The sequence below is a fragment of the Pseudomonas sp. L-22-4S-12 genome, from assembly GCF_009799935.1.
Taxonomy (GTDB): Bacteria; Pseudomonadota; Gammaproteobacteria; order Pseudomonadales; family Pseudomonadaceae; genus Aquipseudomonas.
The window spans coordinates 55,993-112,763 of record NZ_WELL01000001.1 but is presented as its reverse complement, the minus strand read 5'-3'; the positions used below and the strand labels follow the sequence as shown (position 1 = coordinate 112,763).

The 56,771-nt window shown below is 67.2% G+C and carries 48 protein-coding genes (2 of these 48 only partly in view); 29 read left to right on the top strand and 19 right to left on the bottom strand.

The annotated features are described in order from the left end of the window. From ubiH to F3I16_RS00455, 10 genes are all read left to right on the top strand, one after another. Positions 1-1,143, top strand: partial view of a 2-octaprenyl-6-methoxyphenyl hydroxylase gene (gene ubiH, locus F3I16_RS00500; RefSeq protein WP_160491844.1) — the 3' portion only. The gene continues 42 nt to the left of window position 1, outside the view; only the last 1,143 of its 1,185 coding nucleotides appear in the window; its start codon lies off the left edge, out of view; it ends in the stop codon at positions 1,141-1,143. A gap of 7 nt (positions 1,144-1,150) precedes the next feature. After that, positions 1,151-1,633, top strand: coding sequence for a DUF4442 domain-containing protein (locus F3I16_RS00495; RefSeq protein WP_160491843.1), 483 nt, complete (start codon positions 1,151-1,153; stop codon positions 1,631-1,633). A 121-nt stretch (positions 1,634-1,754) separates the two neighbouring features. Beyond that, positions 1,755-2,972: a 2-octaprenyl-3-methyl-6-methoxy-1,4-benzoquinol hydroxylase gene (locus tag F3I16_RS00490; RefSeq protein WP_160491842.1), complete on the top strand. Its 1,218-nt coding sequence runs from the start codon at positions 1,755-1,757 to the stop codon at positions 2,970-2,972. A 115-nt stretch (positions 2,973-3,087) separates the two neighbouring features. Continuing rightward, entirely contained in the window at positions 3,088-4,089 is a 1,002-nt protein-coding gene (locus F3I16_RS00485) for an extracellular solute-binding protein (protein WP_160491841.1), read from the top strand. Positions 4,090-4,214: 125 nt separating this feature from the next. After that, positions 4,215-5,834, top strand: coding sequence for an iron ABC transporter permease (locus F3I16_RS00480; protein WP_160491840.1), 1,620 nt, complete (start codon positions 4,215-4,217; stop codon positions 5,832-5,834). A 183-nt stretch (positions 5,835-6,017) separates the two neighbouring features. Then, positions 6,018-7,100 carry a glycine cleavage system aminomethyltransferase GcvT gene (gcvT, locus tag F3I16_RS00475; RefSeq protein ID WP_160491839.1) on the top strand — a complete coding sequence of 361 codons (1,083 nt, stop codon included), beginning with the start codon at positions 6,018-6,020 and terminating at the stop codon, positions 7,098-7,100. Between the two features lie 52 nt (positions 7,101-7,152). After that, positions 7,153-7,542 carry a glycine cleavage system protein GcvH gene (gene gcvH / locus F3I16_RS00470; RefSeq protein ID WP_160491838.1) on the top strand — a complete coding sequence of 130 codons (390 nt, stop codon included), beginning with the start codon at positions 7,153-7,155 and terminating at the stop codon, positions 7,540-7,542. A 249-nt stretch (positions 7,543-7,791) separates the two neighbouring features. Then, positions 7,792-10,668 (top strand): aminomethyl-transferring glycine dehydrogenase, encoded by a 2,877-nt coding sequence (gene gcvP, locus F3I16_RS00465; RefSeq protein ID WP_160491837.1) that lies wholly within the window; start codon positions 7,792-7,794, stop codon positions 10,666-10,668. Between the two features lie 369 nt (positions 10,669-11,037). After that, on the top strand, positions 11,038-12,378 hold the full coding sequence (potE, locus tag F3I16_RS00460; protein ID WP_160491836.1) for a putrescine-ornithine antiporter: 1,341 nt from the start codon (positions 11,038-11,040) through the stop codon (positions 12,376-12,378). A gap of 35 nt (positions 12,379-12,413) precedes the next feature. Beyond that, positions 12,414-13,319 (top strand): amino acid ABC transporter substrate-binding protein, encoded by a 906-nt coding sequence (locus F3I16_RS00455; RefSeq protein ID WP_160491835.1) that lies wholly within the window; start codon positions 12,414-12,416, stop codon positions 13,317-13,319. A 47-nt stretch (positions 13,320-13,366) separates the two neighbouring features. On the opposite strand, the gene F3I16_RS00450 is transcribed toward F3I16_RS00455, so the two are convergent. The 4 genes from F3I16_RS00450 to F3I16_RS00435 all read right to left on the bottom strand — a co-directional run bounded on the left by F3I16_RS00450 (position 13,367) and on the right by F3I16_RS00435 (position 17,621). Beyond that, a complete protein-coding gene (locus tag F3I16_RS00450; protein ID WP_160491834.1) occupies positions 13,367-14,641 on the bottom strand; it encodes an alpha/beta fold hydrolase in 1,275 nt (424 codons plus the stop codon). Positions 14,642-14,653: 12 nt separating this feature from the next. Continuing rightward, complete coding sequence (locus F3I16_RS00445; protein WP_160491833.1) at positions 14,654-15,109, bottom strand: NfeD family protein; 456 nt, start codon at positions 15,107-15,109, stop codon at positions 14,654-14,656. Next, positions 15,106-16,041, bottom strand: coding sequence for an SPFH domain-containing protein (locus F3I16_RS00440; protein WP_160491832.1), 936 nt, complete (start codon positions 16,039-16,041; stop codon positions 15,106-15,108). The genes F3I16_RS00445 and F3I16_RS00440 overlap by 4 nt, the downstream gene beginning before the upstream one ends. A gap of 65 nt (positions 16,042-16,106) precedes the next feature. Beyond that, positions 16,107-17,621 (bottom strand): murein L,D-transpeptidase, encoded by a 1,515-nt coding sequence (locus tag F3I16_RS00435; RefSeq protein WP_256670048.1) that lies wholly within the window; start codon positions 17,619-17,621, stop codon positions 16,107-16,109. Between the two features lie 167 nt (positions 17,622-17,788). Between F3I16_RS00435 and F3I16_RS00430 the strand changes: the two genes are divergently transcribed. After that, entirely contained in the window at positions 17,789-18,505 is a 717-nt protein-coding gene (locus tag F3I16_RS00430) for a murein L,D-transpeptidase catalytic domain family protein (protein WP_160491831.1), read from the top strand. Positions 18,506-18,639: 134 nt separating this feature from the next. Continuing rightward, positions 18,640-20,040 carry a diguanylate cyclase gene (locus tag F3I16_RS00425; protein WP_160492876.1) on the top strand — a complete coding sequence of 467 codons (1,401 nt, stop codon included), beginning with the start codon at positions 18,640-18,642 and terminating at the stop codon, positions 20,038-20,040. Here the strand turns inward: F3I16_RS00425 and F3I16_RS00420 are convergent. Beyond that, positions 20,015-21,799 carry a GspE/PulE family protein gene (locus F3I16_RS00420; RefSeq protein ID WP_160491830.1) on the bottom strand — a complete coding sequence of 595 codons (1,785 nt, stop codon included), beginning with the start codon at positions 21,797-21,799 and terminating at the stop codon, positions 20,015-20,017. The two genes, F3I16_RS00425 and F3I16_RS00420, sit on opposite strands and share 26 nt — an antisense overlap. Before the next feature lie 36 nt (positions 21,800-21,835). Beyond that, positions 21,836-23,200, bottom strand: coding sequence for an inorganic triphosphatase (locus F3I16_RS00415; protein ID WP_160491829.1), 1,365 nt, complete (start codon positions 23,198-23,200; stop codon positions 21,836-21,838). A gap of 115 nt (positions 23,201-23,315) precedes the next feature. On the opposite strand from F3I16_RS00415, the gene F3I16_RS00410 reads away from it, so the two are divergent. The 4 genes from F3I16_RS00410 to argA all read left to right on the top strand — a co-directional run bounded on the left by F3I16_RS00410 (position 23,316) and on the right by argA (position 27,915). Beyond that, positions 23,316-23,993, top strand: a complete 678-nt coding sequence (locus F3I16_RS00410; RefSeq protein WP_160491828.1) for a TIGR00153 family protein — start codon at positions 23,316-23,318, stop codon at positions 23,991-23,993. A gap of 37 nt (positions 23,994-24,030) precedes the next feature. Next, positions 24,031-25,296, top strand: coding sequence for an inorganic phosphate transporter (locus tag F3I16_RS00405; RefSeq protein WP_160491827.1), 1,266 nt, complete (start codon positions 24,031-24,033; stop codon positions 25,294-25,296). Between the two features lie 63 nt (positions 25,297-25,359). After that, a complete protein-coding gene (argE, locus tag F3I16_RS00400; protein ID WP_160491826.1) occupies positions 25,360-26,508 on the top strand; it encodes an acetylornithine deacetylase in 1,149 nt (382 codons plus the stop codon). A 108-nt stretch (positions 26,509-26,616) separates the two neighbouring features. After that, positions 26,617-27,915, top strand: coding sequence for an amino-acid N-acetyltransferase (gene argA, locus F3I16_RS00395; RefSeq protein ID WP_160491825.1), 1,299 nt, complete (start codon positions 26,617-26,619; stop codon positions 27,913-27,915). Between the two features lie 69 nt (positions 27,916-27,984). On the opposite strand, the gene rmf is transcribed toward argA, so the two are convergent. The 4 genes from rmf to F3I16_RS00375 all read right to left on the bottom strand — a co-directional run bounded on the left by rmf (position 27,985) and on the right by F3I16_RS00375 (position 32,819). Then, positions 27,985-28,194, bottom strand: a complete 210-nt coding sequence (gene rmf, locus F3I16_RS00390; protein ID WP_160491824.1) for a ribosome modulation factor — start codon at positions 28,192-28,194, stop codon at positions 27,985-27,987. Positions 28,195-28,339: 145 nt separating this feature from the next. After that, entirely contained in the window at positions 28,340-29,926 is a 1,587-nt protein-coding gene (gshA, locus tag F3I16_RS00385) for a glutamate--cysteine ligase (RefSeq protein WP_160491823.1), read from the bottom strand. A gap of 169 nt (positions 29,927-30,095) precedes the next feature. After that, positions 30,096-30,482 carry a PaaI family thioesterase gene (locus F3I16_RS00380; protein WP_160491822.1) on the bottom strand — a complete coding sequence of 129 codons (387 nt, stop codon included), beginning with the start codon at positions 30,480-30,482 and terminating at the stop codon, positions 30,096-30,098. Between the two features lie 3 nt (positions 30,483-30,485). Then, positions 30,486-32,819 (bottom strand): Tex family protein, encoded by a 2,334-nt coding sequence (locus F3I16_RS00375; protein WP_160491821.1) that lies wholly within the window; start codon positions 32,817-32,819, stop codon positions 30,486-30,488. A gap of 182 nt (positions 32,820-33,001) precedes the next feature. On the opposite strand from F3I16_RS00375, the gene ompR reads away from it, so the two are divergent. From ompR to F3I16_RS00360, 3 genes are read left to right on the top strand one after another with little or no spacing between them, the layout of a single operon-like run. Further along, a complete protein-coding gene (ompR, locus tag F3I16_RS00370) occupies positions 33,002-33,733 on the top strand; it encodes a two-component system response regulator OmpR (RefSeq protein WP_160491820.1) in 732 nt (243 codons plus the stop codon). Beyond that, entirely contained in the window at positions 33,730-34,161 is a 432-nt protein-coding gene (locus F3I16_RS00365) for a hypothetical protein (protein WP_160491819.1), read from the top strand. The genes ompR and F3I16_RS00365 overlap by 4 nt, the downstream gene beginning before the upstream one ends. A gap of 3 nt (positions 34,162-34,164) precedes the next feature. Then, on the top strand, positions 34,165-35,478 hold the full coding sequence (locus F3I16_RS00360) for an ATP-binding protein (RefSeq protein WP_160491818.1): 1,314 nt from the start codon (positions 34,165-34,167) through the stop codon (positions 35,476-35,478). Between the two features lie 167 nt (positions 35,479-35,645). Here F3I16_RS00360 and metK read toward each other — a convergent pair whose 3' ends face one another. Further along, the gene (metK, locus tag F3I16_RS00355) at positions 35,646-36,836 is read right to left on the bottom strand and encodes a methionine adenosyltransferase (RefSeq protein ID WP_160491817.1); all 1,191 of its coding nucleotides are present in this window, start codon (positions 36,834-36,836) and stop codon (positions 35,646-35,648) included. Positions 36,837-36,845: 9 nt separating this feature from the next. Beyond that, the gene (locus F3I16_RS00350; RefSeq protein WP_160491816.1) at positions 36,846-37,853 is read right to left on the bottom strand and encodes a metalloregulator ArsR/SmtB family transcription factor; all 1,008 of its coding nucleotides are present in this window, start codon (positions 37,851-37,853) and stop codon (positions 36,846-36,848) included. A 189-nt stretch (positions 37,854-38,042) separates the two neighbouring features. Between F3I16_RS00350 and tkt the strand changes: the two genes are divergently transcribed. The 5 genes from tkt (at position 38,043) to F3I16_RS00325 (ending at position 44,047) form a co-directional block, all read left to right on the top strand. Beyond that, positions 38,043-40,043, top strand: a complete 2,001-nt coding sequence (gene tkt, locus F3I16_RS00345) for a transketolase (protein ID WP_160491815.1) — start codon at positions 38,043-38,045, stop codon at positions 40,041-40,043. A 119-nt stretch (positions 40,044-40,162) separates the two neighbouring features. Beyond that, complete coding sequence (gene epd / locus F3I16_RS00340) at positions 40,163-41,248, top strand: erythrose-4-phosphate dehydrogenase (RefSeq protein WP_160491814.1); 1,086 nt, start codon at positions 40,163-40,165, stop codon at positions 41,246-41,248. 2 nt (positions 41,249-41,250) lie between these two features. Next, complete coding sequence (locus F3I16_RS00335) at positions 41,251-42,414, top strand: phosphoglycerate kinase (protein WP_160491813.1); 1,164 nt, start codon at positions 41,251-41,253, stop codon at positions 42,412-42,414. A gap of 80 nt (positions 42,415-42,494) precedes the next feature. Then, the gene (gene fba, locus F3I16_RS00330) at positions 42,495-43,559 is read left to right on the top strand and encodes a class II fructose-bisphosphate aldolase (protein ID WP_160078062.1); all 1,065 of its coding nucleotides are present in this window, start codon (positions 42,495-42,497) and stop codon (positions 43,557-43,559) included. 164 nt (positions 43,560-43,723) lie between these two features. Then, positions 43,724-44,047: a hypothetical protein gene (locus tag F3I16_RS00325; protein ID WP_256670047.1), complete on the top strand. Its 324-nt coding sequence runs from the start codon at positions 43,724-43,726 to the stop codon at positions 44,045-44,047. A 13-nt stretch (positions 44,048-44,060) separates the two neighbouring features. On the opposite strand, the gene F3I16_RS00320 is transcribed toward F3I16_RS00325, so the two are convergent. After that, the gene (locus tag F3I16_RS00320) at positions 44,061-44,552 is read right to left on the bottom strand and encodes a hypothetical protein (RefSeq protein WP_160491811.1); all 492 of its coding nucleotides are present in this window, start codon (positions 44,550-44,552) and stop codon (positions 44,061-44,063) included. Between the two features lie 7 nt (positions 44,553-44,559). Continuing rightward, complete coding sequence (locus tag F3I16_RS00315) at positions 44,560-45,783, bottom strand: PAAR domain-containing protein (protein ID WP_160491810.1); 1,224 nt, start codon at positions 45,781-45,783, stop codon at positions 44,560-44,562. A 216-nt stretch (positions 45,784-45,999) separates the two neighbouring features. Between F3I16_RS00315 and F3I16_RS00310 the strand changes: the two genes are divergently transcribed. After that, entirely contained in the window at positions 46,000-46,509 is a 510-nt protein-coding gene (locus F3I16_RS00310; protein ID WP_160491809.1) for a YgjP-like metallopeptidase domain-containing protein, read from the top strand. Positions 46,510-46,754: 245 nt separating this feature from the next. Next, positions 46,755-47,795 carry a cyclic nucleotide-binding domain-containing protein gene (locus F3I16_RS00305; RefSeq protein WP_160491808.1) on the top strand — a complete coding sequence of 347 codons (1,041 nt, stop codon included), beginning with the start codon at positions 46,755-46,757 and terminating at the stop codon, positions 47,793-47,795. Between the two features lie 10 nt (positions 47,796-47,805). Here the strand turns inward: F3I16_RS00305 and F3I16_RS00300 are convergent, their stop codons facing one another. After that, on the bottom strand, positions 47,806-48,276 hold the full coding sequence (locus F3I16_RS00300) for a GreA/GreB family elongation factor (RefSeq protein WP_160491807.1): 471 nt from the start codon (positions 48,274-48,276) through the stop codon (positions 47,806-47,808). A gap of 107 nt (positions 48,277-48,383) precedes the next feature. Between F3I16_RS00300 and F3I16_RS00295 the strand changes: the two genes are divergently transcribed. Then, a complete protein-coding gene (locus F3I16_RS00295) occupies positions 48,384-49,136 on the top strand; it encodes an ABC transporter substrate-binding protein (RefSeq protein WP_160491806.1) in 753 nt (250 codons plus the stop codon). Between the two features lie 181 nt (positions 49,137-49,317). Here the strand turns inward: F3I16_RS00295 and F3I16_RS00290 are convergent, their stop codons facing one another. Beyond that, complete coding sequence (locus F3I16_RS00290) at positions 49,318-49,770, bottom strand: GNAT family N-acetyltransferase (protein ID WP_160491805.1); 453 nt, start codon at positions 49,768-49,770, stop codon at positions 49,318-49,320. Between the two features lie 260 nt (positions 49,771-50,030). On the opposite strand from F3I16_RS00290, the gene F3I16_RS00285 reads away from it, so the two are divergent. Continuing rightward, the gene (locus F3I16_RS00285; protein WP_256670046.1) at positions 50,031-50,888 is read left to right on the top strand and encodes an HDOD domain-containing protein; all 858 of its coding nucleotides are present in this window, start codon (positions 50,031-50,033) and stop codon (positions 50,886-50,888) included. A 54-nt stretch (positions 50,889-50,942) separates the two neighbouring features. Here F3I16_RS00285 and F3I16_RS00280 read toward each other — a convergent pair whose 3' ends face one another. Next, complete coding sequence (locus F3I16_RS00280; RefSeq protein WP_160491804.1) at positions 50,943-52,739, bottom strand: 7TM diverse intracellular signaling domain-containing protein; 1,797 nt, start codon at positions 52,737-52,739, stop codon at positions 50,943-50,945. A 354-nt stretch (positions 52,740-53,093) separates the two neighbouring features. On the opposite strand from F3I16_RS00280, the gene F3I16_RS00275 reads away from it, so the two are divergent. Continuing rightward, on the top strand, positions 53,094-53,897 hold the full coding sequence (locus tag F3I16_RS00275) for an ABC transporter substrate-binding protein (RefSeq protein WP_160491803.1): 804 nt from the start codon (positions 53,094-53,096) through the stop codon (positions 53,895-53,897). A gap of 102 nt (positions 53,898-53,999) precedes the next feature. On the opposite strand, the gene F3I16_RS00270 is transcribed toward F3I16_RS00275, so the two are convergent. Together F3I16_RS00270 and yccS are read right to left on the bottom strand one after the other, a co-directional pair. Continuing rightward, complete coding sequence (locus F3I16_RS00270) at positions 54,000-55,184, bottom strand: NAD(P)/FAD-dependent oxidoreductase (protein WP_160491802.1); 1,185 nt, start codon at positions 55,182-55,184, stop codon at positions 54,000-54,002. Positions 55,185-55,316: 132 nt separating this feature from the next. Next, positions 55,317-56,771: the 3' portion of a YccS family putative transporter gene (gene yccS, locus F3I16_RS00265; protein WP_160491801.1), read on the bottom strand. It continues 738 nt past the right edge of the window; only the last 1,455 of its 2,193 coding nucleotides appear in the window; its start codon lies beyond the right edge, outside the window; its stop codon occupies positions 55,317-55,319.

Genomic DNA, 56,771 nt, shown 5'->3' with positions numbered 1-56,771 from the left:
GGCGCCAGCCTGGCCCTGGCCCTGCAGGCCGGGGCCAAGGCGCGTGGCTGGCAGATCGTGCTGGTCGAGCCGTTCGCCCCCGGCGACAGTTACCAGCCCAGCTACGACGCGCGCTCCACCGCGCTGTCCTTCGGCACCCGGCAGATCTACGAGCGCCTCGGCCTGTGGCCGGCGATCAGTCCGCGGGTCGAGGCGATCAGCCAGATCCATGTCTCCGATCGCGGTCGTTTTGGCGCCGCGCGCCTGAGTGCCGAGGACGAAGGCGTGCCGGCCCTCGGCTATGTGGTGGAGAACGCCTGGCTCGGCCACTGCCTGTGGCAGGCTCTGGACCGCGACGTGGTGAGCTGGCGCTGCCCGGCCGAAGTCACCCGCCTGCAGGCGCTCGATGATGGCTACCGGCTGACCCTCAACGACGAGGACGTCCTCGACTGCGACCTAGCCGTGCTGGCCGATGGCGGCCGCTCCGGGTTGCGCGAGCAGCTGGGCATCGCTGTCAAGCACACGCCCTACGGGCAGAGCGCGCTGATCGCCAATGTCAGCCCCACCGAGCAGCACGCCGGCCAGGCCTTCGAGCGTTTCACCGAGCAAGGGCCGATGGCCATGCTGCCGCTGGCGGACAACCGCTGCGCGCTGGTCTGGACCCGTCCCGGCAACGATGCCGCGCGCCTGCAGGCGCTGGCCGAGCGGGCCTTCCTCGACGAATTGCAGCAGGCCTTCGGCTACCGCCTGGGCGCCCTGCGCCAGGTCGGTGCCCGGCATGTCTATCCGCTGGCGCTGGTCGAGGCCCAGGAGCAGGTGCGCCCGCACCTGGTGGTGCTCGGCAATGCCGCGCACAGCCTGCATCCGGTGGCGGGGCAGGGCTACAACCTGTCGCTGCGCGACACCCTGGCCCTGGCCGACTGCCTGCTGGCCAGCGCGGCGCCGCTCGGCGACTTCGCCACCCTGCAGCGTTACCGCAGTCGCCAGCAGCAGGACCAGGCCATGACCGTCGGCTTCTCCGACCAGGTCACCCGCCTGTTCGGCCGCAACGAGCCGCTGCTGGTGGCCGGGCGCACCCTCGGCCTGCTCGGCCTCGATCTGTTGCCGCCGGCCAAGCACTGGTTCGCCCGCCAGGCCATGGGCCTGGGCACCCGCACCCTCTAGGAACCTTATGAGTAACCGCCGACTGGCCCGCAAGGCGCGTTTGCTGCGCTGGGCGATGAACCTCTACCCGCCCTACCTGGGCGCCGGCATCCGCGTGCTGAAGATGGCCCCGGATATGCGCGCGATCCGCATCCGCATGGGCCTGGGCTGGTACAACCGCAACTATGTCGGCACCCAGTTCGGCGGCTCGCTGTACTCCATGACCGACCCGTTCTTCATGCTGATGATCATGGAAAACCTCGGCCGCGATTACATCGTCTGGGACAAGGCCGCGCACATCGATTTCGTCGCGCCGGGCAAGGGCCCGGTGTATGCCGACTTCCATATCGACGAGACGCTGCTGAGCGATATCCGCAGCCATACCGCCCGGGGCGACAAGTACCTGCCCGAGCTCAAGGTGGAAGTCCGCGACGGCGCCGGCAGCCTGGTCGCCACCGTGCACAAGACCCTCTACGTGCGCCTCAAGCCCCGTGCGCGGCAGGCCGCGTGAGGCTGCTGAAAATGCCTTCGGCATGCCCGCGCCCTGCCTGTAGACTGCGCGTTCTCAGCCATTTCGAGCTTGTCCGGCCATCGCTCGCCGACTGCGGCAACAGCTTCTAGAAGGAAGGAAGATGCAAGCGGATCTGATCATCGTGGGAGCCGGCATGGTCGGCAGCGCCCTGGCCCTGGCCCTGGAACACAGCGGCCTGGATATCCTGGTCGTCGACGGCGGCCCGCTGAGCATCAAGCCTTTCGCCGCCGACGCGGCCTTCGAGCCACGGGTCAGTGCCCTGTCGGCCGCCAGCCAGCGCATTCTCGAACGCCTCGACGTATGGCCGGGGATTGCCGCGCGGCGCGCCTCGGCCTACTGCGACATGCAGGTGTGGGACGGCACCGGCACCGGCAGCGTGCATTTCTCCGCCGCCAGCGTGCATGCCGAAACCCTTGGCCACATCGTCGAGAACCGGGTGATTCAGGATGCCCTGCTCGAACGCCTGCACGACAGCAACCTAGGCCTGCTCGGCAATGCCCGCGTCGAACAGCTGCGCCGCTCCGGCGACGGCTGGCTGCTCAAGCTGGCCGACGGCCGCGAGCTGCGTTCGGCGCTGCTGGTGGCCGCCGACGGCGCCAACTCGGCGGTGCGCCGCCTGGCCGGTTGCGCCACCCGCGAGTGGGACTACCTGCACCACGCCATCGTCACCAGCGTGCGCTGCGCCCGCCCGCACCAGGCCACAGCCTGGCAGCGCTTCACCGACGACGGCCCGCTGGCCTTCCTGCCGCTGCGGCGCGGCGACGATGAGCACTGGTGCTCGATCGTCTGGTCGACCGTGCCGGCCGAGGCCGCACGCCTGATGGCGCTGGACGAGGCGGCCTTCCGCCACGAACTGGGCAAGGCCTTCGAATGGCGCCTGGGCGAAATCACCCAGGTCGACCCGCGCCTGTGCATCCCGCTGCGCCAGCGCCACGCCAAGCGCTACGTGGAAAGCGGCCTGGCGCTGGTCGGCGATGCCGCCCACAGCATCCATCCGCTGGCCGGGCAGGGGGTCAACCTGGGCTTCCTCGATGTCGCGGTGCTGGCCGATGTGCTGCTGCATGCCCTCTCGCGTGGCGAACAGCCGAATGATGTGCGCGTGCTCAGCCGCTACGAGCGCCGGCGCATGCCGCACAACCTGGCGATGATGGCGGCGATGGAGGGCTTCGAGCGCCTGTTCCAGGCCGACCCGCTGCCGCTGCGCTGGCTGCGCAACAGCGGGCTGAACTGGGTCGACGAGCTGCCTGATGCCAAGGCCCTGTTCGTTCGCCAGGCCCTCGGCCTGTCCGGCGACCTGCCACCGCTGGCGCGCAGCTGAGCCGTCCGCCGGGCACGCGGCAATATCCGTCAACAGCCTGCCGGCGACTTTAGTTGAGAAGCTAAATAGTATTCACTACTATTCGACTCCTATTTCTCGACATGAGGCAGCACCCATGCAGGCTCGTACCGGTCTACTCGCTTCTCTGGTCCTCTCCACGCTGGCCGTCGGCGCCCAGGCCGCCGATGAGGTGGTGGTCTACTCCGCGCGCATCGACGAGCTGATCAAGCCGGTGTTCGACGCCTACACCGCCAAGACCGGCGTGCCGGTGAAGTTCATCACCGACAAGGAGGCGCCGCTGCTGGCCCGTCTCAAGGCCGAAGGGGCGAACACCCCGGCCGACCTGCTGATCACCGTGGATGCCGGCAACCTCTGGCAGGCCGAGCAGGAGGGTGTGCTCAAACCGCTCAAGTCGGCCGTGATCGAGGCCAACATCCCGGCCCAGTACCGCGCCAGCTCCGGCGCCTGGACCGGCCTGTCGCTGCGCGCGCGGACCATTTTCTACTCCACCGAGCGGGTCAAGCCGGAAGAACTGTCGACCTACGAGGCCCTGGCCGACAAGAACTGGGAAGGCCGCCTGTGCCTGCGCACCAGCAAGAAGGTTTACAACCAGTCGCTGACCGCCACCCTGATCGAGACCCATGGCGCGGCCAAGACCGAGGAAATCGTCAGGGGCTGGATCGGCAACCTGGCCACCGACGTGTTCGCCGACGATACCGCCCTGCTTCAGGCCATCGACGCCGGCCAGTGCGATGTGGGCATGGCCAACACCTACTACTACGGCCGCCTGCACAAGCAGCAGCCGGGTCTGAAGGTCAAGCCGTTCTGGCCGAACCAGGCCGACCGCGGCGTGCACGTCAACCTGTCCGGCGCCGGCGTGACCGCCCACGCCCCGCACGCCGCCGAGGCGCAGAAGCTGCTGGAGTGGATGACCAGCGCCGAGGCGCAGAGCCTGTTTGCCGACGTCAACCAGGAATACCCGGCCAACCCGGCGGTCAAACCGTCCGCCGAAGTGGCCGCCTGGGGCAGCTTCAAGGCCGACAGCATCCCGATGGAAGTGGCCGGCAAGCGCCAGGCCGAGGCGACCATGCTGATGGATCGCGCCGGCTGGAACTGAGCCTGGCCGCCTAGGCGCTGCCCTGCGGCCGAGCGCCGCGCAGCGCCAACAAAGGCGGGTTCAGCCGTTATACTCGACGCCCCGGCCAGTCCGGGGCGTTCTGTTTTTCTCGCCGAGGAACTCGCGTGGCCCATCCCGCCCAGCGCCGCTGGTATCCCATCGCCTTTGCCATCGCCAGTCTGGTGCTGCTGCCGTTATCGGTCCTGCTGCTGTCCTGGCATGAGGTGGATGGCGAGATCTGGGCGCACCTGTGGGCCACCCAGCTGCCGCGTCTGCTCGGCAATACCCTGCTGCTGGTGCTTGGCGTCGGCGCAGGCGTGGTCCTGCTGGGGGTCAGCCTGGCCTGGCTGACCAGCCTCTGCGAGTTCCCTGGGCGGCGCTGGCTGGACTGGGCGCTGATGCTGCCGTTCGCCATTCCCGCCTATGTGCTGGCCTTCGTCTTCGTCGGCCTGCTGGATTTCGCCGGGCCGCTGCAGAGCCTGGCCCGCGACTGGTTCGGCAGCGGCCTGCGCCTGCCGCGGGTGCGCTCCAGCGGCGGGGTGATCATCGTCCTGGTGCTGGTGTTCTACCCCTACGTCTACCTGCTCGCCCGTGGCGCCTTCCTGGCCCAGGGCAAGGGCCTGATGGAGGCGGCGCGGGTACTCGGCCAGTCGCCCTGGCAGGCGTTCTGGCGGGTGGCCCTGCCGATGGCGCGCCCGGCCATCGGTGCCGGCCTGGCCCTGGCGATCATGGAGACCCTGGCCGACTTCGGCGCGGTCTCGGTGTTCAACTTCGACACCTTCACCACCGCCATCTACAAGACCTGGTACAGCTTCTACAGCCTGTCCAGCGCCACCCAGCTGGCCAGCCTGCTGCTGCTGGCGGTGATGCTGGTGCTGTATGGCGAGCGCCGCGCCCGCGGTGCCAGCCGCCCGGCCAGCGAAAGGCCGCGGGGCAAGCCGTTGTACCAGCTGCACGGCTGGAAGGCGGCGCTGGCCAGCGCCTGGTGCGGCCTGGTGTTCACCTGTGCCTTCGTCGTGCCGATGGCGCAGCTGCTGCTGTGGTTTTTCCAGCGCGGCCGTTTCGACCTGGATGAGCGCTATGTCGGGTTGATCCTGCACACCCTCTACCTGGGCGGGCTGGCGGCCCTGGTCACCGTGGCCGTGGCCCTGCTGCTGGCCTTCGCCCGGCGCCAGGCGCCGACCCGGCTGATGCGCTCGACGGTGGGCCTGGCCAATCTCGGCTACGCCCTGCCGGGCTCGGTGCTGGCGGTGGCGATCATGCTGGCCTTCAGTTACCTGGACAATCATCTGGTCATCCCTGCCTCCGCCTGGCTGGGCGGCGCCGGCAAACCGCTGCTGCTCGGCAGCCTGGGCGCCTTGCTGCTGGCCTATCTGGTGCGCTTCATGGCGGTCGCCCATGGCCCGCTGGAGCACAGCCTGGCGCGCATCCGTCCGTCGCTGCCGCAGGCCTCGCGCAGCCTCGGCGTGGGCGGGCCGCAGCTGTTCCTGCGGGTCTACCTGCCGCTGCTGGTGCCGGGTGCGCTGAGCGCCGGCCTGCTGGTGTTCGTCGATGTGCTCAAGGAAATGCCGGCCACCCTGCTGATGCGCCCCTTCGGCTGGGACACCCTGTCGGTACGGGTGTTCGAGATGACCAGCGAGGGCGAGTGGGCGCGCGCCGCGCTGCCGGCGCTGACCCTGGTGCTGGTCGGCCTGCTGCCGGTGATCGGCCTGATTCGCCGCTCGGCCCATCAACCGGGACACTAGCGGCGATCCTGCTGCCTTGCCCTTGCCGGGGCTTCCGGTCGTGACCCTGCGGTCATTTTGCGAGATGACCAGACGCCTTTGCGGGGCTACAATGCGCGCCTGCTGACGCAGCCCGACCATGAACCCCGCATCCGCTGCAGGCCCCGGCCGGCGCGGGCGGGCGTCTAGCGCAAGGAGTTACCCATGGGACAGCGTACCCCTCTGTACGAACAGCATCTGGCGCTGGGCGCCAAGATGGTCGATTTCGGTGGCTGGGACATGCCACTGCACTACGGCTCGCAGGTCGAGGAGCACCACCAGGTGCGTCGCGACTGCGGTGTGTTCGACGTTTCCCACATGACCGTGGTCGATGTCACCGGGCCCCAGGCCCAGGCCTGGCTGCAGTACCTGCTGGCCAACGACGTGGCGCGCCTGCAGACGCCGGGCAAGGCCCTCTACAGCGGCATGCTCAACGAGCGTGGCGGGGTGGTCGACGACCTGATCGTCTACCTCACCGACTGGGGCTACCGCGTGGTGGTCAACGCCGCCACCCGCGACAAGGACCTGGCCTGGATGCAGGCGCACACCGCCGGCTTCGACGTCACCCTGGCCGAGCGCGCCGAACTGGCCATGCTCGCCATCCAGGGGCCCAACGCCCGCGCCAAGACCGCCGAGCTGGTCAGCGCCGCGCGCGCCGCGCTGATCAACGAACTCAAGGTGTTCCAGGGCCTGCCGGAAGGCGACTGGTTCATCGCCCGCACCGGCTACACCGGTGAAGACGGCCTGGAAATCATGCTGCCGGCCGAGCAGGCCGCGGCCTTCCTCAGCGAGCTGGTCGGCGCCGGCATCGCCCCGATCGGCCTCGGCGCGCGCGACACCCTGCGCCTGGAAGCCGGGATGAACCTGTACGGCCAGGACATGACCGACGACGTTTCGCCGCTGGCCGCCAACATGGCCTGGACCATCGCCTGGGAACCGGCCGAGCGCGACTTCGTCGGCCGCAGCGCCCTGGAAAGCCAGCGCGCCGCCGGCGACCAGGCCAAGCTGGTCGGCCTGGTTCTGGAAGAGCGCGGCGTGCTGCGCGCCCACCAGGTGGTACGCATCGACGGCGTCGGCGAAGGCGAGATCACCAGCGGCAGCTTCTCGCCGACCCTCGGCAAGTCCATCGCCCTGGCCCGCGTGCCGGCAGCCACCGGCGAGCGCGCCGAAGTGGAGATCCGCGGCAAGTGGTACCCGGTGCGCGTGGTCAAAGCGAATTTCGTGCGTAACGGCAAAGCCGTCATCTAACTGCTAACTTTTCCGGGCGGGCTACCCGCCACCTGATCCTGAGGACATCCCGATGAGCACTATCCCCGCCGATCTGCGTTACGCCGCCAGCCACGAGTGGGCCCGCCTCGAAGCGGACGGCACCGTCACCGTGGGCATCTCCGACCATGCCCAGGAAGCTCTGGGCGACGTGGTCTACGTCGAGCTGCCGGAAGTCGGCAAGCAGCTGGCCGCCGGTCAGGAAGCCGGTGTGGTGGAGTCGGTGAAGGCCGCCTCCGACATCTACGCGCCGATCGCCGGTGAAGTCATCGCGGTCAACGAAGCCCTCAGCGACAGCCCCGAGCAGGTCAACGGCGAACCTTACGCCGCCTGGTTCTTCAAGCTGCAGCCGAGCAATGCCGCCGACCTCGACGGCCTGCTGGATGCCGCCGGCTATAAAGCCGCCTGCGACGCCGACGCTTAAGAACCCACTTACGATCTCCTGGCCGTCGGCCATACGGCGTTAAAAACAGCCTCGGAATGCTCATTTACAGCTCGTAAACTCCGCTTCCTCGGCTGTTTTTGCCTTGTCTGGCTCTAGTCCAGAAGATCGTAAACAGGTTCTACGACGGCTTAGTTCCGGCCTGATCTGCTTCTACGATCACCGCCACAGGCCACATTCGTTGTCGAGCCTCGATTCGTCGAGGCTCTGTCATTTCCCGAGAGCCACGCCATGTCCCAGACGCCCCGTCTCGCCCAGTTGCACCAGCCCGATGCCTTCCTCCGTCGTCACCTCGGCCCCGATGCCGGCGAGCAGCAGGCCATGCTGTCCGCCCTCGGCGTGACCAACCGCGACGAACTGATCGTGCAGACCGTGCCACCGGCCATCCGCCTGAACGGCCCGCTGGCCCTGCCGGCGGCACTGGACGAGCAGGGCGCCCTGGCCAAGCTCAAGGGGTATGCTCAGCAGAACCAGCAGTGGACCAGCCTGATCGGCATGGGCTACCACGGCACCCTGACCCCGACCGTGATTCTGCGCAACGTGCTGGAAAACCCGGGCTGGTACACCGCCTACACCCCCTACCAGCCGGAAATCGCCCAGGGTCGCCTGGAGGCGCTGCTGAACTTCCAGCAGCTGACCATCGACCTCACCGGTTTGGACCTGGCCAGCGCCTCGCTGCTCGACGAAGCCACCGCCGCCGGCGAAGCCATGGCCCTGGCCAAGCGCGTGGCCAAGAGCAAGAGCAACCTGTTCTTCGTCGACGAGAATTGCCACCCGCAGACCATCTCCGTGGTGCAGACCCGTGCCGAAGGTTTCGGCCTGGAAGTGCTGGTCGGCAATCTCGACCAGTTGAGCCAGCACCAGGTATTCGGCGCCCTGCTGCAGTACCCGGACACCCACGGCGAGATCCGTGACCTGCGTCCGCTGATTGCCGCGCTGCACGCCCAGCAGGCCCTGGCCTGCGTCTCCGCCGACCTGCTGTCGCTGCTGCTGCTGACCCCGCCGGGCGAGCTGGGCGCCGACGTGGTGTTCGGTTCGGCCCAGCGCTTCGGCGTGCCGATGGGCTACGGCGGCCCGCACGCGGCCTTCTTCGCCACCAGCGATGCCTACAAGCGCGCCATGCCCGGGCGCATCATCGGCGTGTCCAAGGATGCCCGCGGCAACACCGCCCTGCGCATGGCCCTGCAGACCCGCGAGCAGCATATCCGCCGCGAGAAGGCCAACTCCAACATCTGCACCTCGCAGGTGCTGCTGGCCAACATCGCCAGCTGCTACGCCGTCTACCACGGACCGCAAGGCCTCAAGCAGATCGCCCAGCGCGTACACCGGCTGACCGCCATCCTCGCCGCCGGTCTGGCGCAGAAGGGCGTCACCCGCGACAACCAGCACTTCTTCGACACCCTGACCCTGGACGTCGGCGGCATGCAGACCGCCATCCTCGAGTCGGCCAAGGCCGCACGGATCAACCTGCGCATCCTCGGTCGCGGCAAGCTGGGCGTCAGCCTGGACGAGACCTGCAGCGCGCAGACCGTCGAGCAGCTGTTCGCCATCTTCCTCGGCGCCGACCACGGCCTGAGCGTGGCCGAACTGGACGCCGGCGAGCTGCCCCAGGGCATCCCGGCCGAGCTGCTGCGCAGCTCGGCCTACCTGAGCCACCCGGTGTTCAACACGCACCACAGCGAAACCGCCATGCTGCGCTACCTCAAGCGCCTGGAGAACAAGGATCTGGCCCTCAACCAGTCGATGATCCCGCTGGGCTCCTGCACCATGAAGCTCAACGCCACCAGCGAGATGATCCCGATCACCTGGCCGGAATTCGCCAGCCTGCACCCCTTCGTGCCGGCCGAGCAGGCTCAGGGCTACAAGCTGATGATCGACGAGCTGGAAGAGTGGCTGCGCGCCATCACCGGCTTCGACGCCATCTGCACCCAGCCCAACTCCGGTGCCCAGGGCGAATACGCCGGCCTGCTGGCGATCCGCAAGTACCACCAGAGCCGTGGCGACGGCCACCGCGACATCTGCCTGATCCCGGCCTCGGCCCACGGCACCAACCCGGCCTCGGCGCAGATGCTGAGCATGCGCGTGGTGGTGGTGGACTGCGATGCCGCCGGCAACGTCGATATGGATGACCTCAAGGCCAAGGCCCTGGATGCCGGCGACAAGCTGTCCTGCCTGATGATCACCTACCCCTCGACCCACGGCGTGTACGAGGAAGGCATCCGCGAGATCTGCGAGGTGGTGCATGCCCACGGCGGCCAGGTGTACATGGACGGCGCCAACTTGAACGCGCAAGTGGGCCTGGCCCGTCCGGCGGATATCGGCGCCGACGTGTCGCACATGAACCTGCACAAGACCTTCTGCATTCCCCACGGCGGTGGCGGCCCGGGCATGGGCCCGATCGGCGTCAAGGCTCATCTTGCGCCCTTCGTCGCCAACCACCCGGTGGTCGAGCTGCAGGGGCCGAACCCGCAGAACACTGCGGTCAGCGCCGCGCCCTGGGGCAGCGCGAGCATCCTGCCGATCAGCTGGATGTACATCGCCATGATGGGCCCGCAACTGGCCGACGCCACCGAGGTGGCGATCCTCAACGCCAACTACCTGGCCAGCCAGCTGACCGGGGCCTTCCCGGTGCTCTACAGCGGCCGCAACGATCGCGTCGCCCACGAGTGCATCCTCGACCTGCGCCCGCTCAAGGCGGAAACCGGGATCAGCGAGGAAGACGTGGCCAAGCGCCTGATGGACTACGGCTTCCACGCGCCGACCATGAGCTTCCCGGTGCCGGGCACGCTGATGATCGAGCCGACCGAGAGCGAGTCCAAGGAAGAGCTGGATCGCTTCATCGAGGCCATGCTGAGCATCCGCGCCGAGATCGCCAAGGTGGCCAACGGCGAGTGGCCGGCCGAGAACAACCCGCTGAAGAACGCCCCGCACACCCTGGCCGACGTCACCGGCGTGTGGGAGCGGCCGTACAGCATCGAGGAAGCGGTGACCCCGTCCGCCCATACCCGTGCGCACAAGTACTGGCCGGCGGTGAACCGCGTCGACAACGTGTTCGGCGACCGCAACCTGTTCTGCGCCTGCGTGCCGATGGACGACTACCGCGGCTAAGTCGCGCGAGTGCCATGAAAAACCGCCTTCGGGCGGTTTTTTATTGCCGGCGATTTTTCTCGTAGGAGCGGCTTCAGCCGCGAACCCCGGCGCGCGCGAACTGCCCAGCACTGGCGCAGATGGGCCAGACGGCGGAGAAAAACCGAAGTCCGCCCGGGGCTTTGCTAGGCTTTTGATCTGGGGCAGGGCGGTTCATCTTCCTGCAGCGATAGTGTTGCAGGGTGGCGCTCATGACTGATGCGGCGGGGGAGGCCGGCATCGGTAGGGTTAGTCCGCTGTCTGTCAGCTCATTCATATCCGCGTTGCCTGCTCCCGGCTCACGAGAGGCCGGAGTTCTCTGCGTGTGAAAAATCGATCAGGGAGTATTCGATGGCCGAAACAAGCAAGAAAATGAGCCTGATGGGGCTTACCACCCTGGTGGCGGTGAACATGATGGGCTCCGGCATCATCATGCTGCCGTCGAGCATGGCGCAGCTGGGGGCGGTTTCGCTGCTGTCATGGATCATCACCGCCATCGGTTCCATGGCCATCGCCTACTGCTTCGCCCAGTGCGGCATCTACTGCCCGCGCTCCGGCGGCATGTCGGCTTATAGCGAGGAGGCGCACGGCAAGTCGGCGTTCTTCCTCTGCTCGTTCCTCTACTTCCTCTCGCTGGCCATCGGCAACGTGGCCATCGGCATCTCCGCGGTGGGCTACCTGACGCCGTTCTTCCCCTGGCTGGGCAGCGGCGCCATTCCGCTGTTCATCGGCACGGTCGGACTGATCTGGCTGACCACCGTGGCCAATTTCGGCGGCCCGAGCATCACCGGCAAGATCGGCTCGATCACCGTCTGGGGGGTGATCATCCCGGTGGCGGGCCTCAGCGTGATCGGCTGGTTCTGGTTCGACGCCAGCGTGTTTGCCGCCGCCTGGAACCCGAACAACCTGGCCACCAGCGATGCCATCGCGCAGAGCATTCCGCTGACCCTGTGGGCCTTTCTCGGCATGGAGTCGGCGGCGCAGAACTCCGATGCGGTGGACAACCCCAAGCGCAACGTGCCGCTGGCCTGCCTGTTCGGCACCCTCGGCGCGGCGGTGGTGTACATCCTCTCGACCACCGTGATCCAAGGCATCGTCCCCAACGCCGAGCTGGCCAACTCCAGTGCGCCGTTCGCCTATGTCTACGCGCAGATGTTCAACCCGCTGGTCGGCAACATCATCATGATCCTCGCGGTGATGGCCTGCATCGGCTCCCTGCTGGGCTGGCAGTTCACCCTCGGCCAGACCGCCAAGGTCACCGCCGAGGAGGGCATGTTTCCCAAGCTGTTCGCCCGTGTCAGCAAGCTGGAGGCGCCGATCATCGGCATGCTCGCCTGCGCCGTGCTGCAGACCCTGCTGGCCCTGTCGACCATCTCGCCGAACGCCAGCGAGCAGTTCGGCAAGCTGGTCAACCTGGCCGCGGTGACCAACCTGATCCCCTATGTCACGGCGCTCTCCGGGCTGCTGGTGATCATGTACAAGGCCCGGGTCGGCATGTCGATCTTTGCCCGCAACGTGGCGGTGCTGCTGGTGGCGATGTTCTATTGCTACTACGCCCTGTACGCCTCGGGCAAGGATGCGGTGTTCGGTGCGGCGATAGTCCTGGTCATCGGCTACCTGCTCTACGGCTTCATCACCAAGCGCTTCGTCGAGTTGTCGCCGGTCGGGCCGACGACGGGCGAGAAGCCTTAGGGATGGAACAGTCATCAGCATTCGGGGAACAGGACATGACAGCAAAACCGATCAAATCGACCGCCCGGACACTGCTCTGCCTGCTGCTGGCGCTGCCGCTGCTGGCCGCTGCCGGCAGCCTCGAGCGGGTGCGCGACAGCAACAGCATCACCCTGGCCTTCGTGCCGGATGTGGCGCCCTTCAGCAGCCAGCAGGGCGAGCAGGTCAGTGGCTATGGCATCGACCTGTGCCGGCTTGTCGCGCAGCGGATCAAGACCGAGCTGGGGCTGGCTGAGCTCAGGCTGAATTTCCTGGCGGTCGAGGACGCGCAGAAGAGCGCCCTGATGGCCGCCGGCAAGGCCGACATCCTCTGCACGCCGAGCCCGGAAAGCCTGGCCGCACGCCAGGCGATGAGCTTCTCGGTGCCGATCTACACCGCCGGCCTGGGCGTACTGGTGCGTACCGATGCGCCGCAGACCCTGCTGGCCGTGCTCGCTGGCCAGCCGGCGCATAGCGGGCCGACCTGGCGGGCCACGGTCAATCACGGCCTGGCCCGGCACACCTACGTGACCATGGCCGGTGGTGTCACCCAAGCGTGGATTCTGGACAAGGTGCGCCGGCTGGGCGTGGTGGTGAAGCTGCAGACGGTCGAGGATTACGACCAGGGCGTGGAGCTGATCCGCAGCGGCAAGGCCGATGCCTTCTTCTCCGAGCGCATGTTCCTCGAACACTATCTGAAGACCCGCAGCGGTACCGAGCAGCTGCAGGTCCTGCCGCGCATCTTCGAGTCCGTGCCGGTGGCCCTGGGCGTACAGCGTGGCGACGAAGACATGCGCCTGCTGGTCGATACCGCGTTGAGCGAGCTGTACCGCTCCGGAGAGCTTGAGCGGCTGTATGGCGAACACCTGGGCAAGCCGGGTGAGGCGGAGCGGGCGCTGTTCAAGGTGTATGCCCTGCCGTGACCGCCGAGGTCATCCGCCCGACGGCGCCGCAAGGCGCCGTCGGCGTTTCAGGGCGCGCAGCCGCTGGCGGGCAGGCTGTCCAGGGCCCGTGCGAGCAGCGCCTTGCTGCGTTTGCTGTGGAGGATGCTGGTGTGGTCCTCTTCGAGCAGGTAGAGGTGCTCGGCTTCGTCCTGGGCGGCGCCGCGCAACTGGCTGGCCAGCGGCACCACGCCGTCGTTGGGTTGCGTCAGCAGGCGGCTGTTGCCGCTGTAGCTGACCAGCAGCCACTGGCGCACATGCGCCGGCAGCGGCTTGGCGAACAGCGCCTGCAGGTAGGCGCTGCCCGGCGCCAGATCACGCCAGGTCGGCACTATGACCGGCGCCTGCTTCAGGCCCGTGGCTGCCGCCGGATGGCCATCCCAGGGCGTGGCCAGGGTGAGGAGCAGGCACAGGTTCTGGCTGCCCGCATTGCTCTCGAGCAGCTGCACGGCGCGCCGGGCGACCAGGCCGCCCATGCTGTGGGCGACGATATGGAAGCGCTCTACGCCCTGGCGCAGCTGCACATTCTGAATGGCTTCGCTGAGCAGGTAGGCGCTGTTGTTCAGCGGCAGGCTGCCGGGGTAGTGGAACAGCACCGCCTGGAAGCGCTGCCGATCCAGGCCGTCGAGCAAGGCCTGCCAGGTGCGCGGCGAGTCGTTGATGCCGTGCACTAGGAACACCGGCTCCTTGTCATCGTCCCAGGGCTCCAGCAGGTACAGGCCGTAGCCGACTTCGCGGATGTAGCTCAGCGGCTCCCAGGCGCCCTGGCTGACCCGTTGTGGGTCGAAGCGCGGGTCGTCCAGGCCGACCTGCTGCAGGTAGTTGCTGCGCAGGCGCGGCTGGTTTGCGTACAGCTTGTCCAGGCTCAGGTCGACGTCCGGTGTGTCTTCGGCCTGGGCCGTGGCGCCCAGTTGCAGCCGGTTGCTGCGCTGCAGGGCGGCGCGGGTGGCATCATCGGGCTGCAGCCGGAGCGCCACGCTGCGCGCCTGCGCCAGCCAGTGCCGGGCTTCGTCGGGGTCCAGGCGGAAGTTGCCGTTGTCATCGGCGAAGGCCAGCAGCTGGTAGGTCCCGGCGGCCACGGTGAAATAGAACGCGTTGCCCGGGGCGACGATGCGGTAAGCAACTGCCTTGCCCTGCCCATCGAGCAGGGCGACCAGGGCGGTCGAAGGATTGCTCGCCTCCAGCTGGCCGGCGACCAGCACCAGCTCCCGGTGCGCCTGCTGGACCTGGCGGTCCAGCTCCAGCAGCTGGCAACCGCCGCAGAGCAGGGTCAGCGCCAGCAGCGCCTTGTGCAGTTTGGCCATCCTGGTCTCCCGCTAGTTGGTCTGTTCGGCCTCGACGCGCAGCAATACGCCGTCCTGGCCGACTACGCGGATCGGCGTGCCGGCGGGCAGGTCCGGCCCGCTGACCAGCCACAGGCTGTCGCCGGCCTTGATCTTGCCGCGGCCGCCGACTATGGCCTCATGCAGGACGAAGCTGCGCCCGATCAGTTCGCTGCCGCGCTGGTTCAGCCCCGGCTGGTCGGAGGGTTTGCCAGTGCTGCGCTGGCGCTGCCACCAGAACACCGCGGTGAGCACCGAGAGGATGGCGAACAGGAAGAACTGCCAGGCCCAGGGCAGCTCCGGGAACAGGTAGCTGAGCACGCCGACGCAGGCCGCGGCGATGCCGATCCACAGCAGGTAGCCGCCGGCCCCGAAGATCTCGAGGATCAGCAGCAGGGTGCCGAAGGCCAGCCAGTCCCAGAAGGTCAGGTGCTGCAGGAAGTTCATCATGCGCGCTTGTCACCTGAGGGGGTCCCACCGAAGGTGGCCTTGACGATTTCGCCGATGCCGCCGACCGCGCCGATCACCTGGCTGGCTTCCAGCGGCATGAGGATCACCTTGCTGTTGGAGGCCGAAGCCAGGTTGCCCAGGGCCTCGATGTACTTCTGCGCGACGAAGTAGTTGACCGCCTGCACGTTGCCGCTGGCGATGGCCTCGGAGACCATGCGGGTGGCCTCGGCTTCGGCCTGGGCGGCGCGCTCGCGCGCCTCGGCTTCGAGGAAGGCGGCCTGGCGCTGGCCTTCGGCCTTGAGGATGTCGCCCTGCTTCTGCCCTTCGGCGGTGAGGATGGCGGCGGCGCGCAGGCCCTCGGCTTCGAGAATCTGTGCACGCTTGATCCGTTCGGCCTTCATCTGCCCGGACATGGCCGCCATCAGGTCGGCGGGCGGGCTGATGTCCTTGATCTCGATCCGAGTGATCTTGATGCCCCAGGGCGCGGTGGCTTCATCCACGGTCTTGAGCAGGCGCTCGTTGATCGCGTCGCGCTGGCCGAGCATGGCATCCAGCTCCATGGAGCCGAGCACGGTGCGGATGTTGGTCATCACCAGGTTGCGGATGGCGTGTTCGAGGTTGTTGACCTCATAGGCCGCCTGGGCTGAGTTGATGATCTGGAAGAAGCAGATGGCGTCGATCTGCACCGTGGCGTTGTCGGCGGTGATCACTTCCTGCGGCGGGATGTCCAGCACGCTTTCCATCACGTTGAGCTTGCGGCCAATGCGGTCCATCACCGGCACGATGATGTTGAGGCCCGGTTTGAGGGTGTTGGTGTAGCGGCCGAAGCGCTCCACCGTCCACTCGAAGCCCTGCGGCACCACCTTGAAACCCATGAACACCACGGCCACGGCGAGGCCGACGAAGAGCAGCAGTACGCCACCAATTTCCATATTTTTCTCCTGTCATGTACATGGAATTAACGCATCTAAGCACAGTCGGCGCGGCCGCGCCCCGTTCAGCTACCGGCTGCCAGGGCCCGGATCAGCCGGGCGTCGCGCTGGTAAGTGTCGGGGGCGTAGCGTACTTGCCCGTCGGCCGTCACTTCCACCGTCCAGTAGGCGATCAGCAGCGGTGCCGGTTGCTGCAGGCGGTACTGCTGGGTTTCACCACTGGCGATGCGGCTTTTCACGCTGGCCAGTTCCGCTTGCGGCAGCAGCCAGGCCAGCAGGCTGTCGACCGCCTCGATCCGCACACAGCCGGAGCTGAACAGGCGTGGCGCCTTGTCGAACAGGGCCTGGCTGGGAGTGTCGTGCAGATAGACCGAGAACGGGTTGCGAAAACGCAGGGCCATCTGCCCCAGCGGGTTTTTCGCCCCGGCAGCCTGGCGCAGGAGAATGGCGCCGGGGTTGTCCCAGTCGATCTGTGCGGGATCGAGCGGGTTGCCGTCGTGGTCGTACACGCTCATCTCGTGCTCGGCCAGGTAGTCGAGGTCGGCGCGAATGGCCGGCAGCTTGTCTTCACGCAGGATGGTCGGCGGCACGGTCCAGGTCGGGTTGAGGGTCAGCCGGTTGATCTGCGAGGCCAGCAAGGGGGTCTGCCGCTCGAGGCGGCCGACCTGGGTGCGGGTGCGCCAGAGTTCCTCGCCCTGGCGCAGCACCAGCAGTTCGGCGGCGGCGACATTGATCGCCACCTGTACCTGGCCGAGGTCGTCGGCCAACCAGCGCAGGCGCTCCAGGTTGATGCGCAGCTGCTCGCGGCGGGTCAGGGCGTCGAGGTTCAGCTCGTTCAGGCTGGCCGGGCCGAGGATGCCGTCTGCCTGCAGGCCGTGGCGGGCCTGGAAGTCCTCCAGCGCACTGACGGTGGCCGGGTCGTAGAGTTCATCCTGGACGGCCTCGCCCATTGGCAGGTTGAGGCGGGCGCGTAGCAGCGGCACGCGCGCATCCTGCTTGCCTGGCTGCAGCAGCGGGCCTGGCGGCAGCGCCGACCAGCTGGGCAGGGGCTGCAGGCGTTCATTCGCATACACCGCGCGCAGGCGCTGGTACTGCGGCAGCGTGGGGCGGGCGGCGGCGAATGCGGCGGCCGGCTCATCCAGTTGCAGCAGGGCGATGGACAGGATCGCCAGCTGCGGGTCCGGGCGCGGCTGTTGCGGGTCGCGCCACAGCGGTTCCAGCTGTTGCTGGTCCAGGCGGCCGCGGCGCAGGTCGAGCAGGGCGCGTAGGTAGCTGCTGCTGGCCTGCAGCTCGCTGCAGGCGTCCATGGCTTGCGCCAGTGGGTAATCGGCGGGGTTCAGGCCATCGTCCGCCAGCAGCTCGAGCTGTTCCTCGAGCTGCTGGCGATGCTCGATATCACGCCAGGCCGGTCGGCCGTCGCGTTGTGCATAGAAGTTGCCCAGCAGAGTCGCCGTGGCATCGTCTAGGCTTGCCAATACGGCCGTGCAGGGGCTGGCGGGTTGCATCAGCAGCGGGCGCAGGTCGACCGGCTGGGCGTCGGGAGCCTCCATGGCGTTCGCGACCAGTGGCAGGATGAGCATGAGCATGCTCGGGTAAGATGCACACTTTTTGAACAACATACTGCTCCAGTCCATGGCTCAGGAACCCCGCCGTAAACGGCGGGCGGCTGACAACCAGTATAAGTGGATTGGCCTCGGCTCTGGTTACAGGGCGCGACGGGCGCAGAGGTTTTTGAGGTATTGCGCGCATGTTCGGACGAATTGGCCGCTTGGGCCTGGCTGGGCTCTGGCTGTTTTGTGCACCGCTGCTGGCGGCACCCGCGGCGAATGACAAACTGGTCGAGGACCTCGCCCGGGTGGCGCCCGGCCTCGACCAGCAGGCCCTGCGCCATGCCGTGGCGGCCATGCAGTGCGCGGTCAACCATGGCGCCGAAGCGGCCAGCCGGCTGGCGGTGATCGACTATTCGCAGCCGTCCACGGCGCGCCGCCTGTGGATCTTCGACCTGCAGCGCAAGCGCCTGCTGCTGAGTGACTACGTGGCCCACGGCCGCCGCTCCGGGGAGAATTTCGCGCAGAGCTTTTCCAATCGCGAGGGCAGTTTCCAGAGCAGCCTCGGCCTGTTCCGCACCGCCGAGAGCTACCGTGGCAAGCATGGCTATTCGCTGCGCATGGATGGCCTGGAGCCGGGGCTGAACGACCTGGCACGCGAGCGGGCCATCGTCATCCACGGCGCCAGCTACGTCGACCCGCGCCTGGCCCGCAGCCAGGGCCGCATCGGCCGCAGCCTGGGCTGTCCGGCGGTGCGTCCGCAGGTGGCGCGCATGGTGGTCGACAAGCTCAAGGGCGGGCAGTTCCTCTTTGCCTGGCACTCCGATCGGCGCTGGCTGCGCAACTCCGCCTACCTCGATTGCAAGCCGCAACGGCTTGCCAGCCTGCTACGGCAAACCAGTCGGCCGAAAAGCTGAGTCACGGAGCGATCGGGATTTCCTGATATCCTCGGGCGCGGCCCTGGGCGGCAGGGCTGACCGCGGCTGGCGACGAGTCGCCGGCAAGGTGCTCGTGGTAGGGAGAGGACAAGGTGTATCGCCCCTGTGTGCTAATGGCCATCTGGCTGCTTGTGATGGGTTCGGCCCGGGCCGACGTGGCGCTGAGCGAGGCCGAGCAGCGCTATCGCGAGCAGCATCCCGAGGCCAGTCTGTGCGTCGACCCGGACTGGGTGCCGTTCGAAAGTGTGAATGCCCGTGGCGAATACGAGGGCATCGCCGCCGATCTGCTGCGGCTGGTCGCCGAGCGGGCCGGTCTGCGCCTGCGCCGGGTCGAGACGCGCGACTGGGACGAGTCGCTGCGAGCTTCCCAGGAAGGCCGCTGCCAGCTGCTCGGCTTCCTCAACCAGAGCCCGGATCGCGATGCCTGGCTGATCTTCACCGAGCCGATGTTCACCGATGTCAACGTGCTGATCAGCCGCGAGGAGCACCCCTTCGTGGTCGATCTGGCGGCGCTGGGCGCGGTGCGCCTGGCGTTGCCGCGCGGCACCTCCATCGAGGAGCGCGTGCGCCGGCAGTTCCCGGACATCCAGATCGTGCTGACCGATAGCGAGGCGCAGGCCCTGGCCCTGGTCAGTCAGCGCCAGTCCGAGCTGACCATGCGCTCGCTGACGGTGGCGGCCTACACGATCAAGAAGGAAGGCTGGTTCAACCTGAAGATTGCCGGGCAGGTCGCCGGTTTCGACAACCAGCTGCGCATCGGGGTACGCAAGGATCAGCCGCTGCTGCGCGGGATTCTCGACAAGGCGGTTGCCAGCCTGACGCCGGAAGAGATCAACACGATCATCAACCGCCATGTGTCGATCCGGGTGGAGACACCGACCGACTATCGCCTGCTCGGCCAGCTCGCCTTGGTGTTTGCCGTGATTCTGCTCAGCAACCTGTTCTGGATCCGCCGCCTGCGCCGTCTCAACCGGCAACTGCGGCACGATGCGCGGACCGATGTGCTCACCGGGCTGGCCAACCGCTCGGCGCTCAACCAGTACTTCCAGGCCTGCCTGGAGCAGGCCGGTCGTTACAGCCAGCCGCTGGCGGTGCTGATCTTCGATCTCGACCACTTCAAGCGGGTCAACGATCAGCTGGGGCATCTGCAGGGCGACCAGGTGCTGCAGGGCGTGGCCGAGCGGCTGCGTGCCGGGGTGCGTGGCAGCGACTTCCTCGGGCGCTGGGGTGGCGAGGAGTTTCTGGTGATCTGTCCGCAGACCGATGCGCGGCAGGCAGGGCAACTGGCTCAGCGCATCTGTGATGGGCTGCGCGAGCAGCCGCTCAGCCCGGCGCTGCCGCTCACCCTGAGTGTCGGGGTGGCCCAGCTGGCGCCCGGCGAAGGGGCCGACAGCCTGCTGCAGTGCGCCGACGAGGCGCTCTACCGGGCTAAGGCCGAGGGGCGCGACCGCGTCTGTGTGGCGGCGCCAGGCGCTGCCGCCGGGCTCGCTACTTCTGTTCGCTCTGCGGGGTGACCCGCAGCACTTCCTCGATGGTGGTCTGGCCGGCGGCGACCTTCTGCGCGCCGGACAGGCGCAGGCTGCGCATGCCGTCCTTGAAGGCGTGCCGGCGCAGGGCCACCAGGTCGGTGTCGGCGCTGATCAGCGGCTTGATCGCGTCGTTCAGCAGCATGATCTCGTACACCCCGGCGCGGCCGCGATAGCCGGTCTCGCGGCATTCCGCACAGCCCACGGCGCGGTGCGCGCCGGTCGGCAGTGGTGCGCTCCACGGCGTGGTCAGGCTGTGCCAGTCGGCTTCGTTGAGCTGCACCGGCTCCTTGCAGTGCGGGCACAGGGTGCGCACCAGGCGCTGGGCCATCACGCCGAGGATGGTGGCCTTGAGCAGGTAGTGCGGCACGCCCAGCTCGAGCAGGCGGCTGATGGCGCTGGGGGCGTCGTTGGTGTGCAGGGTCGAGAGCACCAGGTGGCCGGTGAGCGCCGCCTGGATCGCCATCTCGGCGGTCTCCAGGTCGCGGATCTCGCCGACCATGATGATGTCCGGGTCCTGGCGCATCAGCGCGCGCACGCCGCTGGCGAAGGTCAGGTCGATGTTGTGCTGCACCTGCATCTGGTTGAAGGCGCCCTCGATCATCTCGATCGGGTCCTCGATGGTGCAGACGTTCACTTCCTCGGTGGCCAGCTGCTTGAGGGTGGTGTACAGCGTGGTGGTCTTGCCCGAGCCGGTGGGGCCGGTGACCAGGATGATGCCGTTGGGCTGGCCGGTCATGCTTTCCCAGCGGCGCAGGTCGTCCGGGGAGAAACCCAGCTGGTCCGGGCTCTTGAGCAGCACCTCGGGGTCGAAGATGCGCATCACCATCTTCTCGCCGAAGGCGGTGGGCAGGGTCGACAGGCGCAGTTCCACTTCGCCGCCGTCCGGGGTCTTGGTCTTGATCCGGCCGTCCTGAGGCTTGCGCTTCTCCGCCACGTTCATCCGCCCGAGGCTCTTCAGGCGGCTGACGATGGCCATGGTCACCTGGGGCGGGAACTGGTAGACGTTGTGCAGCACGCCGTCGATGCGAAAGCGCACGGTGCCGGCTTCGCGGCGCGGCTCGATGTGGATGTCGCTGGCGCGCTGCTGGTAGGCGTACTGGAACAGCCAGTCGACGATATTGACGATATGCGCGTCGTTGGCGTCCGGCTCCTGGTCGCTGGCGCCGAGGCTGAGCAGCTGTTCGAAGTTGCCGATGCCGCTGATCTTCTGGTCCACCGCGGTGGCGCCGCTGACCGAGCGGGCCAGGCGGTAGAACTCGGTGGTGAAGCGCTGCAGGTCGGCGGGGTTGACCACCACGCGCTTGATCGGCCGCTTCAGCACATGCACCAGGTTGGCTTCCCAGCCATGCACGAAGGGCTGCGCGCTGGCGATGGTCACCGCTTCGCTGTCCACCGCCACGGCGAGGATCTTGTGCCGTTGGGCGAAGGCATAGGACATCAGCGGGGTGACCGCGGCGACGTTGATCTTCAGCGGGTCGATGCGCAGGTAGGGCTGGCCGGCCAGCTGCGCCAGCCAGATGGTCAGCCCTTCCAGGTCGTGCTTCTTGCCGGGTCGTTGCAGGTCGTCGAGCTGCTGGGCGGCGAGGAACTCCAGGGGGTGCAGCTTGGCATTGTCGCCGCCGCGGCGCAGCATCAGGCACTGCTCGGCGCTGTCCTGGGCGATGCGGCCCTGGGCGACCAGCTCGCGCAGGATGTCGTTGAGATCCAGCCAGCGATCCTGGGTCGACGGGGCTAAAACGGACATGCGGTTCCCTTTGTGGTGATCTGCCAGCCTGCCAGCTTATTGCACCAGCAGCTTCCAGGGTTTGAGCGTGGCCACAGTATGAGCCTGCGCCACCCGCGCGGCCAACACCTCGGCATCCAGCGGCTGCAGGGCCAGCTCGTGCAGCTTGCACAGCTCGCCGTACAGGCGATCGACTTCCGCCACCTCGAGAATCTGCCGCGCCAGGTGCAGCCAGGCCTGGATGCGCTCGATGCGCGGCAGCTGCTCGGCGAGGTCTTCCGGCTGCTGCTGGTAGCGCTTGAGCTGCAGCGCCGCGCCTTCCTCGGCGAGCAGGTGCGGCAGCCAGTTGCCCAGTACGGCGGCGCCCTGGCGATTGCCACGGTTGTTGCGCTCCACCGTCCAGCTGCGCGCCAGCAGCCAGCGCGACAGGTTCAGCGAGAACAGGCCCCAGCGGTTGCCCTGCAGTTCGGCGGCGAACAGCGCCGGGGCATTCTTGCGCAGGCTGTCGTCGCTCTGGCCGGCCAGCAGGCGCGGGCGCCAGTCGTCGAGCAGGCCATCCAGGGCCTCGCGCAGGGCGCTGCTGGAGGCGCGCGGAGCGGCCTGGCCGAGGCTGCCGAGCAGGGCGCGCAGTTCCACCAGTTTCTCCAGCCATTGCGCCAGCAGCTTCCAGTGGCCGTTGAAGCGGTATTGCTCGGCCAGGCGCTGGCTGCTGCCCAGCAGGTACCAGGCGAGGGCGCAGAAGGCCTCGTCCAGGCTCTGTTCGGCGTTCAGCTCCGGCGCCGGCAGGCTCAGGCTGTAGCTGGCCGAGTCGAACAGGCGGTAGCCGCGCTCGGCCTTGCTGATGTCGCAGGGCATCAGCGGCAGGTCGGCGGCCAACTCGGCGGCCAGCTCCAGCAGGGCGGCCGGATCGCCTTCGCGCAGCTCCAGTTCCAGCTCGCAGATTTCCTCCTCGCCTTCGCCGGCGATCACCTTGCCCAGGTCCAGGGCCGCCTCGATGACCACCTTGGCCTTGCCGCGGCCCCAGGCGATCTCGGCCTTCTGGCGGACGAAGTCGGTGCTGAAGAGCGGCTTCAGCTGCTTCTTGTCCAGCTCGGCCAGGCTGGCCGGCCAGCACTGGTCGTCGAGCTTCTTGGTGTCCAGCTTGGCCTTGGCCAGGTACCAGTCCCACTCGTTGCGTTCGGACAGCCCGGCCACGCTCTGCCCGCGGGTCTTCAGGGTCTGGATGAACTGCTCGCCGTCGCGGCGCAGGCGCAGGGCGACCTTGGCCTGGGCCAGGTCGCGCTCGGGGGTGTCGAAGTACTGGTTGAACAGCTCGCAGGTCTGCCAGCCGGACTTGTTGCGTTTCTTCAGCAGCGGATGATCACGCAGGGCGGCCAGGGTTTCGCGGCTGACGCGCAGCTTGATTTCGGTTTCTTTGTGCATGGTGCGGATTTCCGGTGCCTATCATGAAAAGTATTGCAGTCCGATGACTCGTGCTGGCTTGCCGGTCGAGGGCTCCCTATACTTGCGGCCTTTTTTCCCAACCGGGGTAAACCCTATGCCTACCAATCCCTTTGTCAGCCTGTTCGGCCGTTCGCCGATTGGTCCGATGCAGCAGCACATCGCCAAGGCGCATGAGTGTGCGGCCAATCTGGTGCCGTTCTTCGAGGCAGTGATGGCGCAGGACTGGGCGAAAGTGGCTGAAGTCCAGCAGGTCATGGTGCAGCTGGAAAAAGAGGCCGACAAACTCAAGAAGAGTGTGCGGCTGAACCTGCCGAAAAGCCTGTTTCTGCCGGTGCCGCGTTCGGACTTGCTTGAGCTGCTGAGTGTACAGGACAAAGTCGCCAATCGCGCCAAGGACATCGCCGGGCTGATGCTCGGCCGCGAGATGGCCATTCACCAGGACCTGCAGCCGCTGATCCGCACCTTCGTGCAGCGCACCGTCGATGCCAGCGCCCAGGCGCTGAAGGCGATGAACGAGCTGGACGAACTGCTCGAAGCCGGCTTCAGCGGCCGCGAAGCCAAGCTGGTGGAGACCCTGGTCGAGGAGCTGGACGATATCGAAGACGATACCGACCGCCTGCAGATCGAGGTGCGCCGCGCCCTGTTCAAACTGGAGAAGGACATGCCCGCCGTGGATGTGATGTTCCTCTACCAGATCATCGATTGGGTCGGCGATGTCGCCGACCGTGCCCAGCGTGTGGGCAACCGACTGGAACAACTGCTGGCGCGTTAAGCGCCAGTATCCTTTCTGGGATTACAGGTAACTATTTATGTCTCTGATTGCGGATTACGGTTTCGTACTCCTGGTACTCGCCTGCTGTTTCGGCTTCTTCATGGCCTGGGGCGTGGGCGCCAACGACGTGGCCAACGCCATGGGCACCTCGGTGGGCTCGCGGGCGCTGACCATCAAGCAGGCGATCATCATCGCCATGGTCTTCGAGTTCTGCGGTGCCTACCTGGCCGGTGGTGAAGTCACCGAGACGATCAAGAACGGCATCGTCGATGCCGAGGCGATCAGCCCGGATCTGATGGTGCTGGGCATGATGTCGGCGCTGCTGGCCGCCGGCACCTGGCTGATGATCGCGACCCATAAGGGTTGGCCGGTCTCCACCACCCATTCCATCATTGGTGCGGTGATCGGCTTTGCCGCCGTCGGCGTGTCGGTCGATGCCGTGCATTGGGCCTCGGTCGGCCCGATCGTCGCCAGCTGGGTGGTGACCCCTTTCCTTTCCGGTCTGGTGGCTTTCGGCCTGTTCATGAGCGTGCAGGCGCTGATCATCAATACCGACAACCCGTTCCAGAACGCCAAGCGTTTCGTGCCGTTCTACATGTTCCTCACCGGTTTCATGGTGTCGATCATGACTCTGTCCAAGGGGCTCAAGCACATCGGCCTGAATCTCTCCTCGACAGAGAGCCTGTTGCTGTCGATTGGTGTCGGCGGTCTGGTGATGCTGCTCGGTATCGCCATCCTCAGCCGGATCAAGATTGATGTGGAGGCCGACAAGGCCTTCCACTTCGCCAGCGTCGAGCGCGTGTTCGCCGTGCTGATGATCTTCACTGCCTGCTCCATGGCCTTCGCCCACGGCGCCAACGACGTGGCCAACGCCGTCGGCCCGCTGGCCGCCATCGTCGGCGTGATCCAGTCCAACGGCACTGCGGAGATCGCCGCCAAGTCCGCCGTACCGGGCTGGGTACTGTTGCTCGGCGCCATCGGCATCGTCATCGGCCTGGCCACCTACGGCTACAAGGTGATCGCCACCATCGGCAAGGAAATCACCGAGCTGACCCCGAGCCGCGGTTTCGCCGCCGAGCTGGCCACCGCTTCCACCGTGGTCGGCGCTTCGGCCATCGGCCTGCCGGTGTCCACCACCCATACCCTGGTCGGTGCGGTGCTGGGCATCGGCATCGCCCGCGGCATCGGTGCCCTGAACCTGGGCGTGATCGGCTCGATCTTCATGTCCTGGATCATCACCCTGCCGGTCGGTGCGGGTCTGTCGATCCTGTTCTTCTTCATCCTGCGCGGCATCTTCCTCTAAACGGCAGGTTTCTTCCGCGGCGGCGATGGCCCTATCATGGGCCATCCCCTGCGGAGAACGCCGATGTCGCTTCCCTCCCTGCAAGACCAGTTCGCCGCGCTGATTGCCGCGCCCTCGGTGAGTTGCACCCAGCCGCACTGGGACCAGTCCAACCGTGCCGTGATCGACCTGCTGGCCAGCTGGCTCGCCGAGCTCGGCTTCACCTGCGAAATCCAGGATGTGGCGCCAGGCAAGGCCAATCTGCTGGCCAGCTATGGCAGCGGTCCGGGCGGCCTGGTGCTGGCCGGGCACAGCGACACGGTGCCCTTCGATGCGGCGTTATGGCGCAGCGATCCGCTCAAGCTGACCGAACAGGGCGACCGCTGGATCGGTCTCGGCGTGTGCGACATGAAGGGTTTCTTCCCGCTGGTGATCGAGGCCGTGCGCGGCCTGCTCGACCAGCCGTTCCGCCAGCCGCTGCTGGTGCTGGCCACCTGCGACGAGGAAAGCTCGATGTCCGGCGCCCGTGCCCTGGCCGCGGCCGGCAGGCCGCTGGGCCGCGCCGCGGTGATCGGCGAGCCGACCGGGCTGAAGCCGATCCGCCTGCACAAGGGGGTGATGATGGAGCGCATCGACATCCTCGGCCAGAGCGGCCACTCCTCCGACCCCAGCCTCGGCCACAGCGCCCTGGAAGCCATGCAGGACGCCATGGGCGAGCTGCGAGCCCTGCGCGCCCAGTGGCAGCGCGAATTCAGCAATCCGCAGTTCGGCGTGCCGCAACCGACCCTCAACCTCGGCTGCATCCACGGCGGCGACAACCCCAACCGCATCTGCGGCCAGTGCTCGCTGGAGTTCGACCTGCGCCCGCTGCCGGGGATGGACCCGGAGCAGCTGCGCGCGGCGATCCGCAGTAAGCTGCAGCCGCTGGCCGAACGGCATCAGGTCAAGATCGACTTCGCCCCGCTGTTCGCCAACGTGCCGCCTTTCGAGCAGAGCGCCGACTGCGAGCTGGTGCGCCTGGCCGAGCGCCTCACCGGGCATGCGGCGCAGGCGGTGGCATTCGGCACCGAAGCGCCTTATCTTCAGCAGCTCGGTTGCGAGACCATCGTCCTCGGCCCCGGCGACATCAGTTGCGCCCACCAGCCCGGCGAGTTCCTCGAACTGGCGCGCATCGAACCCACCGTGAAAATCTTGCGCCAGCTGATCGACCACTACTGCCTGCAACCGGCCTGACCTAGAGGGGAGCCCTGATGCTGCTGCGACGACGTTAAGTCGACTCTTACTTCCCCACGCGGGGAAGGCTCACCATCGCTCGTTTCGTCACCGCTCACAGGCTCCTTCATGCACGACTACGTCAACTGGCTGCGCCACGCTTCGCCCTATATCAACGCCCACCGCGACTGCACCTTCGTGGTCATGCTGCCCGGTGAGGGCGTTGCCCACCCGAATTTCGGCAATATCGTCCACGACCTGGTGCTGCTGCACAGCCTCGGCGTGCGCCTGGTGCTGGTGCACGGCTCGCGTCCGCAGATCGAGGCGCGCCTGGCCGACCGCGGGTTGACTCCGCGCTTTCACCGCGACCTGCGCATCACCGACGGGCCGACCCTGGAGTGCGTGATCGACGCCGTCGGCCAGCTGCGCATCGCGATAGAAGCCAGGTTGTCGATGGATATGGCCGCCTCGCCGATGCAGGGCTCGCGCCTGCGCGTCACCGGCGGCAACTTCGTCACCGCGCGGCCGATCGGCGTGCTTGATGGCGTCGACTACCACCACACCGGCGAAGTACGCCGGGTCGACCGCAAGGGCGTCGGCCGCCAGCTCGACGAGCGCAGCATCGTCCTGCTGTCGTCGCTCGGCTATTCGCCCACCGGGGAAATCTTCAACCTGGCCTGCGAGGATGTCGCCACCCGCGCCGCCATCGACCTGCAGGCCGACAAGCTGCTGCTGTTTTCCGCCGAGCGCGGCCTGCTCGACGAGAGCGGCAAGCTGGTGCGCGAGCTGCGCCCGCAGCAGGTGCCGGCGCACCTGGCGCGGCTCGGCGCCTGCTACCAGGCCGAGCTGCTGGATGCCGCCGCCCAGGCCTGCCGTGGCGGGGTCAAGCGCAGCCATATCGTCAGCTACATGGACAACGGGGCGCTGCTCACCGAGCTGTTCACCCGCGACGGTGGCGGCACCCTGGTCGACCAGGAGCAGTTCGAGTCGCTGCGCGAGGCGACCATCGAGGACGTCGGCGGGCTGATCGACCTGATCACCCCGCTGGAGGACCAGGGCATCCTGGTGCGCCGCTCGCGCGAGGTGCTGGAGCGCGAGATCGAGCAGTTCAGCATCGTCGAGCGCGACGGCCTGATCATCGCCTGCGCCGCGCTGTACCAGATCGCCGACGCGGACGCCGGCGAGCTGGCCTGCCTGGCGGTGAATCCCGACTACCGCCATGGCGGGCGTGGCGACGAGCTGCTCGAACGCATCGAGGAGCGCGCCCGCGCCCAGGGCCTGAAGACCCTGTTCGTGCTCACCACGCGCACCGCGCACTGGTTCCAGGAGCGCGGCTTCAAGCCGAGCAGCGTCGAGCGCCTGCCGGCGGCGCGGGCCTCGCTGTACAACTACCAGCGCAATTCGAAGATCTTCGAGAAGACCCTGTAAGCCGGGTTGGGCGTAATGCAAAAGGGCCGCAGTAGCGGCCCTTTTGCTGGGTGTCGGGGGTGCTGCGAATCAGGCGCTGCGGCGCTTGTGCAGCTCGAACTGCTCGTTGCCATCGTCCCAGCCGGCTTCCCAGGCCGCGGCCAGGACCTCGGCGGGGTAGGGTTGCTGGTGCAGTGGCTGGCCGGTGAGGCCGGCCATGTAGCCTTGCTGATAAGCCTTGTTCAGGCTTTCCAGGCTCCAGTGGCGATCTGCGCTGTTGCGGTCTTCGGGGGGCGTCATCGGGCGTGGCCAATGCGGGTTTCCCACAAGGCTAGTCGTCTGCCGCCCCGGGCGGAAGGAACTGGATCACCGGTTTGCGCGGCAAATGGCGGATTTGTGACGGGCTGCCCCTAATCGGCCCGGCCCGTCACCCAGGTCGTTGATTTCAGACGCCGATGCCGAGAATGCTGGCCTGGTAGGCGGCGACGAAGGTGTCGAAATCGCCGGTCTCGGCGCCTTCCAGCTCGGCCTGCTCGGCCAGCGACTGGGCGACCATGGCCTCGAAGCTGGCCACCTGCGCCGCACTCAGCGGCTGGGCGCGCAAGGCCTGGGCATGTTCCCGGCTGTGGCGCAGGGCGAAGGCGCGGAAGCTCTCGCCGCGCTCGCGCAGCTCGGCCAGCACCCGCGCCGAAGGCGTCAGTCTGCAGTCGTCGACCTTGGCCTGTTGCTGTTGCAGGGCCTGCTGGTAATGCTCGCCGCCATGGGCCTGGTCGAGCAGCCGGCTGATCGGCGCGAAGCTTTGCAGCAGTTCCGTGGCCCAGGCCTTGAGTTCCACCGGCTGCCCCTGGCGTTGCAGGTGCAGGCCGGGGCGGCGGCCTTCCTTGACCGTCTTGAGGAAGTTCTCGGTGCAGCTGCGGCATTCGCCGCCCTGCAGCAGCGGGCTGTCCTGCAGGGCGCAGAACAGGATGAAGGCGTCGAGGAAACGCGCCTCGTCCAGGTCGATGCCCAGCGGCAGGTAGGGGTTGATGTCCAGGCAGCGCACTTCCACGTACTGCACGCCGCGGGCGATCAGCGCCTGGATCGGCCGCTCGCCGGAATGGGTCACGCGCTTGGGGCGGATGCTCGAGTAGTACTCGTTCTCGATCTGGATGATGTTGGTGTTGAGCTGCTGCCACTCGCCGGCGGCGTTCTTGGTGCCCAGCTCGGCGTAGGCCGGGTAGGGCGTGGCTACCGCCGAGCGCAGGCTCTCGGTGTAGCTGGCGAGGTCGTTGTAGCAGGGGGTCAGGCCGGACTGGGCGCTGCTCTGGTAGCCCAGGTCGCTCATGCGCAGGCTGGTGGCGTAGGGCAGGTAGAGGGTCTGCTCATCGAGTTGCTGCAGCTGGTGCGGGTGCTCGCGCAGGAAGCTGCGGTCGAGCGCCGGCGAGGCGCCGAACAGGTACATCAGCAGCCAGCTGTAGCGGCGGAAGTTGCGGATCAGGGCGATGTAGCGCGCCGACTGGTAGTCGCGCAGCGCGCCGCTGTCGCCGTCCAGTTGCTGCAGCAGCGGCCAGAGCCGTTCCGGCAGGCTGAAGTTGTAGTGGATGCCGGCGATGCACTGCATGGTCTTGCCGTAGCGCAGGGCCAGGCCCTGGCGGTAGACGTACTTGAGGCGGCCGATGTTGGAGTTGCCGTAGCGGGCGATGGGAATGTCCGCCTCGTCCGGCAGCAGGCCGGGCATCGACGGGCTCCACAGGTATTCGCCCTGCAGCTTGCTGTAGGCGAAACGGTGGATCTGTTCGAGGTCGGCCAGGGTGGTCGCCGGGTCGGGCTCGGCCGGGGTGATGAACTCCAGCAGGGCCTCGGAATAGTCGGTGGTGATCTGCGGGTGGGTCAGGGCCGAACCGAGAGTGCGCGGGTGGCCGCTCTGGGCCAGTTCGCCGCTGGCCGTGACGCGCAGGCATTCGCGCTCGATGCCGTGCAGACACTGGGTCAACAGGGGCAGGACGGCGGCGTCGCCAAGCAGGGCCAGGCGGCGGGAGAGGAGATCGCTCAAGTTCGGGGTTCCTTCACGCGTGAGTCGCCCAAATATGGGGGTGGACTGCGCACTCTACAAGGGGGGAAGGCGCGACGACTGTCTGCGCGGATGGGCCGGGCAGGGGGCACAGTCGTTCGGCGTGGGGGTGGCGGCGCGTGCGGGCACGCGGCCGCCGGGGGCTGACGGCCTACTTGCAGATGAAGGTGGCCTGGGCGGTGGCGATCAGCTTGTCGCCCTGCTGCACCCGCGCTTCCAGCACGTGCACCTTGCGCCCGGCATTGAGCACACGGGCGGTGCAGACGATCTCGCCCTGATCGACCGCGCGGATGTAGTTGACCTTGCATTCCAGGGTCATGCTGCCGGCCTCGCCGCCGAACAGGCTGTGGCTGGCCTGGCCGAGGGCGGTGTCGATCAGCGAGAACAGCGCGCCGCCGTGCATGCGCCCGTGCAGGTTGAGCAGGTGCTCCTGCATGCTCATGCGTACTTGCGACTCGCCGTTCTCGGCCCGGTCTATGGTCATGCCGAGCAGCTTGCTGAAGTTGCTGTCCTGGCCGACGGGTGAGGTGCTGCTCATGGGTTACTTCCTCAGGTTCTTGGCGTTGGCGAACAGCGCGGCCATGCCGGCATTGGCCGGGGCCGGCTTGTCCTGGCTGGAGTGGCGCTCGCTGCGCGGCGGGTTGCCGCCGCGGCTCTGCCCGCCATTGCCGGGACGCGCGCCGCGCGGGCCGTCGACCTTCTCGCCGGGGGTGTCGCTCATGCGCATGGACAGGCCGACGCGGGCGCGCGGGATGTCCACTTCCATGACCTTGACCTTGACGATGTCGCCGGCCTTGACCACCTCGTACGGGTCCTTGACGAACTTCTCCGACAGCGCCGAGATATGTACCAGGCCGTCCTGGTGCACGCCGATGTCGACGAAGGCGCCGAAGTTGGTGACGTTGGTCACCACGCCTTCCAGCACCATGCCCGGCTTGAGATCCTTGAGGGTCTCGACGCCTTCCTGGAACTCGGCGGTCTTGAACTCCGGGCGCGGGTCGCGGCCGGGCTTGTCGAGTTCCTTGAGGATGTCAGTGACGGTCGGCAGGCCGAACTGTTCGTCGGTGAATTTAGCCGGGTCGAGGCGGCGCAGGAAGGCCGAGTCGCCGATCAGCGAACGGATATCGCGGGAAGTCGCCTGGGCGATGCGCTGCACCAGCGGGTAGGTTTCCGGGTGCACGGCGGAGGCGTCCAGCGGGTTGTCGCCGTTCATCACGCGGAGGAAGCCGGCGGCCAGCACGTAGGTCTTCTCGCCCAGGCGCGGCACCTGCTTGAGCGCGTCGCGGGTCTTGAACGCGCCGTGAGCGTCGCGGTGGGCGACGATGTTCTGCGCCAGGGTCGCGTTGAGCCCGGAGATGCGCGCCAGCAGGGCGGCGGAGGCGGTGTTGACGTCCACGCCGACGGCGTTCACGCAGTCTTCCACCACCGCATCCAGGCTGCGCGCCAGCTTGAGCTGGGACACGTCGTGCTGGTACTGGCCGACACCGATGGACTTCGGGTCGATCTTCACCAGCTCGGCCAGCGGGTCCTGCAGGCGGCGGGCGATGCTCACGGCGCCGCGCAGGGACACATCGAGATCCGGAAATTCCCTGGCCGCCAGTTCGGAGGCCGAGTACACCGAGGCGCCGGCCTCGCTGACCATGATCTTGGTCATCTGCAGGGGCGGCAGCAGCTTGATCAGCTCGATGGCCAGCTTGTCGGTCTCGCGGCTGGCGGTGCCGTTGCCGATGGCGATCAGGTCGACGTTGTGCTTGGCGCACAGCTTGCCGAGGATCGCCAGGGTCTCGTCCCAGCGGTTGTGCGGCACGTGCGGGTAGACGGTGGCGGTATCCAGCAGCTTGCCGGTGGCGTCGACCACGGCCACCTTGCAGCCGGTGCGCAGGCCCGGGTCCAGGCCCAGGGTGGCGCGCGGGCCGGCCGGGGCGGCCAGCAGCAGGTCGTGCAGGTTGCGGGCGAACACGCCGATGGCGTCGTCTTCGGACTTCTCGCGCAGCTCGCCGAACAGGTCGGTCTCCAGGTGGGTGTAGAGCTTGACCTTCCAGGTCCAGCGCACCACCTCGCCCAGCCACTTGTCGGCGGCGCGGCCGCGGTTGTCGATGGCGAAGCGCTCGCCGATCATCGCCTCGCACGGGTGCATGCTGCCCGGCGCCTCGTCGCCGACCTTGAGGCTGGCGCCGAGGATGCCCTCGTTGCGCCCGCGGAAGATCGCCAGGGCACGGTGCGACGGCATGCTCTTGAGCGGCTCGTCGTGCTCGAAGTAGTCGCTGAACTTGGCGCCTTCGGCCTCCTTGCCGGCGACCACGCGGGCGCTGAGGGTGGCGTTGTCCTTGAGGAAGGCGCGCAGGCGCTCGAGCAGGGTGGCGTCCTCGGCGAAGCGCTCCATGAGGATGTACTTGGCGCCTTCCAGCACGGCCTTGACGTCGGCGAAGCCTTTCTCGGCGTCGACGAAGCGCGCGGCCTGTTCTTCGGGATTGAGCGTCGGGTCGTTGAACAGGCCGTCGGCCAGTTCGCCGAGGCCGGCTTCCAGGGCGATCTGGCCCTTGGTGCGGCGCTTCTGCTTGTACGGCAGGTAGAGGTCTTCCAGGCGCGTCTTGGTGTCGGCCAGGTTGATCTCGCGGGCCAGCTCGGGGGTCAGCTTGCCCTGTTCCTCGATGCTGGCGAGGATCGCCGTGCGCCGCTCGTCCAGTTCGCGCAGGTAGCGCAGGCGCTCTTCCAGGTTGCGCAGCTGGGTGTCGTCCAGGCTGCCGGTCACCTCTTTGCGGTAGCGGGCGATGAAGGGCACGGTGGAGCCTTCGTCGAGCAGCGCCACGGCGGCGGCGACCTGTTGCGGGAGAACGCCGAGTTCTGCGGCGATACGCTTGTTAATGCTGTCCATACACCTACCTGACAAAACTGCGCGGTAACGGCGGCCGGCCGAGCCGACCGCAAAGCGGCGCATTATAACCACCGAGTTTTGCCGGCATGGGCAGCCGCTCGGGAAAAATCTGCTAACAATGGCCGGAGCGGCGCGCACCGCGCTTGCGCCATAATGCCGCCACTGTTTACTGGGGAGTTGCCATGAGCACTGCTGCTGCGCCGGAAGGCGAAAAGATCCTCATCGTCGACGACGATCCCGGCCTGCGTCGCCTGCTGGAGCGCTTTCTCAGCGAGCAGGGCTACCGGGTGCGCGCGGTGGAAAACGTCGAGCAGATGGACCGCCTGCTGGCCCGCGAGCTGTTCCAGCTGCTGGTGCTCGACCTCATGCTGCCCGGCGAGGACGGCCTGTCCGCCTGCGGCCGCCTGCGCGCGGCGAACAACCAGCTGCCGATCATCATGCTCACCGCCAAGGGCGACGAGGCCAGCCGCATCCAGGGCCTGGAGCAGGGCGCCGACGACTACCTGGCCAAGCCGTTCAATCCGCGCGAACTGCTGGCGCGGATCAAGGCCGTGCTGCGCCGCCAGGCGCCGGTGGTGCCGGGCGCACCGGGCAGCGAGGACGCCAGCGTCAGCTTCGGCGAGTACGAGCTGTCCCTGGCCACCCGCGAGCTGAAGAAGGGTGACGAGGTACACATGCTCACCACCGGCGAGTTCGCCGTGCTCAAGGCCCTGGTCCAGCACGCCCGCGAGCCGCTGACCCGCGACAAGCTGATGAACCTGGCCCGTGGCCGCGAGTGGGACGCCCTGGAGCGCTCCATCGACGTGCAGATCTCCCGTCTGCGCCGCCTGATCGAGCCGGACCCGTCCAAGCCGCGCTATATCCAGACGGTGTGGGGCGTGGGTTACGTGTTCGTGCCGGATGGCAGCAAGTGACATGGCGCGTGCTTCTAACCGGCGGTCTGCAGGCTTTGTTGGTCAGTGCTGCCGCCATTCTGCTGTTCGCGTATCTGCATGAAACTGCCGTATCCATGGCCGTGGCGCACGGGCGAACCCTGCGTGGCGGCGTCAGTTGGGGCATCACGGTACATCTCGCGTTCTATGTCTTTGTCTTCCTGACGCTGCTGCAAAACGTCGCCGCGTTACGCTGGCCTGCCAGGCGGATGAGGCTGGCCGCGCTGGCCTGGCTGGTCTTCGCTGTGCTGTTCACGCTGCAGGGCAATCCCTTTGGTTCCTGGGCCCATCCTTACCGCTGGGCGCTCCTGATGTTCTGCTCTGCTGCCGGTTGCGCGCTGTCTCTGCTTGGCCAGGGGCTGTGGCAACTTTTGCAGCGGCGCTGGCTCCCTGTTCAGTCTACGGTCTGATCCATGAAAACCCCGCTCTGGTTCCCGCAAAGCTTCTTCGCCCGCACTCTCTGGCTGGTGCTGGTGGTCGTGCTGTTTTCCAAGGCGCTGACCCTGGTCTACCTGATGATGAACGAGGATGTGCTGGTCGATCGCCAGTACAGTCACGGCGCGGCGCTGACCCTGCGCGCCTACTGGGCGGCCGACCCGGCGGATCGCGGGCATATCGCCGCGGCGGCGACCCTGGAGCAGGTGGCCGCCGAGCAGGTGCCGCCGACCGAGCAGCACTGGCCCTACTCGGAAATCTTCCTGCGCCAGATGCAGGCCGAGCTGGGTCCGGACACCGAGGTGCGGGTACGGGTCAAGAGCCCGCCGGCGCTATGGGTGCGTGCGCCGAGCCTGGGCGACGGCTGGACCAAGGTGCCGCTGTACCCGCATCCGCTGCGCGGGCAGAAAATCTGGAGCGTGCTCGGCTGGTTCCTCGGCATCGGCCTGCTGTCCACTGCGGCGGCGTGGATCTTCGTCCGTCAGCTCAATGCGCCGCTCAAACGCCTGGTGTTCGCCGCCCGCCAGCTCGGCCAGGGGCGCAGCGTGCGCCTGCCGGTCAGTGATACGCCGAGCGAGATGACCGAGGTCTACCGCGCCTTCAACCAGATGGCCGAGGGCGTCGAGCAGGCCGCCCGCGAGCGCGAGCTGATGCTGGCCGGGGTCTCCCATGACCTGCGCACGCCGCTGACCCGCCTGCGTCTGTCGCTGGAGCTGCTGGACAGCGACTCGGAGCTGACCGAGGACATGGTCCGCGACATCGAGGACATGGACGCGATCCTCGACCAGTTCCTCGCCTTTATCCGCGACGGCCGCGACGAAAAGCTGGAGACGACCGACCTCGGCGAACTGATCTGCGAGGTGGTGGCGCCCTACAACCAGCAGCAGGAGCGGGTGCGCCTGTGCCTGGAGGCGGTGCCGCCGTTCCCGCTGCGGCGCATCTCGATCAAGCGCCTGCTGGCCAACCTGCTGGAGAACGCCCTGCGCTATGGCGGCCACGGCGTCGAAGTGGCCGCCTATGTCTCCGGCGACCACAGCGCGCCCTACGTGGTGCTCAGCGTGCTGGACCGGGGCCCGGGCATCGACCCGGCCGAGCGCGGCGAACTGTTCAACCCCTTCATCCGCGGCGACCGCGCCCGTGGCGGCAAGGGCAGCGGCCTTGGCCTGGCCATCGTCAAGCGCATCGCCGCCCTGCACGGCGGCAGCGTCGAGCTGCGCAACCGCTCCGGCGGCGGCCTGGAGGCGCGCATCTGTCTGCCGCTGGGGTTGCTGCTGCCACGGGATGCGGCCTGAGCTATTGGGCTTTTGTGGGAGCGAATTCATTCGCGATCAGGGCCTGCTCTGAGTGACCTGTTTATCGCGGATCAATCTGCTCCTACTAAAGCTTGATGCTGGTTGCAGGGGTACATAGCCAACAAAAAGCCCCGCACTAGGCGGGGCTTTTTGCATTGCGGCAAGGCTTACAGGCCGGCGGCAGCGCGCAGGTCGGCAACCTTGTCGGTCTTTTCCCAGGTGAAGGTGGTGAAGCTGTCGTCACCGACGGTCACTTCCTCAGGGGTACGGCCGAAGTGGCCGTAGGCCGCGGTGGCGCGGTACATCGGGTGCAGCAGGTCGAGCATCTTGGTGATGGCGTACGGACGCAGGTCGAACACTTCGCGCACCAGCTGGATGATCTTGTCTTCGGCGATCTTGTGGGTGCCGAAGGTGTTGATCGAGATCGAGGTCGGCTGGGCCACGCCGATGGCGTAGGAAACCTGGATTTCGCAGCGGTCGGCCAGGCCGGCGGCGACAATGTTCTTCGCCACGTAGCGGCCAGCGTAGGCCGCCGAACGGTCAACCTTGGATGGGTCCTTGCCGGAGAAGGCGCCACCGCCGTGACGGGCCATGCCGCCGTAGGAGTCGACGATGATCTTGCGCCCGGTCAGGCCGCAGTCACCCACCGGGCCGCCGATGACGAAGTTGCCGGTCGGGTTGATGTGGAACTGGGTGCCCTTGTGCAGCAGCTCGGCCGGCAGGGTGTGCTTGATGATCAGCTCCATCACCGCTTCGCGCAGGTCGGGCAGCGAGACCTCCGGGTTGTGCTGGGTGGACAGCACCACGGCGTCGATACCGACTACTTTGCCGTTCTCGTACTGGCAGGTGACCTGGCTCTTGGCGTCCGGGCGCAGCCACGGCAGCAGGCCGGACTTGCGCGCTTCGGCCTGGCGCTCGACCAGGGCGTGGGACAGGCGGATCGGCGCCGGCATCAGTACGTCGGTTTCGTTGCTGGCGTAGCCGAACATCAGGCCCTGGTCGCCGGCACCCTGGTCTTCCGGCTTGGCGCGGTCGACGCCCTGGTTGATGTCCGGGGACTGCTTGCCAATGATGTTCAGCACGCCGCAGGTGGCGCCGTCGAAGCCGACGTCGGAGTTGGTGTAGCCGATATCACAGATCACGTCGCGGACGATCTGTTCCAGGTCGACCCAGGCGCTGGTGGTGACTTCACCGGCGACGATGGCCACACCGGTCTTGACCAGGGTTTCCACGGCCACGCGGGCGTGTTTGTCCTGGGCGATGATGGCGTCGAGGACGGCATCGGAAATCTGGTCGGCGATCTTGTCCGGATGGCCTTCGGACACGGACTCGGAGGTAAACAGGGAGTATTCGCTCATTTCAAAATCCTATTCGTACCTGGTTTGGCGGGTTTGCTTCGCATCCGGCTTGGCGAAGTGCCGTACCTGAATCTGAAAGCCGTTCTTGAGGCCCACATAGAGGCTCTCGCCGGGCGTGAGCCCCGCGGCATCGGCCCAGCGGGCCAGATCTTCCTGTTCGAAGCCAAGCCAGAGATCGCCGCAGGCCGTCCTGGCCCAACTCTGGTCATGGCTGCACAACTCGGTGATCAGCAGACTGCCGGCCGGTTTGACCAAGCGCGCCAGCTGCTTCAGTGCCTCGGCCGGGGCGGCGAAATGGTGCAGGACCATGTTCACCACCACGCAGTCGGCGGCGCCGATTTCGTCGTTCAGGGCATCGGCGAGCTGCAGCTCAACATTGCCCAGTTGTTCTTGCGCGCAGCGCTGGCGTGCCAGTTCCAGCATCGCCGCACTGTTGTCCAGCGCAGTCACGTGATGGAAGCGGCGCGCCAGTTCGGGCAGGAAGCCGCCATCGCCGGGGCCGACTTCCAGCGCCGTGGCGCCAGTGGCGAAGCCCAGCGCATCGAGCAGGGCCAGCACGCTGTCGCGGTACTGCGGCAGGCCGGCGATCAGGTCCTGCTGGGCCTGGAACTTGTCCGCAGTCTTGGCGAAGAAGTCGCGGCTGGCGGCGGCGCGCTGGGCGTGCACGGCGGCGATGCGCGCCTGCACCTCGGCGGGCAGTTGCAGCTCGTCGACCTCCGCCAGCAGCGCGCCATGCAGGGTGCCGCCGAGCAGTTCGCTGTGCGGCAGGGCGCGGCGGTAGAAGATCGCATTGCCTTCGCGGCGGGTGGCCACCAGGCCGGCCTGGGCCAGCACCTTGAGGTGGTGGCTCATGCCCGACTGGCCGATGGCGAAGATCTGCGCCAGCTCCAGCACACCGAACGAGTCGTTGGCCAGCGCGCGCAGCACGTTCAGGCGCAGCGGATCACCGCCGGCCTTGCACAGGGCGGCGAGCTCATCGGCTGGCTCGAAACGCAGTTGCGGCACGCGCATATTCATAGGGGCGGCAGTCTAGTCGGTCACTTTTCATCCAGCAACATCAATATCAAAACTTTTTGATATTGATGTCTGGGCAGATCGGCCGGCAGCTTTCGTCGATCTTTCATTGCCCCGCAGCGCCTGGCTGGGCGAAAATGCGCGCCTTTTTCCGCCCTTTCATTAAGTAACAGTCCGTCCAGGAGATCAGCGATGCCCAGCCGTCGTGAGCGTGCCAATGCCATTCGTGCCCTCAGCATGGATGCCGTGCAGAAAGCCAACAGCGGCCACCCGGGTGCCCCCATGGGCATGGCGGACATCGCCGAAGTGCTGTGGCGCGACTACCTGCAGCACAACCCGAGCAACCCGAACTGGGCCGACCGCGACCGCTTCGTGCTGTCCAACGGCCACGGCTCGATGCTGATCTACTCGCTGCTGCACCTGACCGGCTACGACCTGGGCATCGACGACCTCAAGCAGTTCCGCCAGCTGCACAGCCGCACCCCGGGCCACCCGGAATACGGCTACACCCCGGGCGTTGAGACCACCACCGGCCCGCTTGGCCAGGGCATCGCCAACGCCGTCGGTTTCGCCCTCGCCGAGAAGGTCCTGGGCGCGCAGTTCAACCGTGACGGCCACGCCATCGTCGACCACTTCACCTACGCCTTCCTCGGCGACGGCTGCATGATGGAAGGCATCAGCCATGAGGTCTGCTCGCTGGCCGGCACCCTCGGCCTGGGCAAGCTGATCGCCTTCTACGACGACAACGGCATCTCCATCGACGGCGAAGTGCACGGCTGGTTCACCGACGACACCCCGGCACGCTTCGAAGCCTACGGCTGGCAGGTGATCCGCAACGTCGACGGCCACGATGCCGACGAGATCAAGACCGCCATCGAGACCGCGCGCAAGTCCAGCGACCGGCCGACCCTGATCTGCTGCAAGACCGTGATCGGCTTCGGTTCGCCGAACAAGGGCGGCAAGGAAGAGTGCCACGGCGCCCCGCTGGGCAACGACGAGATCGCCGCCACCCGCGCCCAGCTCGGCTGGAACCACGGCCCGTTCGAGATCCCGGCGGAGATCTACGCCGAGTGGGACGCCAAGGAAGCCGGCGCCGCCCGCGAAGCCGCCTGGAACGACAAGTTCGCCGCCTACGCCGCCGCCCATCCCGAGCTGGCTGCCGAGTTCAAGCGCCGGGTTGCCGGTGAGCTGCCGGCCGACTTCGCCGAGAAGGCCGCTGCCTATATCAAGGACGTCGCCGAGAAGGGCGAAACCATCGCCAGCCGCAAGGCCAGCCAGAACGCGCTGAATGCCTTCGGCCCGCTGCTGCCGGAATTCCTCGGTGGCTCGGCCGACCTGGCCGGCTCCAACCTGACGCTGTGGAAGGGCTGCCAGGGCGTGTCGGCTGAAGACGCTTCCGGCAACTACATGTTCTATGGCGTGCGCGAGTTCGGCATGAGCGCGATCATGAACGGCGTGGCCCTGCACGGTGGTTTCATCCCCTACGGCGCGACCTTCCTGATCTTCATGGAATACGCCCGTAACGCCGTGCGCATGTCCGCACTGATGAAGCAGCGCGTGCTGTACGTGTTCACCCACGACTCCATCGGCCTCGGTGAAGACGGCCCGACCCACCAGCCGATCGAGCAGCTGGCCAGCCTGCGCGGCACGCCGAACCTGGACACCTGGCGCCCGGCCGATGCGGTGGAATCCGCAGTGGCCTGGAAATACGCCATCGAGCGCGCCGACGGCCCGTCCGCGCTGATCTTCAGCCGGCAGAACCTGCCGCACCAAGCCCGCGATGCCCAGCAACTGGCCGACGTGGCCCGCGGCGCCTACGTGCTCAAGGACTGCAATGGGGAGCCGGAGCTGATCCTGATCGCCACCGGTTCGGAAGTCGGTCTGGCCGTGCAGGCCTATGACAAGCTGAGCGAGCAGGGCAAAAAGGTCCGCGTCGTCTCCATGCCGTCGACCTCCGTGTTCGACCAGCAGGACGCCGCCTACAAGCAGGCCGTGCTGCCGTTGCAGGTTGGCGCGCGCATCGCCATCGAGGCCTCGCACGCGGACTACTGGTACAAGTACGTGGGCCTGGAAGGGCGCATCATCGGCATGACCACCTTCGGTGAGTCCGCCCCGGCACCGGCGCTGTTCGAGGAGTTCGGCTTCACCGTCGACAACCTCCTGGAAACCGCCGCCGAACTGCTGGACGCCTAAGCCACCCCTCTCCCGCTTGCGGGAGAGGGGCAGGGGGAGAGGGTTGTGGCTGCCACGGCCCTCTCCCCAGCCCTCTCCCATAAATGGGAGAGGGGGCTGCCACGCTATCGAGAGAGTTCATGCCCAACGCTCGCCTCTATAAAGTCGCCCTCAACGGCTACGGCCGCATCGGTCGTTGCGTGCTGCGTGCCTTGCATGAGCGCGGCGCCGCGGCCGGTTTCGAGATCGTCGCGTTGAACGACCTGGCCGACCAGGCCAGCATCGAATACCTGACCCGCTTCGACTCCACCCACGGCCGCTTCCCCGGCGAGGTGCAGGTCGACGGCGACTGCCTGCATATCAACGGCAACTGCGTGAAGGTGCTGCGCCAGGCCACGCCCGAGGCCATCGACTGGGCCGCGCTGGATATCGACCTGGTGCTGGAATGCTCCGGTGTCTACCACAGCCGCGCCGATGCTGAGCGCTTCCTCGCTGCGGGTGCGCCGCGGGTGCTGTTCTCCCAGCCAATGGCCAGCGAAGCGGATATCGACGCCACCGTGGTGTTCGGGGTCAATCAGGCCTGCCTGAGCGGTACCGAGAAGCTGGTGTCGAACGCCTCCTGTACCACCAACTGTGGGGTGCCGTTGCTCAAGCTGCTGAATGAGACGGTGGGGATCGAATATGTGTCGATCACCACCATCCACTCGGCGATGAACGACCAGCCGGTGATTGACGCCTACCACCATGAAGACCTGCGCCGCACGCGCTCGGCCTTCCAGTCGGTGATTCCGGTATCCACCGGTCTGGCCCGCGGTATCGAGCGCCTGCTGCCGGAACTGACCGGGCGCATCCAGGCCAAAGCCATTCGTGTGCCGACGGTCAATGTGTCCTGCCTGGATATCACCCTGCAGACCGCCCGTGACACCAGTGCCGAAGAGATCAACCGGGTGTTGCGCGAAGCCGCCAGCAGTGGCCCGCTGCAGGGTCTGTTGGCCTACACCGAACTGCCCCACGCTAGCTGCGATTTCAACCACGATGCCCATTCGGCGATTGTCGACGGCAGCCAGACCCGTGTGTCCGGCCCGCGCCTGGTCAATCTGCTCGCCTGGTTCGACAACGAGTGGGGCTTTGCCAACCGCATGCTCGACGTTGCTCAACATTTCCTCGACGTTTCCACCTGTTCCACCGAACAGACAGCCATTAACCAGCCCCTTGTGAAGGACTGACCATGACCGTTTTGAAGATGACCGACCTCGACCTCGCCGGTAAGCGCGTGCTGATCCGCGAAGACCTCAACGTCCCGGTAAAAGACGGCGTGGTGAAGAGCGACGCGCGCATCCTCGCCTCCCTGCCGACCATCAAGCTGGCCCTGGAGAAAGGCGCGGCAGTCATGGTTTGCTCGCACCTGGGTCGTCCGACCGAGGGCGAGTTCAGCGCAGAGAACAGCCTGGCGCCGGTGGCTGCCTACCTGAGCAAGGCCCTCGGTCGTGACGTGCCGCTGGTGGCCGACTACCTGGGTGGCGTCGACGTGCAGCCGGGCCAGGTCGTGCTGTTCGAGAACGTGCGCTTCAACAAGGGTGAGAAGAAAAACGCCGACGAACTGGCCCAGCAATACGCCGCCCTGTGCGACGTGTTCGTCATGGACGCCTTCGGCACCGCCCACCGCGCCGAGGGCTCGACCCACGGCGTGGCCAAGTTCGCCAAGGTCGCTTGTGCCGGCCCGCTGCTGGCGGCCGAGCTGGACGCCTTGGGCAAGGCCCTGGGTAACCCGGCCAAGCCGATGGCGGCGATCGTCGCCGGCTCCAAGGTGTCGACCAAGCTCGACGTGCTCAACAGCCTCAGCCAGATCTGCGACCAGCTGATCGTCGGTGGCGGCATCGCCAACACCTTCCTCGCCGCCGCCGGTTTTCCGGTCGGCAAGTCGCTGTACGAGGCCGACCTGATCGACACCGCCAAGGCCATCGCGGCCAAGGTCAGCGTGCCGCTGCCGGTCGACGTGGTGGTGGCCAAGGTCTTCGCCGAAGACGCCGAGGCGACCATCAAGCTGGTCGCCGACGTGGCTGAGGACGACATGATCCTCGACATTGGCCCGCAAACTGCTGCGCAGTTCGCCGAGCTGCTGAAGTCGTCGAAGACCATCCTGTGGAACGGCCCGGTCGGCGTGTTCGAATTCGACCAATTCGGCAACGGCACCAAGGTCCTGGCCCAGGCCATCGCCGAAAGCCCGGCGTTCTCCATCGCCGGCGGTGGTGACACCCTGGCCGCCATCGACAAATACGGCGTCGGCGCGCAGATCAGCTATATCTCCACCGGTGGTGGCGCGTTCCTCGAGTTCGTCGAGGGCAAGGTGCTGCCGGCCGTGGAAGTGCTGGAACAACGCGCCAAGGCCTGAGTGGCCCCGAATACTTGAATAGCGCCTGCCCCTGCGGCAGGCTTGCACGATTAACGAGCCCCACCGGGAGAAAGAACACCATGGCACTTATCAGCATGCGCCAGATGCTCGACCACGCCGCCGAATTCGGCTACGGCGTGCCGGCCTTCAACGTCAACAACCTCGAGCAGATGCGCGCGATCATGGAAGCGGCCGACAAGACCGATTCCCCGGTGATCGTCCAGGCTTCCGCCGGTGCCCGCAAATACGCCGGGGCGCCGTTCCTGCGCCACCTGATCCTGGCCGCCATCGAAGAATTCCCGCATATCCCGGTGTGCATGCACCAGGACCACGGCACCAGCCCGGACGTCTGCCAGCGCTCGATCCAGCTGGGCTTCAGCTCGGTGATGATGGACGGCTCGCTGAAAGAAGACGGCAAGACCCCGGCCGACTACGACTACAACGTCCGCGTCACCCAGCAGACCGTGGCATTCGCCCACGCCTGCGGCGTGTCGGTGGAAGGTGAGCTGGGTTGCCTGGGCAGCCTGGAAACCGGCATGGCCGGCGAAGAAGACGGCGTCGGCGCCGAAGGCGTGCTCGATCACAGCCAGATGCTGACCGACCCGGAAGAAGCCGCCGACTTCGTCAAACGCACCCAGGTCGATGCCCTGGCTATCGCCATCGGCACCAGCCACGGCGCCTACAAGTTCACCAAGCCGCCGACCGGTGACATCCTCGCCATCGACCGCATCAAGGAAATCCACAAGCGCATCCCCAACACCCACCTGGTGATGCACGGCTCCTCCTCGGTGCCACAGGAGTGGCTGGCGATCATCAACCAGTACGGCGGCGACATCAAAGAAACCTACGGCGTGCCGGTCGAGGAAATCGTCGAAGGCATCAAGTACGGCGTGCGCAAGGTCAACATCGACACCGACCTGCGCCTGGCGTCCACCGGTGCCATGCGTCGCCTGATGGCCACCAACCCGAGCGAGTTCGACCCGCGCAAGTTCTTCGGCGCCACCGTCACCGCCATGCGCGACATCTGCATCGCCCGCTACGAAGCCTTCGGCACCGCCGGCAACGCCTCCAAGATCAAACCGATCTCCCTGGAAGGCATGTTCCAGCGCTATGCCAAGGGTGAGCTGACCGCCAAGGTCAACTAAGCCACCTGCTGCACCGAAAGCCCCGCTCTGCGGGGCTTTTGTTTATCGGGGGAAAGCTAATGCCGTCTATCGTTCGAGGCACACTCTGCGCGGCCGTGCTTGTGCTCGTCGGCTGCGCCCAGCAGCCCGCTGTTGTTGCTCCTGCGCCAGTAGCCACGCCGCTGGTGACCGATCCGCAGCAGTGCCTGAGCCAGGCCGAATGCACCACCAAGACTTCGCGCAGCCTGCTGTTCGTCTTCGACTATGCCGCCGCCGGCGGCGCCCTGGTGCAACGCAGGGAGCGCCTGCTGTTCACCCCGGCGGATGCGCCGCGGAGCGAGTGGCCGGCGATCTATATCCGCCTGGCCGAACCCATGAGCGGGCGCTTCGACTTCAATGCCGAGTGCCAGGTGCCACGCTGTCGCTACAGCGCTGCGCAGTTGTTGCAGGTCTATCGCGACTATCTGGCTGGCCAGCCAGGTGACTTGTCCAAACCCGTGGGGAAATGACGGGGCCCGGGTATCACGGCGAGCAGACCCATTGCCGGGCACTCTTGTCGTAATGCGCCGCCGTCACCCTGCGCTCGCTGTCGCTGTGTTGCAGGCAGAAGTTTTGGTAGAACGTGGCGCGATTGCCGCTCTTCAGATCGGATCCGCCCAGTATCACGCTGTACAGGCCATCCGTCAGGGGCTTGGCTGCTTGGCTTGGATTGAAGTGCGCAATGCGCTCGCCATAGGCAATGCAGGTGTTGCTGGTGATCGGCAGTGCATGCTCCGGGCCTGTCGCACTAATTGCCCAGTACGAGCCGGGGCCGGCCCCGGTCACCTGGATGGCATGCACCACGACCTGGCCTGCATCGACCTTGAGCGTGCGGTTGAAGAACAGCCCCGCTGACTTGAACTCGGTCCCACCGAAACACAGCCGATCATTGGCGATCCAGACCTTGGCGTCGCCATCGAACAGGCGCGACATGGCCTGACTGCTGAGACTGAACAGGCTCAGGCTGACCAGCATCAGCCACTTAAGGGAGAGCGTTGGCATTGCTGGGATCCTTGAGAAAGTCGGCTAGTACCAGGTTGAACAGGCTACGGTCACGCACTTGGCGCCCGCTATTCGATAACGCGCTGAGGCCGTTGGAGAGGGCATAGTGGTCGGCGATGATGTCGCCCTGTTGTTCCATGTTGTAGTCATGCAACTTTTTCGTGGCATCCAGAGTGTATTGGTACGGGTCGCCCAGCAGTCCCCAGAGACTGCCAGGGTGCAGCAGCATGCCATGCAGCTTGACCCAGTAACCCAGCTGGTGCTGCCAGACATGAACCATCTCGTGCATGAACCAGTGCTTGTACTCATCCTGCTTGGCGCTGGAGAAGTCTTCCTGGAAATAGGCCGGGTTGAAGTAAAGCTCACCGTTGGGCGTCATCGCGGTGTTGTCTGGCTGCAGTCCGAACGGCAGGTATTCATCGCGATGCACCTTGACCTTGGTGTAGTCGATGGCGTCTTTGAAAATCGAGCGAGCCATGGCGATTTCACCGCTGGTCAGTGGGCGTGACTCGCCATCCAGGGTCACGCTATGCACGGAACTGCCGAGTTGTTGTGGGTTGGTCTTCACGGCCTGGAGTTCGACGATCCGCCCGGTGCTGCTCTGCTGCCCAGTGTGCCTGGCACAGCAGGGAGTAGCGTCGCTCGGTGGTTTCAGGGCTATCTGCGTAATGGTCTGGGGGCTGGTGGTTTGAATGCGCTGGGTCTTGCCTTCAGCATCGGTGGTGCCGTTAAGCTGGCTGCCGTCTTCAAGAGTCAGAGTGTAAGGTAGCAGCGAATAAGGCTGGCCATTTGGTGCCTGCAGTCGCAGCTGTTCATCGAACTGGATGTTCCCCGAGTCGTCGGCGAGTAGTGCACTTGCCGTTGCCGCCACGGCGGCTATCGCCCCACCAATCTGCAGCGGCCCCACCGGGCTTATCGGTGCTCCGCCGCCGGAGCTGCCAACCAGCACATTGCCTGAACCAGAAATGATCACACCGCCGTGAGCGGTGGCGCTGCCCAGGTGGGCGATCGGCATGCCGTTGATCAGGATGGTCGGGATGCCGACGGTGATGGCGTCGCCACAGGCGGTCGCATCGCCGACCCTGGCCGCGGGCAGGTTGTTGATCAGTACATTGGGCGAACCGACCACCACCGGGTTTGGCCCGTGGCCGGGGAGGGGACAGGCGTCGGTGTCGGATACGCGGGCGGCGGGTTTGCCGGACATGGCCAATCTCCTTATCGGCATGTGTAGGGCTGCAGACAGTGCCGCACTGCGCCTCGTGCGGCCAGCGTTGCCAGCGGGTTTTATGCGATCGCTCACTGCCGGCGTGCAGGTTGCGCAACGAGTTGCGCAGTTTTCCTGCTACTCGCGCGCAGTCCTGGGCTCATGGCGGCGGCGTCGCGAGTTAAACTGGCGCCTGGTTTCCCCGCAGTGCGCCCCATGACCCCGCTCAAGTACCTCAAGGCCTATCCCCAGCAACTGCAGGATCAGGTGCAGCAGATGATCGCCGCCGGGCGCCTGGGCGATTACCTGAGCCAGCGCTACCCGCAGCGCCACCAGATCCAGAGCGACAAGGCGCTGTACGGATACGTCCTCGACCTCAAGCAGCAGCACCTGCGCAGCGCACCGGCGATCGACAAGGTGCTCTACGACAACCGCCTCGACCTGACCCACCGTGCCCTCGGCCTGCACACGGCGGTATCACGGGTGCAGGGCGGCAAGCTCAAGGCGAAGAAGGAGATTCGCGTGGCCGCGCTGTTCAAGGAGGCGGCGCCGGAGTTCCTGCAGATGATCGTGGTGCACGAGCTGGCGCACCTGAAGGAATACGAGCACAACAAGGCCTTCTACAAGCTCTGCGAGTACATGCTGCCCGGCTACCACCAGCTGGAGTTCGACCTGCGCGTGTACCTGACCTGGCGCGATCTGCCGAGCACATCGGACAAAAACTGAACAGTGCGGCGCAGGCCGCGACCGGCCTGCTCTGCAGCCGGTCATCCCCCTGTTATCCACAGATCCATCCCCGGCAATTGTGTGCAACTTGTTGAAGCGGATGGCTTTTTTATTCGCCGACAAGAGCGCCTGGAACTGCCCGACCAGCGCGCGTGCCGCCGCGGCCGGCGCAGGCTAAGGTGAAGACATGCAGCTGCAAGGGAAATCCCGTCACGCAGGGTCGCGTTTTGCCCGGAGGCAAGACCATGAGCAGCGTCCCGCTCAGCTTCGAACAACTGGGCAGCTACAGCCCGATGGATTTCCTCACCCCCCACTACCGCCAGCAGCTGCATGCCAGCCTGCAATACCTGCAGCGCCCGGCCGGCACCCTGCTGTTGCACAAGGGCGAGCGCTCGCTGGCGCAGTACTACCTGCTGAGCGGCAAGGTGGCGGTGGATGCCGGCCCGGCCCGGCAAACCTTCGAAGGCGGCTCGCCGCAGGCGCACCTGCCGCTCAACGGCAGCCAGCCCAACCCGGCCACGGTCAAGGCGCTGACCGATGTCAGCCTGTTCGCCGTGGAGCACCAGCTGCTTGAACGGCTGCTCGGCTGGAGCCAGGAGGCGGCCTACCAGGTCAGCAGCCTCGGCGGCATGGTCGAGGAGCAGGCCGACGAGGACTGGCTGGCCCGCCTGCTCCGCACGCCGCTGTTCGGCCGCCTGGCGCCGTCGCACCTGCATGCGCTGCTGGCGCGCTTCGACTATGTCGAGGTCGAGGCCGGCCAGCGCGTGGTCAGCTACGGCGAGCCTGGCGAGCATTTTTATGTGATCAAGCGCGGCCGGGCGAGCATCACCCTGCCTTCTGCCTACAACGAGCAGCCGGCGCTGACCCTGGGCGAAGGCGACTTCTTCGGCGAGGAGGCGCTGATCAGTGGCGCGGTGCGCTCGGCCAGCGTGACCATGCTCGAGGCCGGCGAACTGGCGCGCCTGCACCGCGAGGATTTCGTCGAACTGGTGCGGCCGACGCTGATCCCGCAGATCAACCGCGACGAGCTGGCGCGCCTGAGCCAGCAGGGCAGCCGCAAGTACCTGCTGCTGGATGTGCGCCTGGCCCTGGAATACCGCCTCGGCCACCAGCCGGAGAGCCTCAACCTGCCGGTGGCCAACCTGCGCACCCACGCCGACAGCCTGGACCGCAACACCAGCTACGTGGTGACCCCGGAAGGCGGCATCCGCAGCGAGCTGGCGGTGCATCTGCTCAACCAGCTGGGCTTCGACGCCTACCTGCTCGACGAGCCGCTGGCGGCCTGAGTTGGTGGCCTCAGCGTACGCGGACGATGGTCCAGCGCTGCGCGCCGCTGCCGACCTCGTCGCCCACGCCCAGGCCGAGCAGCTGCTGGCCGAGCGGCGCGCGCGGGGTGATCAGCATGATCTCGCCCTCGGCCCCCGGCAGCTTCAGGCCGGCCCCGTCCGGGCCGAGCAACAGGCACTGCTGGCGGCCCTCGGCGCTGCGCAGGGATACCAGGGCGCCGAGCCCGATGCCCTGCACCTCGTCGTAGTCGCGCATCGGCAGGGCCTGCCAGGCCTTTAGCGCCTGGCGGATCTCCTCGACCCGGCGCGCCTGCCCGGCGGCCAGGTACGCGGCCTCCAGGCCGAGGGTGTCGTACTTGTTCTCGGCGATGTTCTCCTCGTGCGTGGCCGCCTCGTGGGCGGTCTGCGCGGCGCGGATGGCCAGGGCCAGATCGGCCTCCAGGTGCGCGCACACCTGTTGTTGCAGCAGGGTCTTGTCCATGGTCGGCAGGGCTGTGTGCGGGCGTGCAGGTTAACAGGCCGCGCGGGTCGGGGTCTTGCGCCTGCGAGTTCGGCTAAACTGCGAAGACCTGTCGCGAGGTTGTCCCGATGGCCCATTTCCCTTGGCGCCGTCTGCTGTGCGGGCTGGCCCTGTGCTGCGCCGGTGCCGTGGCGGCTGCCCCGCTGCAGCTGTACACCGAGGAGTACCCGCCGCTGAACTTCAGCCGCGACGGCCAGCCGACCGGCCTGGGCGTCGAGGTGGTGCAGGAGATCCTGCGGCGTACCGGGCAGCAGGCACGGATCAGCATCGTGCCCTGGGCGCGGGGCTACCAGGTCGCGCAGGTCGAGGCCAATAGCGGGCTGTTCGTGACCATGCGCACCGCCGAGCGCGAGCACCTGTTCAAGTGGGTCGGGCCGATCATCGTCGGGGTCACCAGCTTCTACGCGCTCAAGGGCTCCGGCCTGCACATCGCCAGCCTGGAGGATGCGCGCCAGGCCGGCATCATCGCCGCGCCCCGCCAGTGGTACAGCTACCAGACGCTGCAGGCCAAGGGGCTGCCCAACCTGTACGGGGTGATGGGGCCGAAGCAGATGATGACCATGCTGCGCCACCGCCGCGTGCCGCTGGTGGTGGCCGACAACGTGACCCTGGAAAGCCTGCTGGCCCTCGGCGAACTCAAGCCGGAGGATGTCGAGCTGCTGCACAGCTTTCTGCGCACCTACGCCTACATCGCCTTCTCCCCGAGCGCCGATGACGCGCTGATCGCCGAGTGGCAGGGCGCCCTCGACCAGATGAAGGCCGATGGCACTTTCGCGGCGATCTATCAGCGCTGGCTGCCGGGGCAGGAAATGCCGGACTAACTAGCTGGGTGTGTCCCGCGCCGGAGCGGCTTTGGCCGCGAACCGCCGTCGCCAGCCGGGCACCCTTCGCGGCTAAAGCCGCTCCTACGGGGCAGTGCGGCGCATCGACAGTTGGGCGCCGCCGGCATCCCGTTGCCTCGGCTAGTCGCGCAGGCGCATAAGCTCGGCGCAGCCGGCGCGCTCAGCCGCGGCGCATGCCGATATGCGGGATGTCGTCTTCCAGGTACGGCGCGGTGACCGGGGCGAAGCCGTGGCGCGCGTAGTAGCCCTGCAGATGGGCCTGGGCCGACAGGTACAGCGGCAACCCCGGCCAGCGCTCGGCGCAGGCCTGCAGGGCGCGCGTCATCAGCTCATGGCCGAGGCCACTGCCGCGGGCCTCGGCGGCGATCACCACGCGGCCGATCACCACCTCGCCGGCATGCCGCGCCGGGTCGAGCAGGCGCAGGTAGGCCAGCAGCGTCTCGCCGCTCCAGGCCAGCAGGTGGCAGGTCTCGCCGAGCAGGTCCTGGCCGTCGACTTCCAGGTAGGGGCAGTTCTGCTCGACCACGAACACCCGGGTGCGCAGGGCGAGCAGGGCATAGAGCTCGCGGGTGGTGAGCTCGGCGTGGTGCTTGATGATCCAGGTGATGGGCATGGCAATGGCTTTTGCTGGGGCTCAGATCAAGGGCGGGTTTTAACCGGACCCACCGACGGCAGGGGTAGGTCAGAAGCTTTGCCCACTATTTGTGGGGGGAGAGTTCATGGATGGCAAGCCCTGGCTCCCGGCCATGACCCGGGGCGGTTGAGGCGAAGCTACGGATTCGGCCGGGGCCTGTCCAGCGGGTGGAATCGTTTGCCGGCCTCGCCAGTGGCCCGGTGCCACCTACACTGCAGCGGGGGACATGGAGGTGCGCATTGCTGAACCAGGCATCCGATTATTCGATCTACCGGCAGGTGGTCTCGCAGCTGATGCAGGGCGAGGAGCAGTTGCCCAGTCTGCCGGCCCTGACCCTGGATATCCGCCGGGCGCTGGGTGACGAGCGGGTCGGCCTGCCGGCGCTGGTGCGCCTGATCGGCCGCGACCCGGCGCTCAGTGCGCTGCTGATGAAGCATGCCTGTTGCGCGCTGTACCGGCACGCGCAGGCGCCCAGGACCCTGCAGGAGGTGATCGTCCTGCTCGGCCTGGCCGAGGTCGACCGGATCACCATGCTGCACAGCATCAAGAGCCTGTTCACCCTGCACAGCCCGGCGCACAAGCGCCTGTTCGTCGAAGTCTGGCAGCGCCTGGCGTTCAAGGCCGGCACCTGCGCCCAGCTGGCCCGCCTGCTCGGCCAGGTCGCGCCGGAGCATGCGCTGCTGGCCAGCCTGCTCAGCGAGGTGGGTACCCTGGCGGTGCTCTCGGCGTTCAAGGACGAGGCGGCGATCCCCTCCAGCGAGCTGTATTACAAGCTGTGCCGCGAGTACAGCAAGTCGCTGGGGGTGATAGTGCTGAAGAAGTGGGCGGTGGACGAGGAATACATCGGGGTGATCCGCCAGGCCGGCAACTGGGGCTTCAGCACCGGGCACGGGCTGGACCTGGTGGACCTGATCAACCTGGCCCTGTTCCACGCGATCAAGCAGCAGAACCCGCAAGCCGAGCTGCCGCCGCTGGTGACGCTGGCTGCCTACCGCAAGCTGCTGCCGCCGCTCAACGGGGTCAGCGCCGAGGGCGAGCTGGCACTGCTGGTCGAGCACCAGGCGGACATCCAGGCGATCGCGGCGACCCTGCTCTGAGCCGGCGACTGGCCCGACGGCTCACACCGCGCCCCCCAGACGACTGGCCGGGGTTCAGGCCGGGCTGCTCTCATGCAGCTGCACGCGGTTGCGCCCGGCGGCCTTGGCCGCATACATGGCGGCGTCGGCGCGGCGGATCAGCAGGGTGCCGCTGTCCTCGCCGCAGCTGAGGACGATGCCGATGCTGGCGCCGACCTGCACGCTCAGCTGTTCCAGTTCGATGGGCCGGCGCAGCTGTTCGAGAATCCGCAGCGCTACCTGCTCGGCCTGCTCGGGCGAGCTGACGGTCTCGCAGACCAGGACGAACTCGTCGCCGCCCAGGCGCGCCGGCAGGTCGGTCTCGCGGGCGCAGCGCTGCAGGCGGCTGGCGATCTCGGCGAGCACCTGGTCGCCGAGGGCATGGCCGTGCTGGTCGTTGATCGGCTTGAAGCCGTCGAGGTCGATCAGCATCACCGCCAGCAGCTCCTGGCGCCGGTGCGAGCGGCGGATGGCCAGCTCCAGCTGGGCCTGCAGGGCGGTGCGGTTGGCCAGGCCGGTGAGCGGGTCCTTCATGGCCAGGCCGCGCAGGCGCTGGTTGGCGTCCTCCAGGGCCTCGGTGCGTTCGGCCACGCGCTGCTCCAGCTGCTTCTCGTGCTGCTGCAGGGCCTGTTCCTTCTGCCGCTTGAGCTCGTTGAAGCGCGCGGCGAGGGCGAAGGACAGCAGGATCATCTCCAGCGACGAGCCGATCTGCATGGCGTAGATGGTGAAGAAGTTCGACGGGATCAGGGCGAAGTTGCGCAGCGCCAGCAGCAGCGCGCCGCCGAGCAGCATGCTCCAGGCCAGGGCGAAGATGCCGGCGCCGGGCACGCGGTTGCGCAGGCAGACGAAGGCGGTGGCGAGCAGGCTCAGGCACATGGCAATGCCGGAAATCGACATGGTCTGCAGCGCCAGCTGCACCGGCAGCAGCAGGGTGGCCAGGGCGCAGCAGGCGACGACGAGGAAGGCCAGGCGCAGCCAGCGGTCGCCGCGCGGCAGCCACTGCCGGGTGTCGAGGAAGCTGCGGGCGAAGAGGATGCCGATGGCGGCCGCGGCACTGATGCCGAACGGCAGGGCGCGGTTGGTCCACCAGCCGGCCTGCGGCCAGAGGAACTGCGCGCCGAAGCCGTTGAGGCCGAGGATGCCGATGGCGAACACGCCGACGAACAGCACGTAGTAGAAGAACGGGCGCTCGCGCAGGGCGAGGAACAGCAGCAGGTTGTAGCAGCCGAGGGCGAACAGGGTGCCGCCGTAGAGCGCCTGCACCACGTAGCCCTGGAGGCTGTGCTGCTCGTGGGCGGTGCGCGAATAGAGGGTGGCGCCGAGGGTCATGCTGCCCTCGGAGCTGGCGCGCAGGTACAGGGTGCGGCGCTCGCCGGGCTGCAGGTGCAGGTCGAACACCGGGTTGCGGTTGCCGACGCTGCGCTGGGCGAAGGGCAGCATGTCGCCGGCCTGGCTGTGGCGCACGCCGTCCTGGCCGACATCGTAGAGGTCGACCCGGTCCAGCGAGGGATAGCCGAGTTCCAGGCGCCAGTCGCGCGCCTGGCTGGCCGCGGACTCGACCTGCAGGCGCAGCCAGATGGCGCCGTGGACATAGCCGAAGCCCAGGTCGCGGCGCGTCGCGCTGCTGCGAAAAGCCTCGGGGCTGGCGAGCAGGGCCGGCAGTTGCAGCCGGCCTGCGGGGTCGGCGAGGTAGTCGACCTGGCCGTGCAGGTTCTGGGGCGGGCTGTCGTCGTGCAGCACCAGGGCGGCCCTGGCGGGCGACGCCAGCAGGCCCAGCAGCAGGGCGAACAGGATCAGCAGGGGCAGCGAAGGAAAGTGACGGGCGCCAGGCATCGGATGACTCGGTTTTCTGCGCCGCGCGGCGCCATCCGCCAATAGTGGCAGAGTGCCAATAGGGCTGCCCAGCCTTACCCCACGAATTTCAGGGCTTTTGTTCGGCGGCGAGCGTTTTCCCCTCTGTCGGCTGCGCCGTGCGCGCCAGGGCTGATCTGCGCATGGCGCACTCTGCGGCAGGGTCTTCAGCTCGCGGCTGCTCGTGCCCTGCGTGCTGCCGAACGGGCGGATCGGCGAGCGGGTGGCGCGTTTCGATGTGATGCTGGGCATCATCCCGGCGTCTTGAACGGTTGCAGCCGCGCGCTAGTGTCAGGCTAAGCTGAGAGAATCGCGGCGCATGATGAGGGGACTTGTATGCTGGTTCGCTGCTGGCGCGCTGTGCCCGGCTTGCTGCTGGCCCTGTGTCTGTGCGGGGCGGTGCAGGCCGAGTCGCTGCGGCTGTACACCGAGGAGTCGCCGCCGATCAACTTCAGTGACAACGGCGCGCCGGTCGGCCTGGCCACCGAGGTGGTGCGCGAGATCATGCGCCGCACCGGCGAGCAGGCGCCGATCGAGGTGGTGCCCTGGACCCGCGGCTATTGGCAGGCGCGTACGCGGCCCAACACCGGGCTGTTCATCACCATGCGCACCGAACAGCGGGAATCGCTGTTCAAATGGGTCGGCCCGTTGACCCGCAGTGTCACCGGCTTTTATGCCCTGCGCAGCGCCGCCATCAACATCAACAGCCTGGAACAGGCCCGCACCTTCCACGAGATCGCCATACCGCGGGACTGGTACAGCCATCAGCGCCTGGTGGCCGAGGGCTTCAGCAACCTTAACCCGGTGACCAACCCGTTGCAGATGATGAGCATGCTCAAGCAGGGCCGGGTCAAGTTGATGGTGCTGGATGACCTCAGCCTCGACGCCATGCTGGCCGTGGGCGACATCCCGCGGGACGAGGTGCAGTTGCTGTTCAACTTCATGCATAGCGACAGCTATATCGCCTTTTCCCTGGGCACCGACGATGCGCTGATCGCTCGCTGGCAGCGCGAGCTGGAGGCGATAAAGGCCGACGGCAGCTTCGCCGCCATCTATCACAAGTGGCTGCCCGGGGTGCCGCCACCAATGACCGCAGATGAGCAGCCTCATGCTGGCGGCGAGAATGGTGCAGATCAGTAGCATGGGCCGGGACGGTCTGCATGCCGCGCGGAGCTCAGCGTCCGGGGGCAGGTGAAGCCACCGGTGCTGCACCGGCCGGCTTCTCCGTCCACGCGGCCGGCTTCAGACGTACTGCGCGGCCGCATGGGCCGAGGCCCAGGCCCACTGGAAGTTGAAGCCGCCGAGGTGGCCGGTGACATCCAGCACCTCGCCGATGAAGTACAGCCCCGGCGATTTCAGCGATTCCATGGTCTTCGACGACACCTCGCGGGTGTCCACCCCGCCGAGGGTGACTTCGGCGGTGCGGTAGCCCTCGGTGCCGGCCGGGACCAGCGTCCACTCGGCCAGGCGCGCGGCCACCGCGTTCAGTTCGGCCGGGGTGTACTGCTTGAGCGGCTTGGAGACGAACCACTGCTCGGCCAGCAGGCCGGCCATCTTCTTGGTGAACAGCTCGGCGAGCAGGGTCTTCAGCTCGCTGTTGGGCCGCTCGCGCTGCTGCTCGGCCAGCCACTCGGGCAGGTCGATATGCGGCAGCAGGTTGATCTGCACGCTGTCGCCCGGCTGCCAGTAGGAGGAGATCTGCAGGATCGCCGGGCCGCTGAGGCCGCGGTGGGTGAACAGGATGTTCTCCTTGAAGCTCTGCCCGTTGCAGCTGACCAGGCAATCCTCCACCGAAGTGCCGGACAGCTCCGTGCACAGCTCTTTCAGCTGCGGCTCGGTGATGGTGAAGGGCACCAGGCCGGCGCGGGTCGGCAGCAGCTGGTGGCCGAACTGGCGCGCCACCTGGTAGCCGAAGCCCGTGGCGCCGAGGGTGGGGATGGACAGGCCGCCGGTGGCGATCACCAGCGACTCGCAGTCGAAGCTGCCGGCGCTGGTCAGCAGGCGGTAGCCGGCATCGAGCTTGTCGATCTGCTCGATCTTGGTATCCAGGCGCAGGTCGACGCCGGCCTGGTCGCACTCGGTCAGCAGCAGGGTGAGGATGTCGCTGGCCTTGCGGTCGCAGAACAGCTGGCCGAGCTTCTTCTCGTGGTAGGGCACGTCGTGCTTGACCACCAGTTCGACGAAGTCCCACTGCGTGTAGCGGGCCAGGGCCGACTTGCAGAAGTGCGGGTTACCGGAGAGGAAGTTGCCCGGCTCGCTGTACATGTTGGTGAAGTTGCAGCGCCCGCCGCCGGACATGAGGATCTTCTTGCCCGGCTTGTTGGCGTGGTCGAGCAGCAGTACCTGGCGCCCGCGTGCGCCCGCCTGGGCGGCGCACATCAGGCCGGCGGCGCCGGCGCCAATGATGATGACCGGGAAGAAGGACACGGGCTGAACCTCGGGTAAGTCGCAAAGGCGCGCATTCTAGCGGAGTGGGCGCCGCTCCGTAGGCTTTGCCGCTGGGTGGGCGCTGCCTTGGCCGCGAAGCCGGCCCCATCGCGGTCAGGCCGCTCCCACCGCTCAGGCCGCCTTGGCCGGCGCCGCTTCCGGTTGCCGTTGCTGCAGGTGGGCGAGCAGGGTGCGCAGCGGGGCCAGCTGGCGGCAGATCAGGCCGAGCTGTACCTGCACCAGGCGGTGGCCTTCGTCCATTTCCTCGGGCAGCTGTTCCAGCTCCTCGGCCAGGGCCTGGTCGGTCTCGCTGTACACCGCCACCGGGCGGTTGTCGCGCAGGCAGCCGGCGATGTCTTCGAGGGTCGCGCTGATGTGCGCCACGGCGCGGTCGTGCAGGGCGTCGCTGGCATCGTCGGCCAGGCTCTCGCGGTGCGCGCCGAGGCCGGACAGGTAGCTGAGCAGGGTGTGCGACAGGACCAGGAAGCGGAAGCCGGTCTCGGCGTCCTTCCTGAAGTGGCCGGGCTCCATGAGCATGTTGGACAGGGTGGTCGACAGCGCCGCGTCGGCGTTGTGCGCGTTGCGCCGGGCCAGGCGGTAGCTCAAGTCGTCGCGCTTGCCGGACTCGTACTGCTGCATGATCTGCAGCAGGTAGCGGCCGTTGCTGCTCAGGGTGTTGGCCAGCACCTGGTTGAGCTTGCGCCCCTGCCAGTCCGGCAGGATGAAGAACACCGCCAGACCGGCGATCAGCGTGCCCAGCAGGGTATCCACCAGGCGCGGCCAGATCAGCGCATAGCCGTCGCTGACCTGGTTGAAGCACAGCACCACCACCAGGGTCATGGCGCTGGTGGCCAGGGTATAGCGGTCGACCCGGTTGGTGAAGAACACCACCCCGGCGACCACGGCGAACAGCGACTGCAGCAGGGGCTCGGGAAACAGGCTGATCAGCGCCCAGCCCGCGACCAGGCCGAGCACGGTGCCGCCGACCCGCTGCACCAGGCGCAGGCGGGTGGCGCCGTAGCTGGGCCGGCAGACGAACAGGGTGGTCAGCAGAATCCAGTAGCCCTGCTGCGGGTGCACCCAGTGCAGCAGGCCGTAGCCGGCGGCCAGGGCCACGGACAGGCGCACGGCATGGCGGAACACCAGCGAGGTCGGCGAGAAGTGCAGGCGCAGGCGCTCGAAGGCGTCCTTCAGGCTCTGCGGCGAGCGGTCGAGCAGGCTGCTGTCCTGCTCGTCGGCCAGGGCGTCCGGGTTGCTGGCGCTGGCCAGCTTGCGTTCCAGGGTGGCCAGGTTGCCGGCCAGGGCGTTCAGCGAGCGCAGCAGGCGGCGCCAGGCCGGGTTGTTCTGCTCGCGCAGGTAGGTCATCGAGGTGTCGAGGTCGGCCATGGCCTGGCTGTTGTCGTTGTAGTCGAACGGCTGGCGCATGCGGATGGCCGTGCCGAGGGCCTGGCAGGCCTTGCCCTGCTGACTGATCAGGCGGCCGCAGCGGAACATCACGTCGCTGTGGAAGAAGGCCTCGGCCAGGGCGTTGTACGGGTAGTGCGAGGAGCTGGCGCGCTCGTGGATGTCCTGGGCGATGAAGTACAG

Excerpts from the sequence above, each read along its gene's own strand:
- F3I16_RS00495 (WP_160491843.1), top strand. The coding sequence starts at position 1,151 with ATGAGTAACCGCCGACTGGCCCGCAAGGCGCGTTTGCTGCGCTGGGCG.
- F3I16_RS00490 (WP_160491842.1), top strand. The coding sequence starts at position 1,755 with ATGCAAGCGGATCTGATCATCGTGGGAGCCGGCATGGTCGGCAGCGCC.
- F3I16_RS00485 (WP_160491841.1), top strand. The coding sequence starts at position 3,088 with ATGCAGGCTCGTACCGGTCTACTCGCTTCTCTGGTCCTCTCCACGCTG.
- gcvT (WP_160491839.1), top strand. The coding sequence starts at position 6,018 with ATGGGACAGCGTACCCCTCTGTACGAACAGCATCTGGCGCTGGGCGCC.
- gcvH (WP_160491838.1), top strand. The coding sequence starts at position 7,153 with ATGAGCACTATCCCCGCCGATCTGCGTTACGCCGCCAGCCACGAGTGG.
- gcvP (WP_160491837.1), top strand. The coding sequence starts at position 7,792 with ATGTCCCAGACGCCCCGTCTCGCCCAGTTGCACCAGCCCGATGCCTTC.
- potE (WP_160491836.1), top strand. The coding sequence starts at position 11,038 with ATGGCCGAAACAAGCAAGAAAATGAGCCTGATGGGGCTTACCACCCTG.
- F3I16_RS00455 (WP_160491835.1), top strand. The coding sequence starts at position 12,414 with ATGACAGCAAAACCGATCAAATCGACCGCCCGGACACTGCTCTGCCTG.
- F3I16_RS00450 (WP_160491834.1), bottom strand. The coding sequence starts at position 14,641 with ATGGCCAAACTGCACAAGGCGCTGCTGGCGCTGACCCTGCTCTGCGGC.
- F3I16_RS00445 (WP_160491833.1), bottom strand. The coding sequence starts at position 15,109 with ATGATGAACTTCCTGCAGCACCTGACCTTCTGGGACTGGCTGGCCTTC.
- F3I16_RS00440 (WP_160491832.1), bottom strand. The coding sequence starts at position 16,041 with ATGGAAATTGGTGGCGTACTGCTGCTCTTCGTCGGCCTCGCCGTGGCC.
- F3I16_RS00435 (WP_256670048.1), bottom strand. The coding sequence starts at position 17,621 with ATGCTCATCCTGCCACTGGTCGCGAACGCCATGGAGGCTCCCGACGCC.
- F3I16_RS00430 (WP_160491831.1), top strand. The coding sequence starts at position 17,789 with ATGTTCGGACGAATTGGCCGCTTGGGCCTGGCTGGGCTCTGGCTGTTT.
- F3I16_RS00425 (WP_160492876.1), top strand. The coding sequence starts at position 18,640 with ATGGCCATCTGGCTGCTTGTGATGGGTTCGGCCCGGGCCGACGTGGCG.
- F3I16_RS00420 (WP_160491830.1), bottom strand. The coding sequence starts at position 21,799 with ATGTCCGTTTTAGCCCCGTCGACCCAGGATCGCTGGCTGGATCTCAAC.
- F3I16_RS00415 (WP_160491829.1), bottom strand. The coding sequence starts at position 23,200 with ATGCACAAAGAAACCGAAATCAAGCTGCGCGTCAGCCGCGAAACCCTG.
- F3I16_RS00410 (WP_160491828.1), top strand. The coding sequence starts at position 23,316 with ATGCCTACCAATCCCTTTGTCAGCCTGTTCGGCCGTTCGCCGATTGGT.
- F3I16_RS00405 (WP_160491827.1), top strand. The coding sequence starts at position 24,031 with ATGTCTCTGATTGCGGATTACGGTTTCGTACTCCTGGTACTCGCCTGC.
- argE (WP_160491826.1), top strand. The coding sequence starts at position 25,360 with ATGTCGCTTCCCTCCCTGCAAGACCAGTTCGCCGCGCTGATTGCCGCG.
- argA (WP_160491825.1), top strand. The coding sequence starts at position 26,617 with ATGCACGACTACGTCAACTGGCTGCGCCACGCTTCGCCCTATATCAAC.
- rmf (WP_160491824.1), bottom strand. The coding sequence starts at position 28,194 with ATGACGCCCCCCGAAGACCGCAACAGCGCAGATCGCCACTGGAGCCTG.
- F3I16_RS00380 (WP_160491822.1), bottom strand. The coding sequence starts at position 30,482 with ATGAGCAGCACCTCACCCGTCGGCCAGGACAGCAACTTCAGCAAGCTG.
- F3I16_RS00375 (WP_160491821.1), bottom strand. The coding sequence starts at position 32,819 with ATGGACAGCATTAACAAGCGTATCGCCGCAGAACTCGGCGTTCTCCCG.
- ompR (WP_160491820.1), top strand. The coding sequence starts at position 33,002 with ATGAGCACTGCTGCTGCGCCGGAAGGCGAAAAGATCCTCATCGTCGAC.
- F3I16_RS00360 (WP_160491818.1), top strand. The coding sequence starts at position 34,165 with ATGAAAACCCCGCTCTGGTTCCCGCAAAGCTTCTTCGCCCGCACTCTC.
- metK (WP_160491817.1), bottom strand. The coding sequence starts at position 36,836 with ATGAGCGAATACTCCCTGTTTACCTCCGAGTCCGTGTCCGAAGGCCAT.
- F3I16_RS00350 (WP_160491816.1), bottom strand. The coding sequence starts at position 37,853 with ATGAATATGCGCGTGCCGCAACTGCGTTTCGAGCCAGCCGATGAGCTC.
- tkt (WP_160491815.1), top strand. The coding sequence starts at position 38,043 with ATGCCCAGCCGTCGTGAGCGTGCCAATGCCATTCGTGCCCTCAGCATG.
- epd (WP_160491814.1), top strand. The coding sequence starts at position 40,163 with ATGCCCAACGCTCGCCTCTATAAAGTCGCCCTCAACGGCTACGGCCGC.
- F3I16_RS00335 (WP_160491813.1), top strand. The coding sequence starts at position 41,251 with ATGACCGTTTTGAAGATGACCGACCTCGACCTCGCCGGTAAGCGCGTG.
- fba (WP_160078062.1), top strand. The coding sequence starts at position 42,495 with ATGGCACTTATCAGCATGCGCCAGATGCTCGACCACGCCGCCGAATTC.
- F3I16_RS00320 (WP_160491811.1), bottom strand. The coding sequence starts at position 44,552 with ATGCTGGTCAGCCTGAGCCTGTTCAGTCTCAGCAGTCAGGCCATGTCG.
- F3I16_RS00315 (WP_160491810.1), bottom strand. The coding sequence starts at position 45,783 with ATGTCCGGCAAACCCGCCGCCCGCGTATCCGACACCGACGCCTGTCCC.
- F3I16_RS00310 (WP_160491809.1), top strand. The coding sequence starts at position 46,000 with ATGACCCCGCTCAAGTACCTCAAGGCCTATCCCCAGCAACTGCAGGAT.
- F3I16_RS00305 (WP_160491808.1), top strand. The coding sequence starts at position 46,755 with ATGAGCAGCGTCCCGCTCAGCTTCGAACAACTGGGCAGCTACAGCCCG.
- F3I16_RS00300 (WP_160491807.1), bottom strand. The coding sequence starts at position 48,276 with ATGGACAAGACCCTGCTGCAACAACAGGTGTGCGCGCACCTGGAGGCC.
- F3I16_RS00295 (WP_160491806.1), top strand. The coding sequence starts at position 48,384 with ATGGCCCATTTCCCTTGGCGCCGTCTGCTGTGCGGGCTGGCCCTGTGC.
- F3I16_RS00290 (WP_160491805.1), bottom strand. The coding sequence starts at position 49,770 with ATGCCCATCACCTGGATCATCAAGCACCACGCCGAGCTCACCACCCGC.
- F3I16_RS00280 (WP_160491804.1), bottom strand. The coding sequence starts at position 52,739 with ATGCCTGGCGCCCGTCACTTTCCTTCGCTGCCCCTGCTGATCCTGTTC.
- F3I16_RS00275 (WP_160491803.1), top strand. The coding sequence starts at position 53,094 with ATGCTGGTTCGCTGCTGGCGCGCTGTGCCCGGCTTGCTGCTGGCCCTG.